Annotated in this window: 42 protein-coding genes (1 of these 42 running past the window's edge); 14 read left to right on the top strand and 28 right to left on the bottom strand. The window is 52.8% G+C overall.

Annotated features, from left to right (window positions below; genetic code table 11):
• From SPK40_RS20605 to SPK40_RS20545, 13 genes are all read right to left on the bottom strand, one after another.
• Positions 1 to 242: the start of a PTS mannitol transporter subunit IICBA gene (locus SPK40_RS20605; protein WP_330961740.1), read on the bottom strand. 1,714 nt of this gene lie to the left of the window's left edge; the window shows 242 of its 1,956 coding nt (coding positions 1–242); it begins with the start codon at positions 240 to 242; its stop codon lies beyond the left edge, outside the window.
• Between the two features lie 676 nt (positions 243 to 918).
• Complete coding sequence (locus SPK40_RS20600; protein ID WP_330961739.1) at positions 919 to 7,020, bottom strand: FG-GAP-like repeat-containing protein; 6,102 nt, start codon at positions 7,018 to 7,020, stop codon at positions 919 to 921.
• 320 nt (positions 7,021 to 7,340) lie between these two features.
• Positions 7,341 to 7,637 (bottom strand): DNA-binding transcriptional regulator Fis, encoded by a 297-nt coding sequence (fis, locus tag SPK40_RS20595; protein ID WP_027254108.1) that lies wholly within the window; start codon positions 7,635 to 7,637, stop codon positions 7,341 to 7,343.
• Between the two features lie 22 nt (positions 7,638 to 7,659).
• Complete coding sequence (dusB, locus tag SPK40_RS20590) at positions 7,660 to 8,625, bottom strand: tRNA dihydrouridine synthase DusB (RefSeq protein ID WP_248144342.1); 966 nt, start codon at positions 8,623 to 8,625, stop codon at positions 7,660 to 7,662.
• Between the two features lie 155 nt (positions 8,626 to 8,780).
• Positions 8,781 to 9,665: a 50S ribosomal protein L11 methyltransferase gene (prmA, locus tag SPK40_RS20585; protein WP_330961738.1), complete on the bottom strand. Its 885-nt coding sequence runs from the start codon at positions 9,663 to 9,665 to the stop codon at positions 8,781 to 8,783.
• Positions 9,666 to 9,823: 158 nt separating this feature from the next.
• On the bottom strand, positions 9,824 to 11,284 hold the full coding sequence (gene panF / locus SPK40_RS20580) for a sodium/pantothenate symporter (protein WP_330961737.1): 1,461 nt from the start codon (positions 11,282 to 11,284) through the stop codon (positions 9,824 to 9,826).
• On the bottom strand, positions 11,277 to 11,558 hold the full coding sequence (locus tag SPK40_RS20575; RefSeq protein WP_330961736.1) for a YhdT family protein: 282 nt from the start codon (positions 11,556 to 11,558) through the stop codon (positions 11,277 to 11,279). Before SPK40_RS20575 ends, panF begins: the two co-directional genes overlap by 8 nt.
• A 210-nt stretch (positions 11,559 to 11,768) precedes the next feature.
• Entirely contained in the window at positions 11,769 to 13,112 is a 1,344-nt protein-coding gene (accC, locus tag SPK40_RS20570; protein WP_248144338.1) for an acetyl-CoA carboxylase biotin carboxylase subunit, read from the bottom strand.
• Positions 13,113 to 13,123: 11 nt separating this feature from the next.
• Positions 13,124 to 13,588 (bottom strand): acetyl-CoA carboxylase biotin carboxyl carrier protein, encoded by a 465-nt coding sequence (gene accB / locus SPK40_RS20565; RefSeq protein WP_330961735.1) that lies wholly within the window; start codon positions 13,586 to 13,588, stop codon positions 13,124 to 13,126.
• A 23-nt stretch (positions 13,589 to 13,611) separates the two neighbouring features.
• Complete coding sequence (gene aroQ / locus SPK40_RS20560; RefSeq protein WP_330961734.1) at positions 13,612 to 14,064, bottom strand: type II 3-dehydroquinate dehydratase; 453 nt, start codon at positions 14,062 to 14,064, stop codon at positions 13,612 to 13,614.
• Between the two features lie 505 nt (positions 14,065 to 14,569).
• Positions 14,570 to 16,519 carry an acetate--CoA ligase gene (acs, locus tag SPK40_RS20555; RefSeq protein WP_330961733.1) on the bottom strand — a complete coding sequence of 650 codons (1,950 nt, stop codon included), beginning with the start codon at positions 16,517 to 16,519 and terminating at the stop codon, positions 14,570 to 14,572.
• A gap of 88 nt (positions 16,520 to 16,607) precedes the next feature.
• A complete protein-coding gene (locus SPK40_RS20550) occupies positions 16,608 to 17,321 on the bottom strand; it encodes a 3'-5' exonuclease (protein ID WP_330961732.1) in 714 nt (237 codons plus the stop codon).
• A 24-nt stretch (positions 17,322 to 17,345) separates the two neighbouring features.
• The gene (locus SPK40_RS20545; protein WP_330961731.1) at positions 17,346 to 19,166 is read right to left on the bottom strand and encodes a DUF294 nucleotidyltransferase-like domain-containing protein; all 1,821 of its coding nucleotides are present in this window, start codon (positions 19,164 to 19,166) and stop codon (positions 17,346 to 17,348) included.
• A 294-nt stretch (positions 19,167 to 19,460) separates the two neighbouring features.
• On the opposite strand from SPK40_RS20545, the gene SPK40_RS20540 reads away from it, so the two are divergent.
• Complete coding sequence (locus SPK40_RS20540) at positions 19,461 to 20,633, top strand: 3-phenylpropionate MFS transporter (protein WP_330961730.1); 1,173 nt, start codon at positions 19,461 to 19,463, stop codon at positions 20,631 to 20,633.
• 117 nt (positions 20,634 to 20,750) lie between these two features.
• Positions 20,751 to 24,212, top strand: a complete 3,462-nt coding sequence (locus SPK40_RS20535) for a PAS domain-containing hybrid sensor histidine kinase/response regulator (RefSeq protein ID WP_330961754.1) — start codon at positions 20,751 to 20,753, stop codon at positions 24,210 to 24,212.
• A gap of 183 nt (positions 24,213 to 24,395) precedes the next feature.
• On the opposite strand, the gene SPK40_RS20530 is transcribed toward SPK40_RS20535, so the two are convergent.
• On the bottom strand, positions 24,396 to 26,099 hold the full coding sequence (locus tag SPK40_RS20530) for a sodium:solute symporter family protein (protein WP_248144331.1): 1,704 nt from the start codon (positions 26,097 to 26,099) through the stop codon (positions 24,396 to 24,398).
• Between the two features lie 14 nt (positions 26,100 to 26,113).
• On the bottom strand, positions 26,114 to 26,380 hold the full coding sequence (locus SPK40_RS20525) for a DUF4212 domain-containing protein (protein ID WP_248144330.1): 267 nt from the start codon (positions 26,378 to 26,380) through the stop codon (positions 26,114 to 26,116).
• Between the two features lie 416 nt (positions 26,381 to 26,796).
• Between SPK40_RS20525 and SPK40_RS20520 the strand changes: the two genes are divergently transcribed.
• Positions 26,797 to 28,536 carry a potassium/proton antiporter gene (locus SPK40_RS20520; RefSeq protein ID WP_330961729.1) on the top strand — a complete coding sequence of 580 codons (1,740 nt, stop codon included), beginning with the start codon at positions 26,797 to 26,799 and terminating at the stop codon, positions 28,534 to 28,536.
• A 22-nt stretch (positions 28,537 to 28,558) separates the two neighbouring features.
• Here SPK40_RS20520 and SPK40_RS20515 read toward each other — a convergent pair whose 3' ends face one another.
• The 3 genes from SPK40_RS20515 to SPK40_RS20505 form a co-directional block, all read right to left on the bottom strand.
• The gene (locus SPK40_RS20515) at positions 28,559 to 29,197 is read right to left on the bottom strand and encodes a response regulator transcription factor (protein WP_248144328.1); all 639 of its coding nucleotides are present in this window, start codon (positions 29,195 to 29,197) and stop codon (positions 28,559 to 28,561) included.
• Between the two features lie 138 nt (positions 29,198 to 29,335).
• Positions 29,336 to 31,192: a protein-disulfide reductase DsbD gene (locus SPK40_RS20510; protein WP_330961728.1), complete on the bottom strand. Its 1,857-nt coding sequence runs from the start codon at positions 31,190 to 31,192 to the stop codon at positions 29,336 to 29,338.
• 130 nt (positions 31,193 to 31,322) lie between these two features.
• The gene (locus SPK40_RS20505) at positions 31,323 to 32,624 is read right to left on the bottom strand and encodes an anaerobic C4-dicarboxylate transporter (RefSeq protein WP_330961727.1); all 1,302 of its coding nucleotides are present in this window, start codon (positions 32,622 to 32,624) and stop codon (positions 31,323 to 31,325) included.
• Between the two features lie 279 nt (positions 32,625 to 32,903).
• Between SPK40_RS20505 and SPK40_RS20500 the strand changes: the two genes are divergently transcribed.
• A complete protein-coding gene (locus SPK40_RS20500) occupies positions 32,904 to 33,446 on the top strand; it encodes an FxsA family protein (protein ID WP_330961726.1) in 543 nt (180 codons plus the stop codon).
• A gap of 47 nt (positions 33,447 to 33,493) precedes the next feature.
• Here the strand turns inward: SPK40_RS20500 and SPK40_RS20495 are convergent, their stop codons facing one another.
• Positions 33,494 to 34,867, bottom strand: a complete 1,374-nt coding sequence (locus SPK40_RS20495; protein ID WP_330961725.1) for an MATE family efflux transporter — start codon at positions 34,865 to 34,867, stop codon at positions 33,494 to 33,496.
• A gap of 216 nt (positions 34,868 to 35,083) precedes the next feature.
• On the opposite strand from SPK40_RS20495, the gene SPK40_RS20490 reads away from it, so the two are divergent.
• The 7 genes from SPK40_RS20490 (at position 35,084) to SPK40_RS20460 (ending at position 42,047) form a co-directional block, all read left to right on the top strand.
• Positions 35,084 to 35,374, top strand: coding sequence for a co-chaperone GroES (locus SPK40_RS20490; RefSeq protein WP_248144323.1), 291 nt, complete (start codon positions 35,084 to 35,086; stop codon positions 35,372 to 35,374).
• A gap of 41 nt (positions 35,375 to 35,415) precedes the next feature.
• Positions 35,416 to 37,056, top strand: coding sequence for a chaperonin GroEL (groL, locus tag SPK40_RS20485; protein ID WP_248144322.1), 1,641 nt, complete (start codon positions 35,416 to 35,418; stop codon positions 37,054 to 37,056).
• Positions 37,057 to 37,359: 303 nt separating this feature from the next.
• Complete coding sequence (locus SPK40_RS20480) at positions 37,360 to 37,947, top strand: hypothetical protein (RefSeq protein WP_330961724.1); 588 nt, start codon at positions 37,360 to 37,362, stop codon at positions 37,945 to 37,947.
• 204 nt (positions 37,948 to 38,151) lie between these two features.
• On the top strand, positions 38,152 to 38,796 hold the full coding sequence (locus SPK40_RS20475) for a DsbA family oxidoreductase (RefSeq protein ID WP_330961723.1): 645 nt from the start codon (positions 38,152 to 38,154) through the stop codon (positions 38,794 to 38,796).
• Between the two features lie 41 nt (positions 38,797 to 38,837).
• Positions 38,838 to 39,440: an NAD(P)H:quinone oxidoreductase gene (gene wrbA, locus SPK40_RS20470; RefSeq protein WP_248144319.1), complete on the top strand. Its 603-nt coding sequence runs from the start codon at positions 38,838 to 38,840 to the stop codon at positions 39,438 to 39,440.
• A 97-nt stretch (positions 39,441 to 39,537) separates the two neighbouring features.
• Positions 39,538 to 40,431 (top strand): LysR family transcriptional regulator, encoded by an 894-nt coding sequence (locus tag SPK40_RS20465; RefSeq protein ID WP_330961722.1) that lies wholly within the window; start codon positions 39,538 to 39,540, stop codon positions 40,429 to 40,431.
• 158 nt (positions 40,432 to 40,589) lie between these two features.
• Entirely contained in the window at positions 40,590 to 42,047 is a 1,458-nt protein-coding gene (locus SPK40_RS20460) for an ATP-binding cassette domain-containing protein (RefSeq protein WP_330961721.1), read from the top strand.
• A gap of 866 nt (positions 42,048 to 42,913) precedes the next feature.
• Here SPK40_RS20460 and rimK read toward each other — a convergent pair.
• The 4 genes from rimK to epmB form a co-directional block, all read right to left on the bottom strand.
• Positions 42,914 to 43,813: a 30S ribosomal protein S6--L-glutamate ligase gene (gene rimK, locus SPK40_RS20455; RefSeq protein WP_248144316.1), complete on the bottom strand. Its 900-nt coding sequence runs from the start codon at positions 43,811 to 43,813 to the stop codon at positions 42,914 to 42,916.
• A 242-nt stretch (positions 43,814 to 44,055) separates the two neighbouring features.
• Positions 44,056 to 45,288 carry an alanine racemase gene (alr, locus tag SPK40_RS20450; RefSeq protein WP_248144315.1) on the bottom strand — a complete coding sequence of 411 codons (1,233 nt, stop codon included), beginning with the start codon at positions 45,286 to 45,288 and terminating at the stop codon, positions 44,056 to 44,058.
• A 26-nt stretch (positions 45,289 to 45,314) separates the two neighbouring features.
• Positions 45,315 to 46,943 carry a methyl-accepting chemotaxis protein gene (locus SPK40_RS20445; protein WP_330961720.1) on the bottom strand — a complete coding sequence of 543 codons (1,629 nt, stop codon included), beginning with the start codon at positions 46,941 to 46,943 and terminating at the stop codon, positions 45,315 to 45,317.
• Positions 46,944 to 47,391: 448 nt separating this feature from the next.
• Positions 47,392 to 48,414 carry an EF-P beta-lysylation protein EpmB gene (gene epmB / locus SPK40_RS20440; RefSeq protein WP_330961719.1) on the bottom strand — a complete coding sequence of 341 codons (1,023 nt, stop codon included), beginning with the start codon at positions 48,412 to 48,414 and terminating at the stop codon, positions 47,392 to 47,394.
• Between the two features lie 32 nt (positions 48,415 to 48,446).
• Here epmB and efp point away from each other — a divergent pair, with 32 nt between their 5' ends.
• On the top strand, positions 48,447 to 49,013 hold the full coding sequence (gene efp, locus SPK40_RS20435; protein ID WP_036750855.1) for an elongation factor P: 567 nt from the start codon (positions 48,447 to 48,449) through the stop codon (positions 49,011 to 49,013).
• Positions 49,014 to 49,116: 103 nt separating this feature from the next.
• Entirely contained in the window at positions 49,117 to 50,088 is a 972-nt protein-coding gene (gene epmA, locus SPK40_RS20430; protein ID WP_330961718.1) for an elongation factor P--(R)-beta-lysine ligase, read from the top strand.
• A gap of 20 nt (positions 50,089 to 50,108) precedes the next feature.
• Here the strand turns inward: epmA and SPK40_RS20425 are convergent, their stop codons facing one another.
• The 5 genes from SPK40_RS20425 to rsgA form a co-directional block, all read right to left on the bottom strand.
• Complete coding sequence (locus SPK40_RS20425) at positions 50,109 to 50,996, bottom strand: DMT family transporter (protein WP_330961717.1); 888 nt, start codon at positions 50,994 to 50,996, stop codon at positions 50,109 to 50,111.
• Between the two features lie 159 nt (positions 50,997 to 51,155).
• Complete coding sequence (locus SPK40_RS20420; RefSeq protein WP_330961716.1) at positions 51,156 to 53,039, bottom strand: methyl-accepting chemotaxis protein; 1,884 nt, start codon at positions 53,037 to 53,039, stop codon at positions 51,156 to 51,158.
• A 176-nt stretch (positions 53,040 to 53,215) separates the two neighbouring features.
• A complete protein-coding gene (locus tag SPK40_RS20415; protein ID WP_330961715.1) occupies positions 53,216 to 54,631 on the bottom strand; it encodes an SLC13 family permease in 1,416 nt (471 codons plus the stop codon).
• A gap of 134 nt (positions 54,632 to 54,765) precedes the next feature.
• The gene (gene asd / locus SPK40_RS20410; RefSeq protein ID WP_330961714.1) at positions 54,766 to 55,668 is read right to left on the bottom strand and encodes an archaetidylserine decarboxylase; all 903 of its coding nucleotides are present in this window, start codon (positions 55,666 to 55,668) and stop codon (positions 54,766 to 54,768) included.
• A 143-nt stretch (positions 55,669 to 55,811) separates the two neighbouring features.
• Positions 55,812 to 56,864 carry a small ribosomal subunit biogenesis GTPase RsgA gene (gene rsgA, locus SPK40_RS20405; RefSeq protein WP_248144302.1) on the bottom strand — a complete coding sequence of 351 codons (1,053 nt, stop codon included), beginning with the start codon at positions 56,862 to 56,864 and terminating at the stop codon, positions 55,812 to 55,814.
• 80 nt (positions 56,865 to 56,944) lie between these two features.
• Here rsgA and orn point away from each other — a divergent pair, with 80 nt between their 5' ends.
• The gene (gene orn / locus SPK40_RS20400) at positions 56,945 to 57,490 is read left to right on the top strand and encodes an oligoribonuclease (RefSeq protein ID WP_330961713.1); all 546 of its coding nucleotides are present in this window, start codon (positions 56,945 to 56,947) and stop codon (positions 57,488 to 57,490) included.
• Positions 57,491 to 57,671: the final 181 nt, after the last annotated feature.

Genomic DNA, 57,671 nt, shown 5'->3' with positions numbered 1-57,671 from the left:
ACGACAGCGCCCCGGTCGCCACCAACCAGTTTACCGCCGGTATAACCAATCAGCAGCGGCAGCAGGTAGGTGATCATCGGGCCAACCAGCTTGGCGATCGTCTCATTTGGCAGCCAGCCGGTCGGAATAAACAGTGCGGTGATAAACCCCCAAGCGATGAATGCACCAATATTGGGCATTACCATGTTGGAGAGGAAGCGACCAAAATTCTGTATCTTGATCTTGGTGTCTGGTGATATCATGACCTTTCCCCGTTTGATGTTCAGTTTTAAGTTCTGTTGTGTGGATAACGGTTCGCCAAAACCGTCGATTGCTTCGTACCCAATCAATCTACCACAGATCCTGAAAACCAAACTGATGACGGGGGTTTCGTGACTCCCGTCTCCTTTCTTAGCCCATCCCCACCAAATTATTGTGATCCCAGCATCATTCCGTCGCTGTAATTCCCTTACATTACTTGAGTTTTAAAATTGTCAAATTAATTTTAGGTGATCAGCACCTCAATTACCGACTGTTTGCTATTTAAACTTTTGGTGATAAGAATCACACAATTAGTATTTTCCGGATGGGTTGAGCGAATCTAGAGTGATGTGGATCACTGCTGGGTTTTTGTTTGAAGGGCAAAATAAATAATGGCAAAGTACTGGCTGATGAGATTGTAATAAAATTACGATATGTGCTGTCTGAAGCAAGTGGATGGCTTAACAAGTGAACCGGAATATGTAAAAACTCTAGACTGTCTTAGAGTTTGGCAATGGGGAAAATTTCAAGTCAGGTTGTCATCTTCTATGAAGATGGAGAAGCGAATGGTAGCACCAGTCAGGCAAATATATCAAAGTAAAAGCCAGCAGGGGTTAGCTGCTGGCTTCATCTAAGGCCCTAATTTTATGGGGCTAAACACATCTGTAGATCAGCGTACTACTTTTTCATTAGCTGCTCATATTGGTAGGCTTGTAATTGTACCATTTGGTGTAATGCAGCATAGTTAAAGGCAATTACTGGAATAATAGAAACTTGGTTTGTAACAATTCCAGAAACCAGACCAGGGTTACTCCAAATGCCCAGCGATCTTTGGACCGTGCCAACAAAGACATCATGAAGAACCGCACCTGAGTTGAAGCCAGGTACTTTTGTTGATAGAAAACTCATAAATGCACCTTTTTCTCCCATAAGGAAATGGCTGCTATTGGCTTCTCCGACCTGATTGAAAAGTGGCCCACATTTACTGAAATCCGAGCTGCAAATATCAAGTTTAGGATTATGTGCAGGGCCTGAATACCCGCTTGTTGAGCTGTTCGTTTTGTTTAAAGCGCCTTGTGTTGCACGCTTCGTTGTTGGTTCATAGCCTGTAAACCATTCAATTCCAGCCCGAAAAGCCTCACCAATACCAGCAAGTCTGGCTCCTTGAGAGCATCTACCGCCTACGGCAGCAGCACTAGCACATCCACCTACTGCAGAAGTCCCAATTCTTTTTGCAAAGGTGCCAAGTGAATCTACTTTCCAGCTTCCTGTTAATTTGCTGAATCCGCCAGTAATCATGCCAGCTAACGCTCCCTGGAATGCACCTTCCCATGTTCCACTGAGAATTGCACCAGATACAAATCCTGCAGCAGCTCCGCCAGTTGCACCGATTGCAACTTGTGAACTTAGGAATCCAGCCGCCCAACCCGAGGCATAGCCATAAGTGAAAACTGAAGCGGCAATTGCAACACCGACTTTCCAATATTTATCAATGAACTTTCCTGTTTTCTTGAAAAAGCCACTGATGGAATAACCTGAAGGATCAGTGTATTTTAATGGGTTATTTTGAACATAACTGTATCGGTTGAAACCTTGTCCGCCCCCAATATCATCTTGAACAATAGGATCAGGATTTAGGAATCGCCCAATGACAGGGTCGTACAGTCTCCCTGTCATATGCACTAAGTTAGATTCCGTTAGATTTTCATGACTGGAAAACCCAAGTCTTCCTGTTAATCCATCTGAGTATGAGTTTTGGCTGAGCTCATAATCTTCTTGTCCTGGAAGAATTCGTGATTTACCCCAAGCATCATAGCTAGTTTGATACTCTATTTCTCCCAATTGATCTGTTATAAGGAGAACTGAGTTAAGATGGTCTTTAAAAAGGTATTTGTTTTTAGCGGAACCTTCGCTATCTTTTTCAACTATTACTTGGTCAGCAATAAAGTATCGATGAGTAATTTTTCCATTTTCATTTACTTGCTCATAATCGCGATCAACATAATAGGTAGTTCGGTTTTTATTTACATCATTCCTGATTGTTCTTTCTAATGATGGACCATATTCAAAAGTAGTTGTTCCTTCTTTGTTTGAAATTGTTAGAGGTTTATTGAAAGCGCTATATGTGATAGTTCTTCCATCACCTTCAATTTGGTTACCCGCGTTATCATATAAGTATTCAGCGCTCCTTATGCCGCTAATTGAGCTTACAGCATGTGGACGAGAAGAGTTATATTGATAAGTGCCAACATCTGATTTATAGGTGATATTTCCTAAAGCATCATATTTTAAATCTTGATTGCTCACACCAGATGATGAAATTAATCTATTTAAACTGTCATATTCGAAATTTTCTATGAATGACTTGTTAAACTGTGACCATGATTTTTGTGTAACATTTCCAATCTCATCATATTCATAGTTAACGGATTGAATTGTTTTTCCAATCAAGTTATTACTTGAAATGTTGGTTAGATTTCCAGTGATCGAATCAAAATATTTTGTTGTCGTGATTCCACCACCCAGCTGAGTTGAAGTGATGTTTCCTCTTGTATCCATTGACAGTAACTCCCAATATGGAGTTCTCTCGGTAGAGTTTTTAATTGTTGTTAAATATCCAAATTGATCATATATATATTGGACGCTAAGATCGTTTGGTAGAACTTTTTCTTCGACACGACCATTATTATTGTAGGACCATTGGTAATTGAATTCATTGTTTCCAATGTTGATTTTCTTTGATGACATTCTTCCTTGTGCGTCATATGAATACCTTTCAATGTAATTGTCTTGTGTAATGGACTCTAATAGTCCAGTATCGCCATGACTCTCACTGTATTTCCAAATAGTCTCAATGTTTCCAGCTTTTCTTTTAACATCTTCAATGTTTCGGTATGTTTGACGACCAAGTAAATCATACTCAAAAATAATACTTTGGTTATTGCCATTCACACTTTTTGAAATTAATCCTAACCCATTTAATGTATAGGAATTAGATCCAGTATTTGGATCATGAATGGATGTTTTTCTATCAAAGCGATCGTAATCGACAATGATTTTATTGCCGTTAGGATCAATTGTTTCAATAATATTCCCACGTCCATCATATCGATAAGCTGTGGTGTTATTATTATCATCTGATTTTTCTATATTCCATCCCCATGCATTAGAACGAGTGATCGCTTTTTGGCCTTTGGCGTTCACCGATGTCATCGTTAATGGTTCATAGAAATAAGTGGTTTTTGAATTATCAGCACGTGTTATCTGTTTCACTCTATTAAGCAAATCATATTCAAATGAAGTTCCTTCATATGAAACATGATAATCTGGTGCAGATTCAAAAATTAACCGTCCAAGAGAATCATATTTTTTGACAGAAATTGATTTCTCTCCTCCAAATAAGGAAACATCTCGGCGAACTTCACGATGTAAAGCGTCAATATAATGTTCTACAGTCGGTGCATCACTTCTTTGGGCTAGGATACGATAAGCAACTTCTTGATCATGGCTTTGTTTATATGTTGTGGTTTTCCAGCTACCATCAGAAAGCCTTTCACCGATGAGCCTTCCCCAGTCATCATAGAAATTATTTACTTGCCTACCATTGGTATCTGTTGAATTGAGGAGCAAGCCTGAACGAGGATCATATTGGTAGTTGGTTTGGTATCCAACAGCATTTGTTCTTGATTTAATAAATCCAAAAGCATCATATGATAATTGAGTTGTCCTAGAGTTTGATGGAAGACCATCGTTAGGCAGCCTCTGCCAAGATTCAGTTACTGTCTGGGCTAAACCACGATCAAAATCACTATAGGATGTTGCAAACTGTTCAGGCTCACCCTCTTCACGAACTTCCTTCGTGAGGAGGCCCAATTCATTGTATTCATAACGCACTGTATTTTCTGTACTTTTAAGATGGCTGCCTGAGATGAAGGTAGATTGATGTTCAATAAGATTTATTAACCAGCGGTCCTGTATTTCTGATGTAACAGGAACATAACTATTAGAAGTGATTTCTTTGTGCCAACGTTGGTTAATGTGGTCTTGAGTTTCAATAGTTTTGCGTATTAATTGACCATAATCTGGTTCAAATTCAGATTCATATACTTGTGTTGATATCAATTCCCCATTCAAATCCCACTTCTTAGTGGTAGATTTAATCAGATGCTGAATATAGCGTTGTGCTGGTTTTAATACTGGAGCACTTGTAAAAGAAATAGAGCGTTTAAATCGTTCAATCGGCTCTGGAATACCAGTGGGTTTATAAACTTTCCATTGATTGACTGTTTGTTCCAGTAGAGTACTTGGATTTTCATCACAGTAATCAAAGCTAATTTTTCCTCTTCCATCAAATATACAGATTTCTCTTTTTACTAGGGCTCCTTGTAATAAGTCTCCTGTATTTTGACTGTAAGTTGTCGTAGTTATCAGATTGTTTGATTGATCCCAATTTTGTATTTTAGAAAAACCTAGGCTACCCGCTCCGAGTTTGTGAACACGAAATCCATGATAATAATAACTTGAGCTTTGGGTCTTACTATTTTGGGAGCTTCTGTGTAATGATTTTACAACATAGATTGGAGCTTGTACTTCTGATATAGGATACTGTTCACTATTTAATTTTTTGTATACATTATTATCTGTAAGTGGTGAATAATCGAATGTTACAACATTTCCAAGTGAAGAAGTCACAGACAATAATAATGGAGATGCGCTTGTTGAATTAGATATATATACGCCAGCATTTCCAAAGCCGATAATATCTGCAGTACCATCTCCATCAGTATCTGCTAACATCCTAAGATGATCTTTTGTACTCCATCCTCCACTATATTTACCAAAGCTATTAATTACTCGCTTTGGTGCTGTGAAAGTTTCACCGAGAGAAAAAGAAATATTTACACCATCATTTGCAAACCCAATGATATCGGCTCGGCCATCACCATTCACATCAGCGACTGTTCTGGGGTGATCACTAGTATTCCACCCGCCTACACCATTTCCGAAACTATTAATTAAGCGTTTAGGTGCAGTAAACCCATCACCCTTAGAGAAAGATACAATGACACCATTATGGGAAAATCCTATGATATCAGCCTTGCCATCTCCATTTGCATCAGCCAAAAATCGAGGGTGATCATAGTTCTTCCAACCATCATTTTTTCCAAAAGTGTTAAGTAATCTTTTGGGAGCAGAAAATGAGTTTCCTTGAGATAATGAAACTTCTACACCACTATTAGAAAATCCTACAATATCCGCTCTGCCATCTCCATTGATGTCAGCCATCGTTCTTATATGATCATTAGTACTCCATCCGCCAGTATCTTTTCCAAATGCTCGAAGCATATGTTTAGGCGTAGAAAAAGAGTTTCCTGTAGAAAATGAAACATAGACGCCATTATTACCGAATCCGACAATATCAGCTTTACCATCTCCATTGACATCCGCCATTATTCTGGGATGGTCTTTAACTGTCCAGCCTGTATCTTTACCGAATGCTTTTAGCAAATTGCGTGGTGAACTAAAGCTTCGTCCTTGAGAAAATGATACTTGCACACCACTATTAGAAAATCCAATGATATCTGTTAAGCCATCGCCATTAACATCTGCGACAGTTCTAATATGGTCTGAATTACTCCATTTTCCAGCATCTTTACCAAAATAATTGATTAATTGTCTTGGTGAACTATATGTATTACCTTCGGAAAAAGAGACTTGAACACCATTATTGGAAAAACCAATAATGTCAGTACGACCATCACCATCTATATCTGAAGTTAAACGAATGTGGTCTTTATTATTCCATCCTTCAGCATCTTTTCCAAAACTACGAATTAAGTGTTTTGCAGCAGAAAAATTCCCCATTGGTTGATATTTCCACTTAAGGTCAATGCTAACCTCACATGTTTCATCTTTACACCCACTGTTAGCAGTCGTAATTTTTTGTAAAATATCATTACCAGATTGGTATTTAAATTTATAATTCCTGATGGGCTCTTCTATTTGAGAGATTGTTATTTCATCAATTCTATGATTTAGGGATGTTTTGTTTCCATGAACATAAGAGCTAATTTTATGTGTCTTATTCTCGTAGTTAAATTTTATATGATTAGAGTTATATGAGATTTCGCTTATTATGCTCTCACCAGAAGAAGGATCAGTTTTATATTCGTAATGAATTTCGTTGCCAGCTTTATCGCTAGTAGACATCAGTGACCAACTAATGTTTTTGCTTTTATTTGCAGTTTTTACATTAGATGTGTATTCACTTTTAAAGCCATCAGGGTTCCATACCTGGAACATTGATGGATTATTTTTTGGACCTAAAGCAATAACTTTTCTATAGCTTTCTCGGGCCGTCCTGTATTCGGTTTGGTTTGCCGTGCTTTCATCTACGATAATGAGCCGTTCACCATCCAGACAAAACTTATCTTTTTCATCGAAATCTACAATATCAATGTAACCGTCAAGGTAGTTATTTGATGGGCATCTGCTAATTGATGATAGGCCAGAAAGAGACCACCCTGCACCAAAGATGCCATCTTTGCTCTGGCTGTTGTAGTGCAATGCTAAGTCTGGAGCATGCCCTTTAATGCCAGGAGGCAATTCTAATGCGAGCCTGTAGTTGGCTGCACCATTTTGGTCCACATCTGCTTGACCTGATAAATCAATACCATAGTTTGAACGTTGTACTCCAGGCCAGCTGGATGCTTGCGATAATGAGCTAACGCTTAAAAGCGTAATCCCGGTTATCAAGAATGTTAGTTGATTTATTTTCACTGTTATGCATCTCTCATTTGAAAATCAAGTTGCATATATTAATGAAAATATACTGTCCTTTCAAAGCAATAGATGTGTGTTTTTGCGTATGAGTTCGATTCAAACATATCGATCAATATCTGGACAAGCGTGCCGGAGGGGAATTCAAATTGAAATCAACAGAAACTACTTTTCGCAGCAATTTCAATTATTGAAATTGTTTGAAAAATACGTCTGACTTGTTAGAGAAGGGGGGAAGTGATGTTGTACAGTTTAAAAGAAGGATCCCCCATTTTTAATATTAAAAAACGGGGGAAATAAAAAAGTAAGGAATTAAAAAATTAGTTCATACCATACTTTTTCAGTTTCTTACGCAGGGTACCGCGGTTGATGCCCATCATGGTTGCAGCGCGGGTTTGGTTACCACGGGTGTACTGCATGATGGTGTCCAGCAGGGGTTGCTCAACTTCTGCCAGTACAAGCTCGTACAGATCATCGACGTCCTGACCATTCAGCTGGGCGAGATAGTTCTTTAGCGAGGCTTTGACGGAGTCACGCAGAGGCTTCTGAGTGATTTGGTCTTGAGAAGTGACTGTAGTCACTGTAAGTGCTTCGGAAGTCAGATTTTGTTCGAACATATTCTGTAAGCTCTTCTGGTATTTATGCAACGTTGTCGAAGTAGCCTTGCAGCGCATCGAGCTGCTGTTGGGCATCCTCGATAGCGTTGAAGGTCCGGCGGAAATCACCTGCAGAAGCCTGTTCTTTGAGGTACCAAGACACGTGTTTGCGTGCAATGCGTAGCCCCTGGTACTCCCCGTAAAAGGCGTGGAGTGCCTGTACATGCTCCATCAGAATGCTGCTGACTTCTTCAAAAGAAGGCGCAGGCAAGTGTTCCCCGGTTGTTAAGTAATGTTGGATTTCGCGAAAAATCCAGGGTCTGCCCTGTGCAGGGCGACCAATCATCAAGGCATCGGCCCCGGTATAATCCAGGACGAAGCGTGCTTTTTCCGGCGAGTCGATATCACCGTTCGCAATCACAGGAATCGACACTGCCTGTTTCACTGCCTTGATGTAATCGTATTCCGCTTCCCCTTTGTACATACAGGCTTTGGTTCTGCCGTGCAGCGCCAGGGCCTGAATGCCACAGTGTTCAGCGAGCTGTGCGATCGCGACACAGTTTCGGTTCTCTGTATCCCAGCCGGTCCGTGTTTTGAGCGTCACAGGGACGTCCACGGCGTTGACCACGGCCTTGAGGATATCCTCGACAAGGTCCGGGTACTGCAGCAGGGCAGAGCCTGCCAGGCGTTTGTTTACTTTCTTCGCCGGGCAACCCATGTTGATATCGATGATCTGAGCACCATGCGCCACGCTGAAGCGGGCGGCATCGGCCATTTGCTGGGGATCTGCCCCGGCAATCTGTACCGAACGGAGGCCAGACTCACCTTCATGCACCATGCGGTTGAGCGACTTGGCAGTTTTCCAAACGTCTGGGTTTGCAGACATCATTTCGCTGACGGCCATACCTGCGCCGTGGCGCAAGCACAGTTCCCGAAACGGACGATCGGTCACGCCCGCCATGGGGGCGACAATTAACGGGTTGTCTAATTGATAAGGACCGATCTTCAACGTCTGTTCCTGACTATGCCAGTAAGGGCGCGCATTTTACGCATTTTTTGTGGTGCTGAAAAGGCCAATATTTGAGCATTCCTGAATTGGGGGCTAAAAGACCATGGAATTCAGTGAATTGCTCAGAAATTGGCCAATGGACAATTTTGTCCAAATTAGCCTTTTTGGCCTGAAATCCGGCACCATTCTTCACGGGCGGCAATCGGATCCAGCGTCAGTTCATCGCTGTAGTGGCTGGCCACGTCTTCTGCCTGACTTTCCAGCACACCGGAAATTGCCAGCAGGCCGCCGTCCCGGACCAGGCTCTTGATCACCGGCGACAGTTCGCGCAGCGGACCAGCCAAAATATTGGCGACCACGACATCAGCCTGCAGATTTTCCGGCTGTTCAGCCGGGAGGTACAGTTCCAGACGCTCAGCGACACCATTGCGTTCCGCATTGTCACGGGAAGCCAGGATGGCCTGCGGATCGATGTCGATCCCAATCACTTTGGCCGCGCCCAGTTTCAGCGCAGCAATCGCCAGAATGCCGGAGCCACAGCCGAAATCGATCACGGTTTTTCCGGTCAGATCCTGGCTGTCCAGCCACTCCAGACACAGTGAGGTTGTCGGGTGGGTCCCGGTGCCGAACGCCAGGCCCGGATCCAGTAATACATTGACTGCATCCGGTTCAGGGGCTTCACGCCAGCTCGGACAGATCCACAGGCGGGTTCCGAATTTCATCGGGTGGAAGTTATCCATCCACTCGCGTTCCCAGTCTTTGTCTTCCAGCTGCTCGACTTTACAAGCGAAATCGTCGGCCAGCAGGGGGCTGTTTTTCAGCAGGCTGAGCACCATGTCCATATCGCTTTCTGCGTCATACAGGCCGACGACATCCGTATCGCCCCACAGGCGGGTTTCACCCGGCAGTGGCTCGAAGACGGGGGTGTCATGGGCATCCAGAAAAGTGACCGACAGGGCACCGGTTTCTTCCATCAGCAGATCACCAATGGCTTCGGCATTGGCGGCGGTGGCATTCAGTTTCAGTTGAATCCAAGGCATGGGTACATTCGCTTTCAAAGGGACTGTGGTTCAAGGCCGCGGAGTGTAGCACGAAAAGTAGTCAGTCCGCATCAGCTTCCTGATACGCACGGCAGGGGCTGCTGGTTCGAGATGAAAAAACAGCACCAAATGGCGCTGTTTGATGACTGTATAGTGGATCAGACCTGAGGCTGTAAGTCTGGCTGCCGCGCAGGCCAGGCATAACTGCCAGCCACAAAGCTGATCAGACCCACCAGCAGCGTCGGGACGATGGCATGGATCCCGCCGAGATCCGGTTTGAAAACGGTCAGGGCCGTGTAGCAGCCCAGCCCGGCCACCATGGAAGCAAAGGCACCTGCGGCTGAGGCTTTCTGCCAGTACAGCCCCAAAACCAGCGGCCACAGGAAGACGGCTTGCATGCCCCCGAACGCCAGCAGGTTGAGCCAGATGATCATGTCTGGCGGGTTGGTTGCTGCGACAAAAACCAGCACGGAAAAAATGCCGGTCACCCAGAGGGAAAGTTTCGGCAGTTTTTCGGTGATATCCGCCTGTTGTGCTGCTTTCGGGTTGATGTAGTTGAGATAAAGATCTTTGAGCAGTGTGGCGGATGCCTGGATCAGCTGGGAGTCGATGGTCGACATGATGGCCGCCATTGGACCGGCCAGGAAGATACCCGCCACCACTGGCGGCAGGACCGTCATCATCAGCGTCGGCATGATCTGATCCGGAGTGGCGATGTCAGGCACCAGCGCCCGGCCCAATGCACCAGCCAGATGCATACCCAGCATCAGAAAAGCCACCATCACGGTACTGATCACCATACCCTGATGCAGGGATTTGCTGTCTTTGTAAGACATACAGCGTACAGCGGCGTGAGGCAGGCCGATGACTCCGAAGCAGACCAGCACCCAGAAACTGAGCATAAAGGGCTGCGACAGAAAGTTGTCTGGTCCGTAGGGAGAAATCAGTGCCGGATCAATCTGATGCAGCGTTGTTACCAGTTCACCGACGCTGCCACCGGCATGAATAATGCCGGCCAGCAGCGCCAGTGTCCCGATGATCATCATGATGCCCTGAAGGGTGTCGGTCATCACCACGGCCCGGAATCCGCCAATGGTGGTGTACAGCCCGACGGTGGCGGCAAAGATCATCAGTCCCTGTGAATAAGACAGACCGGTGACGGTTTGCAACAGCCGGGCGCCGCCGACAAACTGAACCACCATGGTGCCGAAAAATGCCAGCAGCAATGCCAGAGAAGCAAAAATCACCACCCCACGATTCTGGTAGCGGGCGTAGAGCATGTCATTCAGGGTCAGTGCGTTGTGCTTGCGGGCTTCGATGGCAAATTTCTTCCCCAGTACGCCCAGTGTCAGCCAGGCGGCCGGGAGCTGAATCATCGCCAGCAGTACCCAGCCCAGTCCCATTTTGTAGGCCGCACCAGGGCCGCCGATGAAGGAGCTGGCACTGGCATAGGTTGCGGCAAGGGTCATGGCGAGCACAAAGCCGCCCATGCTGCGGTTCCCCAGCAGGTATTCACTCAGAAAGCCGCTGTCTTGCTGTCTCTGGCGCCGGGTGAAGTATGCCAGCGCAAACACGGCTACAAGATAGAGGATGAGCGGGATCAGCAGTTGGTTATTCATCGGCATTTTCCTCACCAACATCAAGCGGCATATCCTGATAGATGTATTTCACCATCAGGGCGCACAGTAGGGTAAAGAGTACCGGGCCAGCCAAGCAGGCCAGCAGGAACCAGAGCGGAAAGCCCCAGTACAGTTCAGGGAGGGTGTCCCGGGCTGAGTCCGGCGCAAAGAAATAGGCGGAGCAATACCACCACAGGAAGTAGGCAACAGCCAGCCCCAGTGCCCATCTGGCTTCTCTGTGTGCCTGTTGGTAACGGGTAGAAAGTGTCTTCATACTGAAGTTCCTGTCGGTCCGTGTTTCGATCTTAAATGTCGGGAAATGGCGTCGAAACCGGCTCAGAAGTCTGTAAAAAAGGGTTTAACGATCAAGAAAGGGCATTATTGTGTCAAATGATGTCAGGCGGTGCCAGAGGCGTTGTGCAGGAAGTTGAGGAAAAACAAAGGCTGCCCGGAGGCAGCCTGAATCGGTGGAAAACTGAGAGGCTTATTGCAGACCCAGTTTTTTCTCCAGATAGTGGATGTTGGCGCCACCATGCTGGAAGTTCTCGTCTGCCATGATGTCTTTCTGCAGCGGAACGTTGGTTTTGATGCCGTCGATGATCATTTCGTTCAGGGCATTACGCATACGCGAAATAGCCACGTCACGGTTCTCACCGTAAGCAATCAGTTTACCGATCATAGAATCGTAGTGCGGCGGGACCGTGTAGCCAGCGTAAATGTGGGATTCCCAGCGGATACCCATACCACCTGGCGGGTGGAAACGCTCGATCTTGCCCGGAGACGGCAGGAAACGCACCGGATCTTCAGCATTGATACGGCACTCAATCGCGTGACCACGCATGTGAATGTCGCTCTGGCTGAATGACAGCGGCTGACCGGCAGCAATACGCAGCTGCTCTTTGATCAGGTCAACGCCGGTGACCATTTCAGTCACTGGGTGCTCAACCTGAATCCGGGTGTTCATTTCAATGAAATAGAACTCGCCGTTTTCGTACAGGAATTCAAACGTACCTGCACCGCGGTAACCGATTTCAAGGCATGCACGGGTACAACGCTCACCGATGTACTTACGCATTTCTTCGGTGATGCCTGGTGCCGGAGCTTCTTCAACCACTTTCTGGTGACGACGCTGCATCGAACAGTCACGCTCACCCAGGTGGATTGCGCCGCCCTGGCCGTCAGCCAGAACCTGAACTTCGATATGACGTGGGTTTTCCAGGAATTTCTCCATGTACACCATATCGTTGTTGAATGCTGCTTTGGCTTCTGCACGGGTCATCGCGATGGACTGAACCAGATCCGCTTCTTTGCGGACAACGCGCATACCACGACCACCGCCGCCGCCGGAGGCTTTGATGATTACCGGAAAACCGATGCGCTTCGCGATTGATTTGTTTTTCGCTTCATCGTTGCCCAGCGGGCCGTCAGAACCCGGTACGCAAGGTACACCGGCCTTCTTCATCGCGTTGATCGCAGAAACTTTGTCACCCATCAGGCGGATAGTTTCAGCTTTCGGGCCGACGAAGATGAAGCCTGAGCGCTCAACCTGCTCAGCAAAGTCAGCATTCTCAGACAGGAAGCCGTAACCCGGGTGGATAGCAACCGCACCGGTGACTTCAGCCGCACTGATAATGCGTGGAATATTCAGGTAGCTGTCCGTACCACGCGCAGGGCCGATACAGATCGACTCGTCTGCCAGCAATACGTGTTTCAGATCGCGGTCAGCGGTGGAATGCACAGCCACCGTTTTGATCCCCAGCTCTTTACAGGCACGCAAGATACGCAGGGCGATCTCGCCGCGGTTTGCGATGACTACTTTATCTAACATAAGCGCCCCAGTTACTCGATGATAACCAGTGGTTGATCAAACTCAATCGGGTCACCGTTTTCAGCCAGAATTGCAACTACAGTACCGGCTTTATCAGCTTCGATTTGGTTCATCATCTTCATCGCTTCAACGATACACAGGGTATCGCCAACGTTTACGCTCTGACCCACTTCAATGAATGGCTTCGCTTCCGGGCTTGGTGCACGGTAGAAAGTACCGACCATTGGTGACAGAACTTTGTGACCAGCAGGCTCAGCAGCGGCAGGTGCTGCTGGTGCAGCCGCTTCAACTGGTGCCGCAGGTGCCGGCGCAGCAACAGGCGCTGGTGCTGCAGCGTAAACGTGCGCAGGAGCAACGTGCGCAGCAGCAGAGGTGCGGCTGATGCGTACGGACTCTTCACCTTCAGAGATTTCCAGCTCAGAGATGCCTGATTCTTCTACCAGTTCGATAAGTTTCTTGATCTTGCGAATATCCATGTATCTGTTCTCTTTATGTTTGTTCATTGAGCGTTCTGAAGGCGGCGCACGGCTGCCTCCAGGGCGAATTCATAACCATCCGGACCCAGGCCGCAGATCACGCCGACTGCCTTGTCTGACAGATAAGAGTGATGGCGGAAAGGCTCGCGGGCGTGCACATTAGACAAATGTATTTCAATAAACGGGATCGCCACCCCCAGCAGCGCATCGCGGATGGCGACGCTGGTATGGGTATAGGCGGCCGGATTGATGAGGATAAAGTCCACCTTGCCATGGGCCTGGTGGATGGCCTCAATCAGTTCGTGTTCTGCATTGGACTGCAGGTGATCCAGTGTCACGCCCAGATTCTTGGCTTGGGCACTCAGGTTTGCGACAATCTGATCCAGCGTCTGCTGACCGTAGTGGCCGGGCTCTCGCAGTCCCAGCAAATTCAGATTGGGTCCGTTCAGTAGTAAAATACGGTAATTAGTCGACATATTCAGTTATCTATACTCGTTCTTGACCTGTTCTTGCCGAATCAAGTGTCAAAGCACAAAAAAACTGTGACTTTGCTTCCTTTCATGCAAACCATCACGGCTTTTAACCTGTTTGTCGCTCAATTATAGAGAATTCAGCGCAATTCGCAGCAAAATACTGGTCTAATCACCGCTTTTTTGACCTTACACCTGTACGCAGACGGCTTGATTTGCGACGTGTTGCCTTCATTTTCACCGACGCTTCAGTAAGATAGCCGCCTGATGACGCCCACTTAGAACATAAGCGGCCAATCGCGTTGAATCTTAATCGGTTTTGCTGAAAATCACGGCAGAATGCTGCAGGTTCCAAAAAGTTACTCTGCAATCCTGTCTGACAGCGGGGGGCTGCGGAGAGTTCCCGGACTGAACGCGGGATGCGCGGAGAAACAGGCTTGAATTGCGGTGTTCGGGGATAAAAAAAGCCGCCTGACGGCGGCTTGAACGGAGTTCGGTGTTGAGATTGGGGTCAGATGACCTTTTCTTTCTCCGCAATCAGTTTATCAACCACGCTTGGATCGGCCAGAGTCGAGGTATCACCCAGTGAACCGGTGTCCCCGGTGGCGATTTTGCGCAGAATTCGGCGCATGATCTTACCGGAACGGGTTTTCGGCAGAGCATCGGTCCAGTGCAGGAAGTCTGGCGTTGCGATCGGGCCGATTTCCTTCCGTACCCAGTCTTTCACTTCTTTATGGAGCTCGGCGGTCGGCACCACACCATCGTTCAGCGTGATATAAGCGTAAATGGCCTGTCCTTTGATGTCGTGCGGAACCCCCACGATGGCTGCTTCTGCGATTTTATCAAAGGCCACCAGCGCTGATTCGATTTCCGCGGTTCCCATCCGGTGACCGGAAATGTTCAGCACATCATCCACACGACCGGTGATCCAGTAATAACCGTCCTCGTCACGGCGTGCGCCGTCTCCGGTAAAGTACATGCCTTTAAAGGTCGAGAAGTAAGTCTGTTCAAAGCGATCATGATCGCCCCACAGCGTGCGCATCTGTCCCGGCCAGCTGTCCAGGATCACCAGATTGCCTTCGGTGGCGCCTTCAAGAATATTGCCCATATTGTCGACCAGCGCAGGCTGCACACCAAAGAACGGACGGGTTGCTGAGCCCGGTTTCAGTGCCGTCGCCCCCGGCAGTGGTGTGATCAGAATGCCGCCGGTCTCAGTTTGCCACCAGGTATCCACAATAGGGCAGCGGCTGTCGCCGATGGTCCGGTGATACCATTCCCAGGCTTCCGGGTTTATCGGCTCACCCACAGAACCCATAATGCGGAGTGAGGAGCGGTTTGTGCCTTCAATGGCTTCATTGCCTTTGGCCATCAGCGCACGGATCGCCGTTGGTGCGGTATACAGGATATTGACCTGATGCTTGTCAACGACTTCGCTCATGCGTGCTGTGGACGGATAATTCGGTACCCCTTCGAACAGCAGGGTCGTGGCGCCGTTTGCCAGCGGACCATAAACCAGATAGCTGTGGCCGGTGATCCAGCCCACATCGGCGGTACACCAGTACACCTCGCCTTCCTGATAATCGAAGACGTATTTGAAGGTCATGGTGGCATACACCAGATAACCGCCGGTGGTATGCAGGACACCTTTCGGTTTGCCGGTTGACCCTGAGGTATAGAGGATAAACAGCGGGTCTTCCGCATTCATCGGCTCAGGTTCACATTGCGCAGGCATATTTGCAGTGGCTTCATGCCACCAGACATCACGGTTGCTTTCCCATGCGACTGGATTGCCGGTACGCTGGAAGACCACAACTTTCTCTACACTGTCGACTTCCGGATTTTTCAGGGCGTCATCAACGTTCTTTTTCAGCGGCACAATACGGCCGCCGCGGACACCTTCATCCGCAGTCACCACGACTTTGGCTTTTGAGTCAATGATCCGACCGGCCAGCGCTTCCGGAGAGAAACCCCCGAAGACAATGGTGTGGACTGCCCCGATCCGGGTACAGGCCAGCATTGCGACTGCGGCTTCTGCGACCATCGGCATGTACAGGCACACCACATCGCCTTTTTGTACGCCCTGTGCTTTCAGTGCGTTGGCGAACAGGCAGACCTGCTGATGCAGTTCGTTGTAGGTCAGGGTAGCATCGTCGCTTGGGTCATCACCTTCCCAGATGATGGCGGGCTGATCGCCACGGGTGGCCAAGTGACGGTCAAGGCAGTTGGCTGAGACGTTCAGAGTGCCGTCTTCAAACCAGTTGATGCTGACATGGCCGGTATCGAAAGAGGTTTGTTTTACTTTGGTGTAAGGGGTGATCCAGTCAACGATTTTGCCTTGCTCGCCCCAGAAGGCTTCCGGGTTGGTGACAGACTGCTGGTACATCTCGCGGTATTGCTCTTCCGTGATATGAGCCCGCTTAGCAATCTGCTGGTTGACAGGGTAAACGTGAACCTCACTCATTCTATTCTCCTTGTGTTTCCGTCATCGTCCTGAGCGGACCGGATCAATCGCTTTCTCTTAACTTGTGCCAGATTGCGTACTTCCTCAATTAGACTTTAGGATGAGTGTGCGCTGTCATGACTTTTTCTCCGGTTTTACACCGGGTTGCATCGTGCCGGGCGGACGGGTTCGAAAAAAACGGCGGCGATGTCAGGCTCGGCAGATCCCCGTGTTTCAGCCGGACATAAATCAGTGCGGCAGTGATACTGTCCTGAAGGGCATCATGCCGCTCACTCTGAGGCAGATCCAAATGACGGCGGATGGCTTCCAGACTTAAATCATAGCTGGTATTGGGTAACTGGCGCTCCAGCTGTTCATGGTACAGGTGACTGACCTCTACCAGCCGGTTGGGCAGGGCAAAACCAAATAACCGTCGGAAATAGCGGTCAAGGATCGTCTTGTCATAGCGGATATGGTAGCCAACCAGGGGACGGTTTCCGATAAAGTCCAGAAGCTGGGTCAGCGCTTCCTGAGCGTCCAGCCCGTGTTTCAGATCCTGATGACGCAATCGGTGGATCGTGACGGAGTCGGCATTCAGACTGTCGGGCGGGCTGAGCGTCAGGTGCAGCGACTCGCTGGTCAGGATCCGGTTCGCACGGATGCGGGTGGCCGCAATTGAGACCAGTTCAGCGCTGGCCGGGTCCAGGCTGGTGGTTTCACAGTCGAGCGACACCAGCTCTTCACCGCGGTAACGTTCAAACAGGGCTTTGATTGGATGTTGGCGGAATTTGTACTGATACCACCAACGACGCAGTATATTCATGTGTTTCTCACCGTAATCCGGCTATCAGTCCCTGAGCTGGTAATGATAGCTGAGCCATTCCTTGAATTTTTTCACCACGTGCAGACTGTGGCGTAAGACATCCCGTTCAGCCCGGCTCAGAGCGGCCAGATCCAACTGGTGCTGCTGACCGGCAGTCAGGGTTTCATCGTTGAGACTGAGCTGCTGCCTGAGTCTGAGCCGGATAAACAGCTTCAGGGCCTCACTCAGGTTTGAGGCCGTGGTCGGTTCCAGAACCTTGCGTTGCTCGAGGGCGGTCAGGCGGCTGAAGGTATTGGTTTCAGCCACGTCATATTCCAGTGCCAGAGTCCGGACACCATGCACAATCGGAAAGATGCCGCCGCGCTTGATATCCGGCCCGTGTTTGCTGCGTTTGATCTGGCCGAACAGGGTCAGGGGAACGCTGAATTTCATGGCTGGACGGGCAAAGGTCGACAACAGTAACTCCTGGCTGGCCAGCTGATGGTGCAGCGCCTGTTTCACCGGTTCCAGTAACTTCCGGTTGCCGGCGACGGCCTGGGCGTCAGCCAGAATCGCCAGAGTCATCATCGCGTTTTCATCGCCCTGGTCACAGCATTGCCGGATGGTTTGCTGCCAGCCGGAGACGCTGTGCACCCATTCCGGGTTACTGACCATGACCTTGCCCGGACAGGCCGGATAGCCCAGCTGGCACAGGGTGTCACTCAGGGTCGTCATCACGGTGTGGGCGTCGGGCCAGTCAACGCCGTCAGCGAGGATCAGGGCATTGTCCTGATCGGTTTTCAGAATCTGTTCCCCGCGACCTTCCGATCCCAGGACCAGCAGGCAGCATTGTTCCTGACGATCCGCCGGGACCACCAGCTGGAAAGCTTTCTCGATTATCTGTTCATTGATGCTGGCAATCAGCGCCATGACAAAGCGGGTGTGGATGCCGTTGTTAAACAGGGTTTGCACCAGAGAGGGCTGACTTTCCGAAGCCAGGGCCAGTTCTTCAATGCTGGCGGCCCGGGCAATGCGAAGCGCCAGCACATGGGAATGGGTGGAAAACAGACTCAGAACCTGGGTCATATCCAGCATCCCGGCGATGTCCTCCCCCTGGGTGATCAGCACTCGTTTCACCCGATGCCGGGTCATGGCAATCATGGCATTAAACAGGTAATCCCCCTGTTCAATGCTGATCACCGGTGTGGTCGCAATCTGGCTGACCGGCGTACTGCTAGCTTTGCCGTCCAGCATCACGGCATGCAAAAGATCGGTCCGGGTTACGATGCCGAACCTGTGCAGCGCGCTGTCCGGCAGGATCACAAAGGCGGCATCACTGTTTTGCTGGCGCATCCGGGCTGTCGCGGTATGCAGATCGGTGTCTGCGCTCAACATCAGGCAAGGCTGGATGTTATCGGGGCGGATGCGGGTCAGAATGAATTCGGCCAGATTCGGCTGGCGGTGGGCCTGCTCCAGCAACTGCTGACGGGTCGCCAGATTGGTATCGAAATAGGCCGCGAAATCCGGGTTCTGCCGATAAAACTCGGCAAAAATCGGTTGCGGGAGTAGGTAGCACAGGGTGTCTTCAACGGCCCGGTACTGGTGACGGCTGTGGCCGCTGAGCTGCGCCCGGACGTCAAACAGATCGTCTGTGGTGTAGTGGGCGAAATGTTCCTGCTGATCGGCAGAAGTTTCCTCAACGCTCCCTTTCATGATGATATGCAGTGACTGACAGTCAGCTCCGGCATGAATGATCACTTCCCCCGCACGAAAATAGGCGACATCCAGGGCATTGACCAGCCGGGATTGCTGGCTGAGATCCAGACGATCAAAGGGGATCAGCGTCGTGTTGAAAGGTTGCGGCATGGCATTCTCGCTCCGTTAGGCTGCCCTGGTTTCTCGGCAAGGGGGTTCGGACGGCACGGCACGGTCGGCATCGGTTGACTGGTAATTGCTTTGCCGATAACTGGTTGCCGGTAATGGACAGCCTCTGTGAAGCAGTGTCGCCCAGCCGCGGCAATTGCTCCAGCCGACTTTAGTCTAGCGCACCGTCTGGTGCCTGTTGGCGGGTTGTGACATTCCTCGGAAACAGGCTTTCCTGCGTTGTGCCCAGCAGGCATACTGTCTGCTGTTTTTTTGAATGCAGCAGGAATGTCGGGAATGTTGAGAAGTAGCCCATTTGGCTGGACGGCGCAGTATATGTTCGGCTTTTATTTTAACTATGGCGTGTATTTACCGTTCTGGGCGGTCTGGCTGGATGCCCTGGGTATCCCGGCCGGAGACATCGGCCTGCTGCTGGGACTGGGACTCGGGGTGCGCTGTTTTGCCAATATGGTGCTGACACCGCGGATTCACCGCGTGGAGCACTTGCTGCCCGCCTTGCGCTGGCTGGCTTTGCTCAGCCTGATCTGCTGTGCCGCATTTGTCATGGTCAGCGGTAACCTGCTCGCTCTGACCGTCGTGATTGTGTTGTTTAACCTGCTGGTCGGCCCGGTCATTCCGCTGTCCGACAGTCTGGCCAATTACTACGCCAAAGAGGGACATTTAGACTATGGTCGAACCCGGTTATGGGGCTCGATTGCCTTTATCGTCGGTTCGACCATTGCCGGGCTGGCTGCCGCAGAACTCGGGTCTCAGGTGATCCCCTGGGTGGCGATGCTTGGGTTGGGGGCTGCACTGCTGTTGTCACTGCGCCAGCCGACGGTACTGCCCGCTGAAGCGGAGGCCCAGCGGATGGCGAGGCCGCCGCTGACGGGCTTTCTGCGCGACCGCCGGGTGATCCGTTTTCTGCTGATTGTGGCGTTGCTGCAGGGCAGCCATGCGGCGTATTACAGCTTTAGTGCCATGTACTGGAAGTCGATTGGTTTCAGCGAGGCAATCAGCGGTTACCTGTGGAGTTTCAGCGTGGTGGCTGAAATTACCGTATTTGCGCTGAGCAAGCGGCTCTTTGCCGGCTGGAGCGTGGCGGCCATGTTCCGGCTGGCCGCCGCAGGTGTGCTGCTCCGCTGGGGACTGACGGCGACCATGACAGAGCTGCCGATGCTGGTGCTGACGCAGGCATTGCACGGGGTGACTTTTGCCGCCGCGCATCTGGCAGCGATTCGCTATATTCAGCATGCGGAAAGCCATCAGATGGTCGCGCTGCAGGCGCTGTACAATGCCTTGCCGCTTGGCGCCGTGATGGCCGCTTTGACCACCCTCAGTGGCTGGGGTTACGGCTGGTGGGGCGCCGATGTGTTCTGGCTGATGGCGCTGATGGGGCTGCCTGTGCTGCTGATGAAGATTGATGAAACACCAGCGGAGCACGCAGCACCGGTCAGAGAAGCCGTGTAAACTCTGAGGGTTGATCGCTGGCGTCATGTGGCACGCCAGCCAGCCGTATACCTCAGTGAGCGTTTAGTTCGGCCCCGGATTCGGGCCGGAATCAAGGAAGACAGACAGGGAGATCTGATGGAGCAGGGATGGATTGTGGTGCCGGTATCGCTGGCTTATCTGGGACTATTGTTTCTGATTGCCTGGTACGGCGATAAACACACAGGGTGGATGTCTCGCTGGCGGCCCTGGATCTACAGTCTGTCGATTGCGGTGTACTGCACTTCCTGGACGTTTTACGGCACGGTCGGGCAGGCCAGCCGTGATCTGTGGTCATTTTTGCCGATTTATCTGGCCCCGATTCTGGTATTTACCTTCGGCTGGCGGGTGTTTGCCCGGCTGATTCTGATCGCCAAGCGCGAGCACATCACTTCAATTGCCGACTTCATTGCTGCCCGCTACGGTAAGTCACAGGGACTGGCGGTGCTGGTGACCCTGATCGCGGTGGTCGGCATTCTGCCTTATATTGCCCTGCAACTGCGGGGAATCACCATGGGGCTGGCACAGGTTGCCCCGGAGCTGACCCGCAGCGGTGGCCTGAATGACGGCGATATCGCCTGGCTGGTCACACTGGCGCTGACGGCCTTTACTGTCCTGTTCGGGACCCGTCATCTGGATACCACGGAACATCATCGCGGCATGATGATGGCCGTGGCTTTTGAGTCACTGATCAAGCTGGCAGCTTTTCTGGTGGTGGGACTGTTTGTCATGCTGCTGTGGTGGGAAGTGCCGGCGCTGGAGCTGGGCCAGCTGGATGAAGCCGTGCTGCCATCTATGGATTTAAATGTGGGCAGCTTCATCATTCATACGCTGCTGACCATGACCGCCATTATCTGTCTGCCCCGGCAGTTTCACACCACTGTGGTTGAAAATACCCACGCGCCGGACCTTCATCTGGCCCGCCGCGTCTTTCCGGTGTATCTGCTGCTGATGGGCCTTTTTGTCATCCCGCTGGCGCTGGCCGGGAAGGTGCTGCTGCCGGGTGTATCGGCGGACACCTATGTGATTAACCTGCCGTTGCTGCAGGGGGCCGACACCATTGCTCTGCTGGCGTTTCTGGGGGGGACTTCGGCGGCCAGCGGCATGGTGATCGTTTCAACCATCGCGCTGGCGATCATGGCTTCGAATGATCTGGTGCTGCCGCTGCTGCTGCGACGGCTGCGAGTGTCCGGCCGTAACCATGCGGCTTTCTCCGGTTTACTGCTCAACATCCGCCGGGCGCTGATCCTTTTGTTGCTGCTGGCTGCCTGGGGCTTCCATGAAGTGCTGGATGAAATCGAATCGCTGTCGGCAATTGGTCTGCTGTCTTTTGCGGCGATCGCCCAGTTTGCCCCGGCTCTGCTGGGCGGGATTTACTGGCGCGAAGGGAACCGCAACGGGGTGTATGCCGGGATGCTGGGCGGCAGTGCGATTTGGGTGATCACCCTGATGAGCCAGACCGGGATGCTGGCCGGTACCGCGGAAACCAACCTCCTGCTCTGGCTGCTCACCCCGCCGTCCTGGCCGGTATTGCGTGAGCTGACTGTGGTGGACTGGGGGATGCTGCTCAGTCTGCTGTTCAACCTGGTTCTCTATGTGGTGGTGTCCATGGTGACCCGCTCATCGCTGACCGAGCGGCTGCAGGCCGCGACTTTTGTCGGAGCGCCGATGCCGGAGGCGGACGATGCTCGGCTGTATCAGGCCCGGGTGACGGTTTCTGAGCTGGAAATGCTGGCGGGCCGATTTGTCGGTCGCAAGCGGGTACGCCATGCCTTTACCCAGTTTGCCCGTCAGCATCAGAATGAATTCCTGCCGCAGCAACAGGCACCGGCTACGCTGATCCGTCATACCGAGCGGGTACTGGCCGGGGTCTTCGGGGCCTCTTCTGCCCGGCTGGTGCTGACCTCGGCGCTGCAGGGGCGAAACATGCAGCTGGAAGAAGTGGCGACCATTGTGGATGAAGCCTCTGAGCTGTTCGATTTCAGCCGTGGCCTGTTACAGGGCGCGATTGAGCACATCAGTCAGGGAATTGCGGTGGTCGACAAGCAGCTCCGGCTGGTGGCCTGGAATCAGCGCTATCTCGAGCTGTTTTCCTTTCCGCCGGGACTGATTCAGGTCGGACGGCCGATTGCGGATGTGATTCGCCATAATGCCCGTCAGGGACTGTGCGGGCCGGGGGATCCGGAACTGCATGTAGAAAAACGGGTCCAGCACCTCAAGCGCGGTACAGCGCATACGTCATCCCGGATCCGGCCGGATGGCCGGGTGATCGAAGTGCAGGGCAATCCGATGCCCGGCGGTGGTTTTGTCATGAGTTTTACCGACATTACCGCCTTCCGTCAGGCCGAGGAAGCGCTCAAGGAAGCCAATGAGAATCTGGAAGCCCGGGTCCGGCAGCGCACGCAGGAGCTCGAACAGCTCAACCGTCGTCTGGTGTCCGCAACCCAGCAGGCAGAACAGCAGGCGCAATCGAAAAGTAAATTCCTGGCAGCGGTCAGTCATGATCTGATGCAGCCGCTCAATGCCGCACGCCTGTTCTCGTCGTCACTGAGTGAAGTGGCGAAAGATGAAGAAAGTACCCGGCTGGCCCATCACATTGAAAGTGCGCTGGGCGCTGCGGAAGATCTGATAGGCGATTTGCTGGATGTCTCGCGGCTGGAGGCAGGCAAGCTGCAGGTGAATGTGCATGTCTTCCCGCTCAGCGATGTGCTGGATAACCTGAAAGCGGAGTTCAGTGCACTGGCGAAACAGCAGGGAATTGATTTCGCCGTGGTCGACAGCAAGGCGCTGGTGCATTCGGATCCCAAGCTGTTGCGACGGGCGTTACAGAACTTCCTGACCAATGCCTTCCGGTACAATCCTGGCGGCAAGGTGTTGCTGGGCGTTCGTCGCCACGGCAGCCAGCTTCGCATTGAGGTGTGGGACAACGGTCCGGGGATTCCGGCGGAGAAGCAGGCCAACATTTTTGATGAGTTCACCCGGATTGACCGGGGGCGGGGAGAGCACGGGCTCGGCCTCGGACTGGCGATTGCCCGCGGGATCAGCCGGGTACTGGATCATCCGTTGTCGCTGCGTTCCTGGCTGGGAGAGGGAACGGTATTCTCGTTGTCTGTCCGCCGCGGGCTGGCGGTTCAGCTCCCGAAAACAGCAGAGGCGTTGGCTCCGATCCAGTCGCTGCCGCTGTCCGGCACCCGGGTACTCTGTGTGGATAATGAAAAGGATATTCTGACCGGGATGGAGAACTTGCTCAGCCGCTGGGGCTGTGAGGTTCGTCTGGCTGAGTCGGTATCCGCCGCGCTGGCGCAGTGTGAGCAAGATTGGGTGCCGGATGTGATTCTCAGTGATTATCACCTGGCGCAGCAGGAAACCGGGTTGACAGTGCTGGAACAATGCGAAGCGAAACTGGGCCGGGTTTTCAATGGCGTGGTGATCAGCGCAGACCGGATGCCGGAAACACAGCAGACCATCCGCAGTAAGGGGTTCGCCTTTATCAGCAAGCCGGTGAAACCGCTCAAGTTGCGTTCGTTGCTGAATCAGTACGCGCAGGCCAGGATCAGCTAAAGTTTGCTGCGCTGGCGGGAACCCGTGTTTCCGTTTGCGCTGTTTTGCGACTCCGGACGGGTCAAGCCATAAAAAAACGGAGCCGTTGAGGCTCCGTCCGTACTCAGTCTATGCTCCGTTAATACAGGCGGGGTTTCCACCATTTCTGCGACTGAGTGTTGTGTAGACCCTGATCGTTCTGAATCAGTGGCTGTGCGCTTCACCGGCACCTTTCGGATAACGGATGGACTCCACCAGTTCCTGTACATCATCCGGTACTTCTGCGGTGAATTTGTTCACCACAATCGACACGGCAAAGTTCACACACATCCCCAGTGTACCGATGCCTTCCGGGCTGATGCCGAACCACCAGTTGTCCGGTGTACTTGCCGCAGGGTTGATGAACTTGAAGTAGATGATATAAGCCGCGGTAAACAGAATGCCGCTCAGCATCCCGGCAATTGCGCCTTCTTTATTCATCTTCTTATAGAAGATGCCCATGATGATGGCTGGGAAGAAGGATGATGCTGCCAGACCGAAGGCAAAGGCCACGACCTGAGCCACGAATCCCGGCGGATTAATCCCCAGATAACCGGCACCTACGACAGCCAGTGCGGCACCAATCCTGGCGGCCATGAGCTCTTGTTTGTCGGTCATATCCGGTTTGAAGCCCTTCTTCAGCAGATCGTGCGACACTGACGTTGAAATCACCAGCAGCAGACCTGCCGCCGTTGAAAGCGCCGCTGCCAGACCACCGGCTGCCAGCAGGGCAACAACCCAGTTCGGCAGCTTGGCCAGCTCAGGACTTGCCAGGACGATGATGTCACGGTTGATGCTCATTTCGTTTCGCGCATCGCCGGAGTAGAACATTTTACCGTCGCCGTTTTTATCTTCCCAGGTCACCAGGCCGGTTTTCTCCCAGTTGGTCACCCAGCCTGGGGCCTGCTCAGCCGCTACACCCTGCATGTCCGGACCATTGATGGTTTCAAACATGTTGATCCGGGCAAATGCAGCCACTGCAGGCGCTGTGGTGTACAGGAAAGCGATGAACAGCAGTGCCCAGCCAGCCGAAATACGGGCGTCTTTCACGCGAGGCACAGTGAAGAAACGGATAATCACGTGCGGCAGACCGGCCGTACCGACCATCAGCGCGGCAGTGATAAAGAACACGTCCACCATGCTCTTCGAGCCGTCAATGTAGGAGGTAAAGCCCAGTTCGGTGCTCAGGCCTTCCAGTTTGTCCATCAGATACACATCCGTGCCGCTGATGGTGGAGCCGAAACCAATCTGAGGGATGGCAGAACCCGTCACCATGATTGAGGTGAAGATTGCCGGAACCATGAAGGCGAAGATCAGCACGCAATACTGAGCTACCTGGGTATAGGTGATACCCTTCATGCCGCCCATGACTGCGTAGAAGAAGACAATCGCCATCCCGATCACGATGCCGATGTTAATATCAACTTCCAGGAAACGGGCAAACACCACGCCCACGCCGCGCATCTGTCCTGCAACATAAGTGAAGGAAACAAAGATAGCACAGAACACAGCAACCATACGGGCGGTGCGGGAGTAGTAACGATCGCCGATGAAATCCGGCACGGTAAACTTACCGAATTTGCGCAGGTAAGGTGCGAGGCAGAGTGCCAGCAGAACGTAACCGCCGGTCCAGCCCATCAGGTATACACCACCGTCATAACCGGCAAACGAGATGATCCCGGCCATGGAAATGAAGGAGGCTGCAGACATCCAGTCTGCCGCAGTCGCCATGCCGTTCGCGACCGGGTGCACGCCGCCGCCGGCCACGTAGAATTCACTGGTTGATCCGGCACGGGACCAGATCGCAATGCCGATATAGAGTGCGAATGACAGCCCCACCAGTATGAAGGTCCAGGTTTGAATATCCATGAGTGATGACTCCCTTAATCCTCGTGAACGTTGAACTTGCGGTCCAGCGCATTCATCTTGTAGACGTAAATAAAAATCAGCGCCACAAAGACATAAATGGAGCCCTGCTGTGAGAACCAGAAACCGAGCTTAAAGCCACCCAGCTGGAACTGATTGAGAGCATCCACAAATAACACACCTGCCCCGTATGACACGAGGAACCAGATGGCAAGCAGGGAACCCATAATGGTCAGGTTCTCCTTCCAGTAGGCTTGCGCTTGTTCCTTGGATTCAAACGCCATGGTTTTCTCCTTCCTATGGTCAGTCATTTTCGGTTAAAAAAATGTTACCTGATGACAATAGCAAGCTTCTGAACAGGGGACATTGCAACTTTAGTCGGGCAAAAAAACACCGAAAGTCATCTAGATTTAAAGTGTTAGTGATAGATATCAATAAAACCCGGATGTTAATTCAGTGTTAAGTTAGCCAAAAGTATTAGGCCGGACAGCTCGTTGTTTTCAGGCGAGAGGCCATTGGTTTTCCGACGATTCGGTGGTGAAAAAATATTTTTTCAGCGGATTGAGCGGGGCGAGGCGCGAATTTGTTTACAGATAGTTTTCCAAAGGTCGCTGTATTTTAGGGCAAAATATACAGGCGCCCGTTTGGTACACTGGGTGACGAAAAAAAATTCATAACAACAATAACTGATGGAGGATGAGTGGACGCGATTTCAATTAACAGCTTTTTTCTGGTTGGTGCGCTCCTGATTGCTTTGAGTGTTCTCCTGAGTCCGGTCTCTTCCCGATTAGGGATTCCGATTCTGCTGGTGTTTCTTGCTGTCGGCATGCTGGCTGGTGAAGATGGCCCGGGTGGTATCTTATTTGATGATTATTCGCTGGCGTACCTGGTCAGCAACCTGGCACTGGCGATTATTCTGCTGGATGGCGGGATGCGGACCCGGGTGGCCAGTTTCCGGGTTGCTTTCTGGCCCTCGGTCACGCTGGCAACCGTTGGGGTTGCCATTACGACTTTGCTGACGGGCCTGATGGCCATGTGGTTGTTCGATCTGGCGCCGTTACAGGGCATTCTGGTGGGCGCAATTGTCGGGTCAACAGACGCTGCGGCAGTGTTCTCGTTGCTGAAAGGCCGCAGCCTGAACGAGCGGGTCGGTTCAACCCTGGAAATTGAATCCGGGACTAACGACCCGATGGCGGTGTTTCTGACTGTCACGCTGATTGCGGTACTCAGCAGCCAGGGAACCGAATTCAGTGCCGGCTTTCTGGCCCTGAGCTTTGTGAAGCAGTTTGGCATTGGCACCTTGCTCGGACTGGCAGGAGGCTGGGTGTTGTGGCGGGTGATTAATCGCAGCCAGTTGCCGGAGGGCTTGTATTCGATTCTGGCCGTCAGTGGTGGTCTGATCATTTTCGCGGTTTCGAACGCGCTCGGCGGCAGCGGGATCTTGTCGATTTATCTGGCCGGTCTGCTGCTGGGGAATCGCCCGACCCGGGGCCGCCATTCGATTCTGAACGTGCTGGATGGTATGACCTGGCTCAGTCAGATCGGGATGTTCCTGGTGCTGGGCCTGCTGGTCACGCCGTCGAATCTGCTGGCGATTGCCCTGCCGGGGCTGGCACTGGCCTTCGGAATGATTCTGTTTGCCCGCCCGATTTCGGTCTGGATCGGTCTGCTGCCGTTTCGCAGTTTTACCGCCCGTGAGAAATGGTTCATTTCCTGGGTCGGGCTGCGTGGCGCGGTGCCGATTATTCTGGCGGTGTTCCCGATGATGGCGGGGCTGCCCAATGCCCAGTTGTATTTTAATCTGGCGTTTTTCGTGGTCATGGTCTCCCTGATCCTTCAGGGGGGCACGCTGACCAAAGCTATGGCACTGGCGAAAGTGGAATTGCCGCCAAGACCGGAGCCGGTCTCCCGGACCGGGGTGGAAATTTTTCCGGCCTCAGAATGGGAGCTGTTCGTCTATAAGATGAAGGCTGATAAATGGTGTATCGGTGAGCCGCTGCGCAACCTTTTCCTGCCGGAAGGCACCCGGATTGCAGCCGTCTTTCGCGAGGAAGGACTGATGCACCCCTCGGGCAGTACCCGGCTGGAAGAGGGCGATATCCTCTGCGTGCTGGCTCAGGAAAAAGATCTGGAAGCGCTCAGTCAGCTGTTCAGTGAAGCACCGGAAAAAACAGAGCTGGTTCGCTTCTTTGGTGACTTTTTCCTGGATGCTGAGGCCCGGCTGGTTGATGTTGCCGTGGCTTACGGCCTGGAACTCGACGGCGTTGATCCGGCACTGACCCTCAAAGCGCTGGTGATTCAGCATTTGGGGACGAATCAGGTGCTGGGGGATAACTTCGAGTGGAACGGTCTGTACTGGGTGGTCGCCGATGTGGAAGACTGGCAGGTCACTAAAGTGGGCTTACGCCTGCCAGAGGAAGAAGAGGACGTTGCCTCCTAAAACACGACGAGTGAGTCATCACTCACTCGTCGCTGAGTTCGTTTAACAGAATCACGGCCTGAGTGCGGTTTTTGACCCCGAGTTTGCGGAAAATGGCGGTCATGTGGGCTTTGATGGTGGCTTCCGACACATTGAGTTCGTAGGCGATTTGCTTGTTGAGCAGGCCATCAGACAGCATACACAGTACCTTGTACTGTTGCGGCGTCAGGGTTGCAATTCTGGCTGCCAGCGCATCCATTTCGGGGTTGTCTTCATCCTCGCCGATCCCCGGCGGGAAGCAGGGCTCACCCTCCAGCACCTGATTCAGTGCGCTGATCAGGGCGCGCATATCACTGGATTTTGGAATGAAGCCGAATGCCCCGTGATGACGGACCTGCCGGATCACTGAGGCTTCCTCGTTGGCAGACACCACCACCACCGGCAGTTCCGGGTACTGGGCCCGCAACTGAATCAGGCCGGACATGCCGTTGGCGCCGGGCATTTTCAGATCCAGCAGCACCAGATCAACATCAGGTTCTTTTTCAAGCAGCGTTAACAGGGTATCGAGGGAGTCTGCTTCCAGCAGATTCGCCTTACTGACCGCCATGTGCACGGATTGAAACAGTGCATTGCGGAACAGGGGGTGGTCATCGGCGATGACGATTGTGTACTGAGCGTCCATGGCATTGAGTGTTTAGTTTTTGTTAACGCTATCACTGCCGGTCAGACAGATCAATTTGTTCACCCCCAAGTTACGAACTGGATCCGTTCCCGTTCGCGACTTGGGGGCGTTTTATGTCATTGGGGAATAGTTTTCTGCTTATTGACCAATGAGTTGATTTGCTTTCAGGTGATTAAGGAATGGCTCGGCTTCCATGAAACCGGTCAGGCGGGCCTTGGCGGCCTGTTCGCCGTCCGCGTGCCAGAAGTCCAGCGTCGGCAGGCCCAAGACATTCATTTTTTGCAGCAGCTTGATATCGTCCGGCTTACTGTCGGTCACATCGGCCTGCAGCAGGATAAAGCGCTGGAGTTCAGGCGCGACGCTGGCATCGTGGAAGGTGTATTTGTCGAATTCTTTACAGGCCACGCACCAGTCAGCATAGAAGTCCAGCATGACCGGTTTTCCTTCGGCTTTGGCCTGGGCCAGGGCTGTATTCAGCTCGTCCATGCTGGACACGCGCTTGAAGGTGATCTCAGGCAACTGAGCGGCTTGTTGCTGTTGTGACCCCGTCAGCCCCTGATAAACCGGTAAAAGAGACCCCAGTAATCCCACAATAGCGATGATACCGAGCAGGCTGCTGCGCCAGGAGTGGGTCATGCCCTGTTTGACATGATACAGCCAGCCAAACACAGCCACACCAAAGATGGCCCACAGATAAGGCATCAGGTTCGCCGGAAGGATGCGTTCCAGCAGGAACAGTGGTACGGCCAGCAGTACAAATCCGAAGAAGATTTTTACGCTGTTCATCCACGCACCGGCTTTCGGCAGCAGACGGTTGCCGAACATGGCAGCCAGGATCAGCGGAATCCCCATCCCGATCGCCAGCGCATACAGAGCCACGGCACCGGTCAGTAAGTCTCCGCTCTGGGCGACGTAAATCAGAGCACCGGACAGCGGCGCTGTGGTGCAGGGAGAGCACACCAGACCGGAAATGGCGCCCATCGCAAATACACCGCCGAGCTGGCCGCCGGATTGCTGGTTGCTGAGCTGGCTCAGCCAGGTCTGGACACTGGAGGGCAGTTGCAGGGTGTAAGCCCCGAACATCGACAGCGCCAGCAGCACGAAGAGTGCGCTGAGGCCGATCAGGACGTAAGGATGCTGTAACGCTGCCTGAAACTGAAGCCCGGCCGAAGCAACCACTAACCCCAGCAGGGTGTAAGTCAGCGCCATACCCTGGACATAAGTGAAGGCCAGGGTAAAAGTACGTCCGTTACTGAGCTGACCGCGGCCCAGTACGATGCCGGTCAGGATCGGATACATCGGCAGCACGCAGGGCGTGAATGCCAGCCCGATACCCAGAGCCAGAAACAGCAGCGGCGTCCACCACTGCTCGGCCAGATCGCTGGCCAGCTTGTCCTGCTGGCTGACCGGGGCGCTGGTCACGGCTGTGTCGTTCTGGCGCTCACCTGAATGGTTTTGAATGTCGGTGTCAGTACTTACTATCAGATTGGCTTTGACCGGCGCTGCGCTGGCTGTTGCGGTGCCGGCAGCAGCGGCGACCGCAAAGAGCGGTACCTCACGGGTTTCCGGCGGGTAACAGAAACCGGCCTTGGCACAGCCCTGATAACGCACGGTCAGCGTGGCATTGTCACCCGCCTGAACAATCGGTACTTGGAGGGTCAGCGGCTCGGGATAAATGGTGACATCACCGAAGAATTCATCTTTGTAGGGCGTGCCTGCGGGCAGACGGATATCGCCGACGGTTGCTCCGCTGGCGGTGACGGAAAGCTGATGCTGGTAAAGGTAATAACCCGGTCTGACCTGCCAGTCGAGCACCAGCTGGGCGTCGTTCTGGGAAAAGTTAAACGCAAAAGCCTGATCAACAGGGACGAAGCTGTTCTGGCTGGAAGGCTCTGTCAGTCCCGGCAGCGAAAACTCAGCTCGTAACGGCAGGCTGAGGAACAGCAGGAAAAAGACAAACAAACGTGTGATACGCAGGTGTCGCAGTATAGTCATCGGATTCTGGCTCATGATCAGTCTGAATATTGCCGCCTGAGAGCGGGTTGCTCATCAGGCGACTATACCTTATCGGTTTATGTCTGTCAGACCGGATAAATACCGCAGAGTTTCATATCACAGACACTTCTCAGGCAAGTATAGGCCCCAGCAGGAAGCCCAGCGCCACGGAAGCGGCGATTGTTGTCACACCCGGCAGGAAGAAAGGATGGTTAAAGACCAGCTTCCCGATACGGGTTGAGCCGGTATCGTCCATTTCCACTGCGGCCAGCAGCGTCGGGTAGGTGGGCAGGACGAACAGCGCACTGACCGCGGCAAAAGAGGCGACCGTAGTCAGCGGTGAAACGCCGATGGCCAGGGCTGCGGGCATCAGGGCCGTCGTGGTGGCGCCCTGCGAATACAGCAGCATGGAAGCAAAGAACAAGGTCACCGCCAGCATCCAGGGATACTGTGCCAGCAATTCACCGGCCACGGTTTTGATGCCCTCAATATGGCTCGACACAAAAGTATCGCCCAGCCAGGCAACCCCCAGCACGCAGACGCAGGCGCTCATACCGGATTTGAAGGTTGCGGCACTGGCAATTTGCCCGGCATCAATTTTGGTGAACAGGACAATGGCCATGGCGGCAGTCAGCATGAAAACCATGATGGCCTGGTTACGTCCCATTGCCGGATCAGGAATGAGTCCGACTGCATCGGAGATCAGGGTGGCGTAAATGACCACGGCTGCAATGGCTGCCAGAAAGATGTAAGTGGCAGGCTTGGCAGTGACCGGGATGTTTCTGACCTGACTGCCTTTGACCCGGACCAGCCCTTTGGCGAGCCGTTCCTGATACACCGCGTCATCTTTCAGCTCGCAGCCCTGAAAGCTGGCGACCAGGGCACCAAGCATACAGGCTCCGAAGGTACTCGGAATACAAATGGCCAGCAAAGTCAGGTAGCTGATGCCCAGCGGTTCCAGCAGCCCGGAGAAAAACACCAGCGCGGCGGATATTGGCGAAGCGGTAATGGCTATCTGAGAGGAAATCACCGCAATCGACAGGGGGCGTGAGGGGCGAATGCCCTGCTCCTTGGCGACCTCTGCAATCACCGGCAGGGTCGAAAAAGCCGTGTGTCCGGTACCGGCCAGCAACGTCATGACGTAGGTAACCATCGGCGCGTAAAAGTTGATGCGTTTGGGGTGCTTGCGCAGAAAACATTCGGCTAGGTCGACCAGCCAGTCCATCCCACCGGCAACCTGCATGGCAGCAATGGCGGTGATAACCGACATAATAATCAGGATCACATCGACCGGAATATGACCCGCTGGCAGGCCCAGTCCGAGAGAGAGCACCAGCACGCCGGCACCGCCCGCAAAACCAATGCCGATCCCGCCGATCTGGGCCCCAAGAAAAATAAAAGCAAGAACAATGAAAAGCTCAATTCCAATCATAACCGCTCCGAGAGTGACGTGATTGAAACCGGTAGGGTCAACGGTTCCTTGTTTCGGGACCGGTTTCTGCGCAATCTTTGCTAACAAATGTGTTTGCCAACCATATCACCTTCGCCAGACCCTGAAATTGATTCAGAATGGTGATCCGGTTAAAAGCATCCGGTGCTAGGGTTGAAAATCAGGGGAATCCCGCCATCATAGACAACATCAAGGGTATCGGCGCATGGAGCTGCCGGTGTCCGCATTTGTTTTGTTTGCCAGCCTGATCAAGGGGTGTTTGTGTTTCCTGTTCTTTTACTGCTGTTTATTCTTGTCCCCGTCATTGAAATTGCACTTTTTATTCAGGTTGGCGGGGTACTCGGGCTGTGGACTACGCTGTTTCTGGTTCTGCTGACGGCGATTGTGGGGGCATCGCTGGTGCGCAGTCAGGGGATTGCTACCTTGCTGTCGGTCCAGGATCGGCTTAATAAAGGAGAACTTCCGGCGCAGCAGATCCTGGAAGGTGTGATGCTGGCCGTGGCCGGGGTGCTGTTGCTGACGCCGGGTTTCATGACGGATGCCATGGGCCTGATTGTTCTGTTGCCGGGACCGCGTGCCGCGATTGCCCGTTATCTGATGACCAAGGTGAAGATTCAGAGCATGCATCAGAATGGTTTCGGTGGCGGGTTTGGGTCGCAAGGGCCGTTTTCTCACCGTGATCCCTTTGGTCATGATCAGAGTGGCAACCAGCAAGGGGACGTTTTTGACGGCGAATATGAGCGTAAAGACGACAAAGGAAAGCGTCAAAACTCAGACGATGACGATCAGCATCGTCTGCATTAAAAAAGCAGTTCGGATTTAAAAACAGGCAGCCACGGCTGCCTGTTTTGTTATTTCCCGACCATCACTGCCGGTGATGGCACATGCCAGCGCCGCAGCCTGCGGGCATACACCAAAGCCGCCAGTCCGCACAGCACATTGGCGACTGCAATGCCAGTAAAAAGGCCCTCCGTGCCGTTGACCCAGCTGCCCAGCCAGGCGGCAGGCAGCAGCAGACCAAAGAGCCGGATCAGGTTCCACAGCAGGGCCTGAAACGACAGATGCAGCGCATTGAGGGCATTAATCAGCTGCATGCAGATGGCCAGTAAGCCATAACTGGCCGGGACTAGGATCAGGTAATGCCAGAGTTGGGTCCGGACCGCTTCATCCTGACTGAACAGGGCGGATAATGGCCAGCTGAGCGGCACCATCATGATGAACACCAGTAACTGGAAGCCTAATGCAAATTTCATCGCCTTGAACAGAGCCTCAAAGGCCCGGCGGGGTTGTTCAGCACCTAAGTTTTGCGCCATGAATGGCATCAGAGCAGAGCTGAGCGCGATCATGACCAGCATCAGCAGCGATTCAATCCGCATCGCAGCGCCATAGGCAGCCACTGAGGCCGTCCCCTGAGCCGCAAGCAGCACCATGATTAAAGCATTCGACAGGGGCGTGAGTGCATTCGACAGCCCGGCTGGTGTCCCGATATGGAGGATCTGCCGCCAGTCGGCAAAGATGAGCCGGAGATCCGGCATTGCCAGCAGTTTTTCCCGTACGATTAAGATCCGCAGTGACCACACCAGCGCCACCGCCCAGCTGACACCGCTTGAAATGGCGGCGCCCCGGACACCCAGTTCAGGGAAAGGGCCGTAGCCAAAAATCAGCAGCGGATCGAGCACACCGTTAATCACACCGGCCAGCATCATGATTTTAGCCGGGGTTCGGGCATCGCCGGTGGCCCGGATGGCACTGTTCCCGGCCATGGGGATCACCAGCAGCGGAATCGCCAGATACCAGACCGCCATGTATTGATGGATGATCGGCAGCAGGTTTTCTTCCGCGCCCAGCAGGCGGAACAGCGGATTGATGGTCAGCAGCCCCAGTCCGGCGGCCGCGACGACCAGAAGTACCGCCAGTAACAGCCCGTGGCTGGAAACCCGTGCGGCGGCATGGTCATCTCCGCTGCCCAGCAGCCGGCCGATGCAGGCGGACAGGCCGACCCCGACGCCCATGGTGATGGAATTCAGGGCAAAGGTGACAGGAAACGTGAAGCTGACAGCGGCCAGCGCCCGGGTGCCCAGCAAAGAAATAAAGAAGGTATCGACCAGATTGAACATCAGAATCGCGATCATCCCAAACACCATGGGAATGGTCAGGCGTCGTAAAACTTCCGGGATCGGGGCCGACAGCAGCCCATGTTTATCTGGTCGTTCTGATCGGGTCATAAGGTTCTCAAGTTCGCTTTTGCCAGCCCACCCTAAAGCAAAGAGTGTGATCCGGCAAAAAATCTGGCAGAAAAAACAAAAAAATTTAACGACAGGACTTGGGTTCCAGAAAAACGACCCAACATGTCTAAGGAACAGATTTCGTGAGCCGGACAAACTGACCGGCTCGCTTTCAAACAAACCTATGGATATTACCAAAATCAGGAGAGACGACCGATGAATATTCGTCCTTTACATGACCGAGTGATCGTTGAGCGCCAGGAAGTTGAATCAAAATCTGCTGGTGGCATCGTTCTGACTGGTTCTGCTGCAGAAAAATCTACCCGCGGTACTGTACTGGCTGTGGGCAAGGGCCGCATTCTTGAGAATGGTTCTGTGCAGCCGTTGGACGTCAAAGTTGGTGATACTGTCATCTTCTCTGAAGGTTACGCGACCAAGACCGAGAAGATTGAAGGCAAAGAAGTTCTGATCATGTCTGAAACTGACATCTTGGCAATTGTTGAATAATCCATTCACCTCGAATCAAGAATTAAGAAAGGAAGTTAAACATGGCTGCTAAAGACGTAAAATTTGGTAATGACGCTCGTGTAAAAATGCTGGAAGGTGTGAACATTCTGGCTGACGCTGTCAAAGTTACCCTGGGCCCGAAAGGCCGTAACGTGGTTCTGGACAAGTCGTTCGGTGCTCCAACCATCACTAAAGATGGTGTTTCTGTTGCGCGTGAAATTGAGCTGGAAGACAAGTTCCAGAACATGGGCGCACAGATGGTGAAAGAAGTTGCTTCTCAGGCAAACGACGCTGCCGGTGACGGTACAACCACCGCGACCGTTCTGGCTCAGTCGATTGTGAACGAAGGTCTGAAAGCTGTGGCTGCGGGCATGAACCCGATGGATCTGAAGCGTGGTATCGACAAAGCTGTGGTTGCTGCGGTTGAAGAACTGAAAGCACTGTCTCAGCCTTGTGCAGACAGCAAAGCGATCGCACAGGTGGGTACGATTTCTGCGAACTCTGATGCGACGGTCGGTAACATCATTGCTGAAGCCATGGAAAAAGTTGGCCGTGATGGCGTGATCACCGTTGAAGAAGGTCAGGCGCTGCACGATGAGCTGGACGTTGTTGAAGGCATGCAGTTCGACCGCGGTTACCTGTCTCCGTACTTCATCAACAATCAGGAAGCAGGCAGTGTTGATTTGGAAAGCCCGTTCATCCTGCTGGTTGATAAGAAAATCTCGAACATCCGTGAACTGCTGCCAACGCTGGAAGCGGTTGCAAAAGCTTCTCGTCCGCTGCTGATCATTGCAGAAGATGTTGAAGGTGAAGCGCTGGCGACACTGGTTGTGAACAACATGCGTGGTATCGTGAAAGTGGCTGCTGTGAAGGCACCTGGTTTTGGTGACCGTCGTAAAGCGATGCTGCAAGACATCGCTGTCCTGACTGCCGGTACTGTGATTTCTGAAGAAATCGGCATGGAGTTGGACAAAGTGACTCTGGAAGATCTGGGTCAGGCCAAGCGTGTCAGCATCACCAAAGAAAACACCACCATCATCGATGGTCATGGTGAAGAAACTGCGATTCAGGGCCGTGTGGTTCAAATTCGTCAGCAAATCGAAGAAGCGACTTCAGACTACGACAAAGAGAAACTGCAAGAGCGTGTTGCTAAACTGGCAGGCGGTGTTGCTGTGATCAAAGTTGGCGCTGCCACTGAAGTTGAAATGAAAGAGAAGAAAGACCGCGTTGAAGATGCCCTGCACGCAACCCGTGCTGCGGTTGAAGAAGGCGTGGTTGCCGGTGGTGGTGTTGCCCTGATCCGTGCGGCTTCTAAACTGACTGAGCTGACTGGCGACAACGAAGAGCAAAACGTAGGTATCCGTGTTGCGCTGCGTGCAATGGAAGCGCCAATCCGTCAAATCACCCGTAACGCTGGTGACGAAGAGTCTGTCGTTGCGAACGAAGTGAAGAATGGCGAAGGTAACTTCGGTTATAACGCTGCAACCGGCGAATACGGCGACATGCTGGACATGGGTATCCTGGATCCAACCAAAGTAACCCGTTCTGCACTGCAATTTGCAGCGTCTGTTGCTGGCCTGATGATCACCACCGAAGCGATGGTGACTGAACTGCCAAAAGGCGACGCGCCAGATATGAGCGCCGCGATGGGCGGTATGGGTGGCATGGGCGGCATGATGTAATCAGCCCCGTCATCTGTGATGAATCAGAAAACCCGCTGAAAGGCGGGTTTTTTTATGGATGATTTTTTTCTTTCACGTCTATGTTAAGTGACTGATTTTATATTGTGGTGTTTCTACCGATTTTCTGAAATCACGCTGTCCCTCAGTGATTTTTCTTCTTATCGATCTTCAATTTTTCAGATCAGCCCGTATCGTTCGCTGTTTTATTTCACAGAAACTCTGATTTTGATATCCGTCCACCTTCAGGAGTTTTCCATGTTCAGCAAAGCGATATTGAGAGCAACCCGGTTAAGTAAAATCAGGATGAGAAAAATCATCCTGCTGATTGCAGCAAGTGGTCTCTGGATGACCGGAACCGCGCATGCCAGTGAATCGGAGCAAGCATTTATTGACCAATACCATCTGGATGCTCAGATACATCAGATCCCGGGCAATGAAATGCTCTCTGACGAGCGTCTGAGTGAGATGTTTCAGGTTCAGGCCAGAAGCATGACGATTTGCCGCGGAGATTTCATTCCGGACGGATATGTGATCACCCGAACGACGGTGGATTTTAACTGTGGCAGCTGGCAGCACAGTGATAATGCTTACATTCTTTCACTGGCCCCGAAAGATGGTTCGACGTTCAGAACCTGCGCGGGGTATCACAGCCGTGTCTATGACGGTTTCGTGATTATCGCGAATATTTACAATACGGCTTGTAATTTTGGCTCCGGCAATTCTATCAACGGCAGTACTCAGGTGTATGCGGATAAGTACAGATCCAGCTTTACGGTGTGTGCCAATTCGCCAATCCCAAGTAACTATACCCGCGGCCGACATCATTTTTCTGTCAGTTGTAAGGTGGGGACCGGCATGGGCAACAATGCTTATGTGATCACCCGAAATTAAAATCTATTTCATCCTTTCCTGATGTTGCCTGCGGAAAATCGCAGGCTTTTAACCCTTGCAAAAAATCGATAATACCCCCCAATTCTTTGCAATTTTTTTCCTGCCGCTTTCCCCCTAAGATGATTCCTGAGCTGAACGAACAGCGTGTACTGCCTGGCCAGGCTTTGAATTTGATGTCCTGAATCTGAATTGAGGAAACGATTAATGTCGGATACAAAGCCAAAAATTACCCTGGAATTTTTTCATGATGCCGTCTGTGGCTGGTGTTATGTCCTGAGCCCACGGCTGCGCAAGCTGGCTGAGCGGGCAGATGTGGCAGTCAAGCAGCGCTGTTTTGTGTTGCAGCGCAATGATGCGGAAATGATCCAGCGTTTTGGTTCGCTGGAAGCGGCAAAACAGGAAATTCTGAATCACTGGGTCGCTTGTCAGCAGCATGCGGATGAGCCGGGCCGGTTTGAGATTGAAGGCATGCGAGCCAAGCCATTCTCTTACCCGAGCGGATATCTGGCGGCGCTGGGGGCGAAAGCCGCTGAGCTGATGGGGAATTCGGATACCCATTGGGATTACTTTGATGAAATTCAGCACCTTCACCTCAAAGTGAATGACAACATCGGCGATCGTGACGTGATCATTGCTGCAGCCGGAAATATCGGGTTGGATACCGTGCGATTCGAAGCGCTGCTGGACAGTGACGACGTGCGTGATGCGGTCGAAGTGGATCTGAAACGTGCCCGGGAGTTTAAGCTGCGCAGTATTCCCAGTCTCATCATCAATGGTGCGCAGGTGGTTTCGCAGACCCTGACGGAGCAGGCACTGTTGCAGTTGATCAGCAATGAACAGGCAGCTTAACCGAAAGACACTATTTTCATCAGATTGAGGCGGGAAATACAATGAATACAAAAGTTTTAGTGCTTTATTACTCCAGTTACGGACACATTGAAACCATGGCCCATGCGGTGGCAGAAGGGGCACGAAGTGCCGGCGATGTGGACGTTGATATCAAGCGGGTGCCTGAGCTGGTGCCGGAGGACATTGCGAAGAAATCCGGTATCCGGTTCGATCAGCAGGCACCGCTTGCCAAGCCGCAGGATCTGGCAGAATACGATGCCATTCTCTTTGGAACCCCAACACGTTTCGGCAATATGGCCGCACAGATGCGGAACTTCCTGGATCAGACCGGCGGGTTGTGGTTTGAGCAGAAACTGGTTGGCAAAATTGGCAGTGTGTTTACGTCGACGGGAACCGGCGGCGGCAATGAAACGACAGTGCAATCGTTCCATACCACGCTGTTTCACCATGGGATGGTGGTGGTTGGTTTGCCTTATACCTCGCCTGAACTGGCCGATGTATCGGAGGTGAAAGGGGGCTCGCCGTTGGGCGCGGCCTGTATCGCCGGCGGAGACGGTTCCCGCCAGCCGTCGGTCAAAGAACTGGCGATGGCACAGTTTCAGGGGAAACATGTGGCGACCCTGGCGAAAAAACTCAGTCAGTGAAGCCAAAGGTTCAGGAACGGCCTTCCATCAAGAAGGTTGTTGCCTGAACCCGTATTTTTCGGTCATAGTGCTGACTTCATATGAAAGGGATGAATTTATGCCGATTGCGCGTGTCACGCTGGAAATGTGGCGGGCTTTTATCGCCATTGCTGAGCAAGGCAGTGCGGCCAAAGCGGCTTTGCAGCTGAACAAAAGCCAGTCTGCAGTCTGTCACAGTATCAAGAAGATGGAGTCTTTACTGGGGCAGCCGCTTTTTGTGGTTGAAGGCCGGATCTCCACGCTGACCGAGCTGGGGCGTGAACTGCTGCCGCGTGCACAAAGCCTGCACCATAATGCAATTCAGATTGAAACTCTGGCTTCGAAATATCAGGGACAACTGATGACAGAGGTGAGCCTTGCGGTGGATGTGCTGCTGCCGCCTGCTTTCACGCAGGAGATTTTTGAACGCTTTTACGAAATTTACCCGGCGGTATCGCTCCGGGTGTATGAAACAGCGCTTTCCGGCGCGGGTCAGTTACTGGAATCCGGAGCGGTGTCTGTGGCGATTGCCAGCCAGCTGCCGAAAGAAACCATTCTCGAGCCTCTGGCAGAGGTGGCGCTCTGTTGTGTCTGCGCCCCATTGTTTCCGCTAGCCGCTGCGAGACAAGTTTTTCAGCCTGCCCTCAAAGATTTCCGCCAGGTGGTGATCCGCGATTCGGGCACCCGGGACACCGACAGCGGCTGGCTGGGATCACACCAGCGCCTGACGATGAGCAGCCTTGCCGCCGCGGTAACCTCAGTCAAACGGGGGCTGGGTTTTGGCTGGTTGCCGGAGGATGCCGTGGCTGAACTGCTTGAGCAGGGTGATTTAGTGCGTGTTGATCTGACCCATGGCGGCAGCCGGACGGTGAAACTGCAGTTGGGGATGAACCCGGAGCAGGCTCATGTCGGTGAAGTCAGTACCCTGTTTGAATTATTCCACAGCCTGAAGGTGCTGGCGGCATCCTCTTGAGCTGGATCAGTCGGCCCACACAATGTTCTGCAGCGCATCGCCGAAGTCGCAGCTTCGGCTTTTTATTGTCTTTAAAGTCAACTATGCATGGAAATTGAGCAGTAAGTTCTGCACTATGAAAGGCTCTCAGGAAGTCTGCATCACAAGGAACGTCTGACATGCGCATTGCGTCTTTAAAACACCATACGGAATCAGCGTCGCTGTCCATTGAAAACTGGCAGATTGAACCGGCACAGCACTGGGGCATTTTTTCGACACACAGTCATGCCGCTTCGTTGCTGGTACGCATTCTCAGCGGTGAACTGGAACCGGCGCACGGAAAGATTCACGAGTTACCTCAGCGGGTTGCCTGTATTTCGCTGCATGAGCAGCAGCGATTGCTGGATCTTGAACTGGAAAAAGATGACAGTGATTACCTCGATAGGATTGATTACGGTTCGACCGTTGAAGCGCTGGTGCTGGAGGCGGGATGCCCTGAAGCGGAACTTGATGCCTTGCTGGATAAGGCCGATTTAGGTCAGCTTCGCCACCGCGGCTTTCGTCAGTTGTCGACGGGAGAAACCCGCCGAGTCATGCTGGCCCGGGCGCTGGCAGCTGCGCCAGAATTACTGATCCTGGATGAACCTTACGCCGGGTTAGATCTCGCGCACCGCAAGGCCTTATCCTTGTTGCTCGAAGAATTATCTGAGCAGATGCAGTTACTCATTGTGACGTCCCGGGAAGACGAGCTGCCGCCTTTTATTACCCATGTTGCCTTGTTCGATGAGCAGCAGTTGTCGCAGACGCTGACTCATGAAGCATGGCTGACCCATCCGGTGATGGCGCAAATGAAGGCGTTATCTGAACAGAAGAGCGATGCCATGCTGGCGCTGGTGCAGGCGCATCAGACCGCGCATGATTATCCGAATCCTTTGGTGGAGATGCATGACGTTAAAGTCGAATACGTCGGTGCAACCATATTTACCGGGGTGAACTGGCAGATAGAGCAGGGCCAGCACTGGCAGGTCCGCGGGCCGAACGGCTGCGGCAAGAGTACCTTGCTGGGGTTGATTCTCGGTGATCATCCGCAATGCTACAGCAATGATATCCGGGTCCTGGGGATGAAGCGCGGCAGCGGTGAAACCATCTGGGATGTGAAAAAGCATATTGGTGTGGTTTCGTCAGCCCTGCATCTGCAATACCGGGTGAGCTGTCCGGCCCTGGATGTACTGTTGTCGGGCTTTTATGATTCCATCGGGCTTTATCAGCAGCCGAGTCAACGGGAAATCCAGCTGGCCCGGGAATGGCTGAGCTTGCTGGAAATGACGGCGCTGGAAAAAGTGAGCTTCCGGGAACTGGATTATGGTCAGCAACGGCTGCTGTTGATCGGCCGGGCTTTGATCAAGCAGCCAGCACTGCTGATTCTGGATGAACCGTATCAGGGGCTGGATTTCCTCAGCCGTAAACTGGTGTTTCGGGCACTGAACCGTATCGCTTCGACCGGACTGAGTCAGTTGTTGTATGTGACGCATCATGAAGAGGATACGCTGGATGCCATTCAGAACTTCGTCGATTTCGAAGCTGAACCGTCAGGCGGTTACCGGGTGCACCTGCAAACATCATCTACCGTGATTTAGCCGGTCATTGCCCCGAAAAGCTGCCAGGCCCGCAATCGCGGGTCTTTTTTGGGGCGTCTTTCTGTGGCCAGCCCGCTCATTCTATTTTTCGGGGTGAGCTAGATGATGTTTGTGCCGCTCAGCGTCTGACTGACAGGCAATTCAATCCGGACACAGTCTTTTGCCAACGCAGTCTGTTGCCAGCAAAACCGCGGCCACGGCAAAAGCTGCATCTCTTGAGCAACTTTGATGCAAAGCTGCGCTGAATATCAGGCTTCAATGCTTGCCCGGAAAAAAGCGCGAAAAGCTGTACACTTTATAAAGGCTATTAAAATCAATGGATTGTAATTTAGTTTTTGCTGAAATTTGTTTGGGTGGAGTCGTGAGCAGCAATTCGCTGAATTGAAACAAAAAAGCTGTCCGTTGTATTTTTCGACAAATTTGTTCGAAATTGTTCAGCAACGTTATTATGCCATGATGCGCCTGACGCAGGATAAGTCAGTTGATCCGGAAAAAAGCGGTAAAAGCTGTACAAGATATAAAACTATTATCAATCAGTGTGTTAGGTGTTAATTTCGTTGTTGCTAATTTAGCTTTCATTTTTGTTCATCAATAAGCTGAAATCTAACAAGAAAGCTGTACGGAATGGCGTTTTATCTGAGAGCTGGGAGAAGCAGCCTGTTTTGACAAGAAAAGTTGAATGTCTGAGTTCGTCGGGAAAATTGCCTGAAAAGCTGTACAATATTTAAATTTATTTAAAAACAATGACTTAGTGTCTGATGTTTTAAGGTGGAGTCTTGGTGTGATTGAGCGCGCAGGAATTTGGTGATTTTTAAATGGTAAGCTGTACAGGCTGCGCAAAGGGTGTCGCAGCCTGTGCTTTGAAATTACTGATCCTGGTGGCGACGTTTTTTCTTGGCGTGCTTTTCAATGTATTCCACGATCATCCCGGCAATGTCTTTGCCGGTGGCATGCTCGATACCTTCGAGGCCCGGAGAAGAGTTCACTTCCATGATCAGCGGCCCGCGGTTGGAGCGAAGCAAATCCACGCCTGCCACATTCAGCCCCATGGCTTTTGCCGCCGCGACTGCTGTGCGGCGTTCTTCCGGCGTGATTCGTACCAGAGACGCGCTGCCGCCGCGGTGCAGGTTTGAACGGAATTCGCCGTCTGCGGCCTGACGTTTCATCGACGCGATGACTTTATCACCCAGCACAAAGCAGCGAATGTCGGCGCCGCCGGCTTCGGCAATGTATTCCTGGATCATGATGTTGGCTTTCAGGCCCATGAAGGCTTCGATCACACTCTCTGCCGCTTTCTGGGTTTCTGCCAGCACGACACCAATGCCTTGTGTGCCTTCCAGCAGCTTGATCACCACCGGCGTCCCGCCAACCATTTTGATCAGGTCTTTGACGTCGTCCGGTTTGCTGGCAAAGCCGGTGATCGGCATGCCGATACCTTTGCGGCTCAGCAGCTGCAGCGAGCGCAGCTTGTCACGGGAGCGTGAAATCGCAATCGACTGGTTGATGGAAAACACGTTCATCATTTCAAACTGACGCAGGACAGAACAGCCGTAAAAAGTAATGTCGGCGCCGATACGCGGGATAATGGCATCAATGCCCACCAGATCATGCCCTTCAAAGTGAATGGATGGCTGGACGGAATTGATGTTCATGTAGCAGCGCAGGGCGTTAATCACCACCGCCTCATGGCCGCGTTGCTCGCAGGCTTCACGCAGGCGTCGGGTGGAATACAGGTTTGCGTTCTGGGACAAAATGCCAATTTTCATCGTGTTCTCATCAACAAGCTGGAGGAATCTGAGCTGTTTGGTTGGCGATCCTGATATTTCAGCTCAGTAAAACGGACGCAGAATATGCCTTGAAAGCGACCAGGAATCGAGAGGTAGGACCATGATCTCTTTTGATGGTGACGAGAAGAAAATTTGCTCAATCCGGGGGAAGCCAGTACAGATGCTGTCTGGAAAGGTCCCCTGAGACCAAAGGGGGAGGATGGCCTCAGGGGAGGGCTGAATTATTTCAGCACTTTCGGGTTTGAAACGCCCCACAGGGTGTAGAGTTCAGACAGAATTCGGCCTGAACGATCTTCGGTTTCCCCGATGGTGATTTCGTCTCTGCCCTGGCGGCCGAACAGCACGACTTCATCGCCTGGCTTCACGCCTCTGATATCGGTGATATCAACCATGGTGGTGTTCATGGATGCGCTGCCCAGAACTTTGGCACGCTGACCATTGATCAGCACTTCACCGACCCGGCTCAGTGAACGCGGGAAAGCATCTGAGTAACCAATTGGCAGGTTGGCCAGTACTGAGTTACGTTTCAGGGTTTCAGTCTTGCTGTAACCGATCGTTGAACCGGCTGGCAGACGGTGGATGGAAGCCACCTGAGTTTTGAACGACACAATGCGTTTGTACTCAGGGAACTCAGGCGTTGTGTCACCGTACAGTGCACCACCGGTACGAACCATGTCCAGCTGGGCTTCCGGCACCATCAGCGTGGTGAAAGAGTTAGCCACGTGCAGCAGAACGTCATCACGCTCCAGTGCAGTGTGGTTGAAAATCCACTGGCTGTCCTGCTTGAACTGGCGCAGACCATCGCGAATTTCATCCAGATTTTCGGTCGGGAAGTGAGTCATGATACCCACGATCTGCAGGTGCTTGGTCGCGACAATCTTTCTGGCTTCTTTTTTACCGTTCTTAGTCCGCATTTCCAGACCATTACGGCCCATATTGGCGGAGTTCAGTGCCAGGTGTACCGGAATGACAGTGCCGTGACGTTTCGCGATGCGGGCAATGATTTTCGCCTGCTGCTTGGTCCCGATCAGCTCTTCCAGATTCAGATCAACGGCCGCCTCAATTTCAGACGGTGTTGCTGCACGCAGACGCATCAGACGACCATGAAAGCCCATGTCGCGAACCAGTTGTGCTTCGGCGTTGCTGGTGATTCCCACGCAAGGAATTCCGCTTTGGATGACCGAAGGCAACAGGTTGGCAATACCGTTCCCGTAAGCATCGGCTTTCATGACGGCACAGATGTCCGTATTCCGGCCAACGTAGTTTTGCAGGTGCGCAATGTTGGACTCAAAGGCAGCTTTGTCTACCTCGACCCAGGCATTTGACGACTGTACTTCATCCATGCTGTGTGCTTGTTCAATCGCTGGCAGGGTTGGTGCCGCGGTTGCCTGCATAGAAGCAGAAGTCGTCCCCATCATTGCGAGGGCAATCAGTGAGTATTTAAAGTTTTTCATTGTGCGTCTCTTTTTCTTGTTTCGGATTACAGGGTGAACTGATTGACGACCTGGCGCAGTGCATCAGCACGGCGTTTCAGTTCGTCGACACCCTGTTGAGCTTCCATCGTCGACAGGCGGTTTTCCTCCGCGCTGTCACTCAGAGAAGCAACGTTGCGAGACAGATGATCTGAGGCGTGAGCCTGCTCCTTGACCGAACCGGCGATTTCTTCCATGCCGGAACTGACCGCTGAGATTTCCTGATTAAAGGAACTGAGGGATGCGTTGGCCTGATCAGCATGCTGAACGCTGTTGTCGACACGTTCGACAGCGGTCTGCATGGTCTGCGTGGTATCACTGGTATCAGTCTGGATGGAACTGATCATCGTACTGATTTCCACGGTGGCTTTGGCTGTCCGTTCAGACAGCTGGCGCACTTCATCGGCAACGACGGCGAAGCCACGGCCCTGGGTACCGGCACGGGCAGCTTCGATGGCCGCATTCAGAGCCAGAAGGTTGGTCTGATCGGCAATGTCTTTGATCACTTCGACAATGGAGTTGATTTCACCGGCACGGCTGTCGAGTTGTTGCAGTTTGCCTGCAACGGTATTGGTTTCCCGCTGCACTGACTGCATGCCGCGGACCGCGTGTTCAATGGCTTCGACCGTGCTTTGGGTCAGCATTTCAAACTGGCCCATTTGCTGATTGGCATTATCGACAATTTCGGTGATGCTCTGGGCACTGGCTGCCAGCTCTTCGATGGCGGTGGCACTGCTGCCGACATGTTCAGACTGGGTCATGGAGCGATCGGCAACGGCGCGGATCAGCATATCCAGCTGGGCACTGGTTGCTGCAACGCTGTCGGATGATTGCTGAACTTCCAGCATGCGGTCACGCAGGGCAGCCATGAAGATATTGAAGGAGTCGGACATTTCACCGATTTCGTCCTGGCTGCGTACTTTGACCCGCTGATTCAGATCCCAGTTGCCATTGGCCAGAGAGCGCAACACTTCGTTCAGGCCGTTAATCGGCGTGACGATCAGGTTGGCAATCATGCGGCCGACAACCACTGCCAGCACCAGGAAAATGGCTGCCACAATGAAGGTTTTCTTCAGGGTTTCCGCCTTCACTTCATCAATGTCTGTCAGCTTCACATCAATACCGATGACATGCACTTCGCCGTTGTTGCCACGGAACGGCACAAAGACCGAACGGTAACGGCCAAACTCACCCTGATAGCTTTGGTATTGTTTCTTTTCGGTGCGGAATGCTTCGAAGAGCATCTCAGGAACTTCATCGTATCGCTCCAGATACCAGTTCTTATACTGACCGCGCTTCCATTCGTCTGTACTGCGATTGATGTAGGTGTAGTAAATCTGGCCATTACGACGCACGGTGGCATAAGCCCACTCCAGTTTTGCTCCCTGAGTGAAGTGCGTCAGATGGGATGAAATCTCGTCATAAAGCGCATCGTCCCGGCCATTCTCATCGTTCGGTAAGTCGCCGATGAGCTGTTCCACGGCATGCGCAGCCGTGTTCAGTTCAGTATCAATGCTGTTCATCGCTGAATTGACCAGCGTGTTATAGGAAATCGCAGACAGGGCCGCGATGATGATAAGCGCGATGGCTGTGAACAGCATCGAAAGCTTGGTTTTCAGATTCCAATTAGCAGTCATGACTATTTCCGAATGGTAAAGGTGATATGAATCACAAAAAAGAGCGATACCTGAGTATTCGGCGGCCAGTCTAATGACAATATTAATAGTTTCAATCCGAATAAATGTTTAAATTTTATTTGTTTTTGTTTTGTTAAATTATATTTTTATAGTTGTTTATTTTGATGTTTAACTAAATGACAGGATGTTGTTTTTGTTGCGAAAAATGGAGTGATCGTCACGAATTTGGGAAGGCTAAAAGCTTAATTTTGCTGCCTTTGCACCGGAGAAATTCAATAACCTGTGTCAATAGTTCAGGACCCGGCAGGACGTCATGGCAGTCAAAGGCGGCGAATCCGGGAAAAAAGATAAAAGCAGTTTTTTTCAGGCAAAAGTTAGTGTGAAAAAATAAAAAGGCCAAAGGCAAACCTTTGGCCTGAAATATCTCCGGTCTGTTGCGGGGGATGAATTATTCCAGATGAAGATCCAGCGGTGTTTTACTGGTGCGGCCGCCGATCTCCCGGGCCAGTTTGGGAACAAGATAGCCGGAGACTTTTGCCATCAGCCCGGCCATGATCTGGCGGGCTTCGTCGTCGTCGACCAGAAAATGAGCCGCGCCCTGCACTTTGTCGAGCACGTGCAGGTAATAAGGTAACATCCCGGCATCAAACAGCGATTCACTCAGTGCCACTTGTGCCGCAACCGTATCATTGATGCCACGCAGTAACACCGCCTGATTGAGCAGGGTGACACCCGCTTCCCGCAGCGATGCCATCGCCTGACTCAGTTCCTCACTGATTTCGTTGGCATGGTTGATATGCGTGACCAGCACGGTCTGCAACCGGAGCTGATTCAGCATCGTACAGAATTCAGGCGTGATCCGGGCCGGGATGACGACAGGCAGGCGGGAGTGGATCCGCAGCCGTTTGATGTGCGGAATCGCTGCAATGGCTTCAATCAGCCAGCGCAGTTCGCTGTCTTTGGCCATCAGCGGATCACCGCCGGAAAGGATCACTTCATTCAGCTCCGGGTGCGCGGCAATATAGTCCAGCGAAGCCTGCCACTGGCGTTTGCCGCCCGGGTTATCCTGATATGGGAAATGGCGGCGGAAACAGTAACGGCAGTTGACGGCACAGCCGCCTTTGACGATCAGCAGGACCCGGTTCCGGTATTTGTGCAGCAGTCCCGGCTGGTCATTGTCTTGTTCTTCGAGCGGATCGTGTGAATAGCCTTCATGCACCTCAAATTCTTCGGCCAGCGGCAACACCTGCCGCAGCAAGGGATCATGCGGGTTGCCAATTTCCATTCTATCGACAAAGCTTTTGGGGACACGCTGCGCAAACAATTTTCTGGCTGCCAGACCTTCCTGCCAGGGGGCGGGATCAATCTTCAGCAAATGAAGCAGTTCAAGCGGATCCGAGATCGCATTGGCTAACTGTTCGAGCCAGTTTTGCTCAACAGGGGCGACGTTTCGGGTTATGATGTGCGGCATGAAAATAACTCGAAGATGTTAAGAGGAAAAAAATGGCGTCTTTCAGCACGAATGAATTCCGCGGCGGAATGAAAATTATGCTCGATAATGAACCATGTGTCATTATCGAAAACGAATTTGTGAAGCCAGGCAAAGGCCAGGCATTCAACCGAGTCAAAATCCGTAAGCTGCTGTCTGGCAAGGTTCTGGAAAAAACCTTCAAGTCGGGTGACACAGTTGAAGCAGCAGACGTCGTGGATACAGATCTGGATTATCTGTACAACGACGGTGAATTCTACCACTTCATGAACAATGAAACCTTCGAACAAATCGCAGCTGATCTGAAAGCAGTGGGCGACAACGCGAAGTGGCTGGTTGAAAACAACACCTGTACGCTGACCTTGTGGAATGGTAACCCAATCGCTGTGACGCCACCAAACTTTGTTGAGCTGGAAGTGGTTGAAACCGATCCGGGCCTGAAAGGTGATACGCAGGGTACAGGTGGTAAGCCTGCAACGCTGTCAACCGGTGCAGTGGTTCGTGTGCCGCTGTTCATCCAAATCGGTGAAGTGATTAAAGTTGACACCCGCTCTGCGGAATACGTCAGCCGCGTGAAGTAATTCATTGCGTGATCAGACAAGGGCCGCCTCATGCGGCCTTTGTTGTTTTCATGTCCCCGTTTTGTCTTCGCAACTTTCGACTCAGATGAAAAAAGATTCTTCTATGACTATGCACTGGCAACCGACGGCTGATCTGGTGAACCTGCGCCAGCGGGCTGCGATCCTGGCTTCGATCCGACATTTTTTTGCCGAACGCGGCGTACTGGAAGTGGATACCCCGGCGATGAGTCAGGCGACCGTCACCGACATTCACTTGCATACCTTCCAGACTGAGTTTGTCGGACCGGGGTTTGCCGACGGCCAGACTCTGTATCTGATGACCAGTCCGGAGTTTCACATGAAACGTCTGCTGTCGGCGGGCAGCGGGCCGATTTATCAGATCTGTAAGTCATTCCGCAATGAAGAATCCGGTCGTTACCATAATCCGGAATTTACCATGCTGGAGTGGTACCGCCCCGGCTTTGACCATCATGCGCTGATGGATGAAATGGATGCTTTGCTGCAACAGGTGCTGTCATGTGGCGCGGCAGAACGGATGAGTTATCAGCAGGCGTTTTTGCAGGTGCTGAAGGTGTGTCCGTTGACTGCACCGATGGACGAGCTGAAACAAGCGGCGCTGCCGCTGAATCTGGGCGATGTGGCCGCTGATGAAACCGATCGGGATACTCTGCTGCAACTGATGTTCAGCATGGGCGTCGAACCGGTGATCGGCCAGCAGGTGCCGGCTTTTGTCTATGATTTTCCGGCCTCGCAGGCCGCATTGGCACGGATCAGCCCGGCTGATCATCGTGTGGCTGAGCGCTTTGAGGTTTATTTTCAGGGCATTGAACTGGCGAACGGCTTCCACGAGCTGTCCGATGGTGATGAGCAGCTGGCCCGTTTTGAAGCGGATAATGCCAAGCGCCTGAGCATGGGGCTGACTGCCCAGCCGATCGACCATCACTTAGTTGCCGCCCTGAAGGCCGGTTTTCCGGACTGTGCCGGTGTGGCGCTGGGCATTGATCGTCTGATCATGCTGGCACTGGGCCAGACGCATATTGCGCAGGTGACCGCCTTCCCGGTCACCATCGCTTAATTCCGTTGGGCTTGGTGGATTCAGTGACCGAGGATCAGCCCGGTGCCGACTACGGCCAGCAGTGCGCCCAGCCAGGCTGCGCCCGGTGGCCGATGGCGGGTGTACAGCCATAACAGCGGCAGGATCAGAATCGGTGTGGTGGCGGAGAGCAGTGCCACCATGCCGACATCGCCGTGCTGCAGGGCAAACAAAATCAGCGTCATCCCGACAGTCATCGCCAGAAAGCCGTTCAGGGCGACCATGCCAAGAATGGGCAAGGTGATGGGCTGCAAGGGCCGGGCAATTTTCGCACCACTCAGCCGAAGTACACTGTGTGCGCCAAATGCGGTTGCCATCCGAATGGCTGAAGCGGCGACCGGATCCAAAGATGTCTGCATTGCGGGTTTGGCAATGATGGCCCCCAACGACTGACACAGCGCGGCAGTTAATCCGAGGATGATGGCAACGCCCAGACTACCGGTCATCGCTTCAATCTGATGCTTCTGGCTTTTCTGACCAAACAGAATCGCGGTCAGTACTCCGGCAAATACCAGCACAGCCCCGACCAGTTTCCATCCCAATAAGGTTTCATCGAACAGCCAGATGCCCAGCAGGGCGGAAAACACGGCGTGGCAGGAGAACAGCAGGCCAGCCCGGCGTGGCCCCATGCGGTTAAAACAGGCGAACAGGGCAGTATCGCCAATGAATATCCCGATCAGGCCGGACAAGGCCATCACCAGTGAAACATCCCAGGAAACCGTCGACCAGCCGCCGTTGAGCAGCGCCATGACCGACAGCATCAGGGTGACGCAAGCCATGCGCCAGCGGCTGTAGGCAAAGGCGCCCAGATGACGGGAAGGTGTCACGGAGATTAAACTGCTGACTGCCCAGAGTGAGGCAGCCGCCAGCGCCAGCCATTCGTAGCCCATGAAAATCCTTATCGAAAAATTAGCGTGATGACAGAGTGTCGTTCGGACTGGGCGCATATCATGCAGGAAAGCGCCGGGAAATGGTATGGGACGAAGGCGGGGGCAAGCATAAAAAAACGGCCAGCGTCAGGCTGGCCGGGAAAGTTGTGGTGAGGGAGCTTAAATTTTGAAGCGCGAGACGTCTGCCCGCATCGCTTCGGCCGCCTGACTCATGCCCTGGGCACTGTGGCTGACATCCTGCGTCTGGGTTGCCAGATGGTCCGACACATCACGGATGGTCTGGGTGTTGCGGCTGATGTCTTCACTCACCGCGCGCTGCTCCTCCGCGGCGCTGGCGATTTGGGTCGCCATATCAGAAATTTCCCCGATCGCCCGGGTGATCTGCGTCAGACTGTCGCTGGCTGCCTGAGCATAGTCCACGCTCTGTCCTGCCAGACCGGTGCTGGCGCCCATGCTGTCGACGGCCTGACGGGTATTGTTCTGCAGGGTCTCAATCATGGCGCGGATTTCTTCGGTGGAATCGTGGGTGCGCTGGCTCAGCACCCGAACTTCATCGGCGACCACGGCGAAACCGCGACCCTGTTCCCCGGCACGGGCAGCTTCGATGGCTGCATTGAGTGCCAGCAGGTTGGTTTGCTCGGCAATCCCCTGAATGGTAGCCAGAATATGGTTAATATCCTGCGCATTTGCTTCCAGTGCCTGAATCACACTGGCCGCTTCCTGAACCTGATTGGCCAGTGAGACAATGGCTTCGCGGTTCTGACTGATAACGGCCTGTCCCTGATCGCAGGCGCTGGTGGAAGATTGCGCGGCGGCGGCGGTCAGTTCGGCATGGCTGGCGACTTCTGCCGCGGTGGCTGACATTTCATGAATGGCAGTCGCGATCTGATTGATCTCCCCCTGCTGGCCGTTGACCCGCTCTGAAGCCTGGCGCGCCTGATGGTAAGACTGTCCGGCCTGCTCACTGAGGTTGTGGGAACGCTCGACAATCCCTTTGATCATTTGCTGCAGCTGACTGAGGAACAGGTTCATGTTCTCAGCCAGTTCACCGACCTCATCCATGCGCTGAATCTCAATGCGCTGGGTCAGATCGCCGTTCCCCTGAGTCAGGGCATGCACCGAGCGGTTCAGTTCGTTCAGCGGGCGGAGCAGGCTGTTGATGATCAGACTGGCCAGGATGGCAATCACAGCGTACATCAGCAGTGAAGCCAGGAGGGTGAAAGACAGGGTTTTTCCGATGGCGGCATAGGCCAGCCCTTTATCCTGAACTATCCCCACGGACCAGTCGGTCCCGGCAATCGGGGCGATCAGGATCAGTTTATCCTGATCGTCTTGATTAAAGTGGAACTCGGCGACCTGCTGACTGCCGGTCAGGCCACGGATGAAACCGGATGTCAGCTCATCATCCAGCTGAGTCAGCGGTTTGCGGCTGAGCGAGGCGTCCTGATAGGCGACCAGCGTATTGTTGCCGTCGATCAGGAAGGCGAAGCCGGCATTGTCCAGTTTGAGGCCGAGGATTTTATCGATGATGTGGGTGACGGTCAGATCGGCTGCCAGAACCCCCCGACGCTCGCCGCTGAAGGAGCGGGCGAAGCTGACGACCAGGCTGCCATCAAAATCCTGATAGGGTTCGGTCAGGATCAGTTTGCTGGATTTGATGGCGTCCTGATACCAGGGGCGGGTGCGCGGGTCATAATCGGCAGGCCAGTCCTCCGCTTTATCACCGTAAGCAATACTGCCATCGGCAAAGCCTGCATAGACCGACAGAAAGTTCCCGGCATGCTTGGTCAGCAGCAGCTCCCGGTCAACGTTGCTGTCTGTCGCAATCAGCGGCAGATTGGCCAGCAGCATATCGCGGCGGGCATTCAGCCAGTCGGCAATATAGTCCCCGGTCGCGGCACCGATGGCGCTCATCTGAGCATTGACTTCGCTGGTGGTTTCCTGACGGAGCTGAGAAATTGAAATGCCAGCCTGGATCGCACTGACCGTGGCAATGATGGCAGCGATCGCTACCTGTATTTTTAGCTTTATCGTGAATTTCATACTGCAATTCCGGGTCTGTCCCTGCCCTTCTCATCCCGACGGAGGGCCGAGCGAATATTAGTGAGTCACCCGTAATTATCAGCGAAACTGATTTCAGCTTGACGCGAAATTCGCAGGCCTATTGTTAGGATGTGATCCTGATTCAGGAAGTGTGTCGCCTGTCTCTTCGCTATCATTCATAAAATCAGTAACGCTGCCAGATAGAGAAGCGTCAGTCCGCTGAGACCGGCCAGCAGGCCAATTTTCATCATGTCCCGGCTGTCAAACAATCCGGTGGAATAAGCCAGGGAATTGGGCGGTGTCGAGACAGGCAGCACCATGCCCAGCGAGGCCGAAAAGGCCAGGATCACCAGCATGGCGGGCAGACCGCCGGCACTCGCCAGCGCCGGTACTGAGGTGGCGATGGCGGCTCCAATCGGCATCAGCAGGTTCGCTGTTGCTGTGTTCGACATGAAATTTGCCATCAGCCAGCACAAGAATGACAGGAAAATCAGAATCAGCAGCGATGGCAAAGCTTCGTAATCAATGGCGTGCGCCAGCTGCCGGGCCAGCCCGGTTTTCTCAAGCGCCATCCCGATTGCAATCCCCCCGGCGACCAGCCAGAGCACATCCCAGTTAAACAGTTTCAGCTCTTCTTTGCCGATAATGCCGGTCAGAGCGAAGATGGTGAGCGGGATCAGGGCGACTACATAAGCATTCATGCCATGCAGCGCTGTGGTCAGCCAGAGCAGGATGGTTGTGCCGAACGTCAGATACACCACCCAGGCCCGCCAGCTGCGCTGAAACTGACCTTCCAGCCGCAGTTCCAGGGTTGCCAGCCGGGCCGGAAACAGGCGTTGCAGCAGCCACCAGGCCAGAGCGAGCTGAATCAGGACAAAGGGCAGGCCAATCGCCATCCAGTCGAGGAAACTGATACTGTGCTCTCCGGTCAGGTATTGCAGGGCAATGGCATTGGGCGGCGTCCCAATCGGGGTTGCGATGCCGCCGGTGTTGGCCGAGACCGGAACAGCCAGTACCAGTGCTTTGACACCGGTATCCTCCTTGGGCACGGCAGCCAGAATCGGCGCCAGCAGGGCCAGCATCATGACCGTCGTGGCGGTATTGGACATAAACATCGAAAAGATTGCGGTGATCAGCATCAGCCCCAGCATGATATAGCGGGGTTCATTACCAAAGGGGCGGAGCAGCACCCGGGCCAGATTGGTATCCAAACGGTATTTTGCGGCTGCAATGGCCAGCGCAAAACCGCCCAGAAACAGCATGATAATTGGCGAGGCAAAGGCGTGAAAGATGTCCGTATAGGGAAGCAGTTCGCCAAGCGGTGTATCACCGGCTGAATGACGGAAAGTGAGCAGGCTCTGATCGGAGAGCAGCACCAGTTCCAGCACAATAATGAGCAGCGAGGTGGCATAGACCGGCACGGGCTCCAAAACCCAGAGCAGTGCCGCCATGACGAAAATCGCCAGCAAACGGTGTTGGATCAGGGTCAGCCCGTCCAGCGGCAGCGATGCGGTGGGAAATTGCAACAGGGCAAATGGCAGGCCAAAGGCAAACAGTAGCTTCAGCAGTTGTGATAAAGATAATTCCGGCATTCCCTGTGCTCTCTGAATGGGCAGACAGAAACAGCATAACAGTTTCATGCAGATGCATAGGGGAGGAGATCAAAAACCGCGATCAAAAAAGGGACGAGTATGCCCGTCCCTTTCTGTTTTGCGTGCCGGATCGATCAGGCGTTGCTGGCAGTCTCTTCGGACTGTGCGGCCGGAACCGATTTCAGACGGGCATAGGCTTCACCCATGCGGGTCGGAACATTCGGTGCCAAAGATGGCTCGAAGCTGACCATGTCTTTCGGGAACAGGTTAATCACGGTCGATCCCAGCTTGAAGCGGCCCATTTCCTCACCTTTTTTCAGGGTGATGGCCTGCTCGCCTTCAGCAGGATAATCCCAGCGGCGCACGATCTGGCCACGTGGCGGTGCAATCGTACCGGCCCAGACGGTTTCGATGCTGCCCACGATGGTGGCACCAACCAGCACCTGAGCGATCGGACCGAATTCGGTGTCAAAAATACAGACCACACGTTCGTTGCGGGCAAACAGGTTTGGGACGTTCTCTGCGGTCAGCGGATTGACCGAGAACAGATCGCCCGGTACATAAATCATCTGGCGCAGGGTACCGTCACAGGGCATGTGAACACGGTGATAATCCCGTGGTGACAGATACAGCGTTGCGAATTCACCGTCGGCAAACTCATCGGCCAGAGTCTGATCGCCGCCCAGCAGTTCCACGGCCTCGTAGGTGTGTCCTTTCGCCTGAATTAACTGGCCTTTTTCAATCGGACCAAGCTGGCTGACGCAGGCATCTGCCGGGTGGCAGAAGACGTCGTTTTCTTCATTTAACGGGCGTGCGTCTTCTTTCAGCTCACGAACAAAAAAGTCGTTGAAGCTAGCATAATATGCCGGGTCTTCGTGACGCGCTTCGGACATATCGACTTTGTAGCGGTTGATAAACCAACGGATGACCGCTGTTGTGACAAAGCCGCCTTTCAGATCAGCCAGCTTGCCTGCCAGACGGGTCAGGGCGTGTTTCGGCGCGCAGTATTGCAGGCCAATTTTCAGGTTATCGCTCACAATAAGATCCCAAATCTATTACAAATCAATCACTTGGTCTGTCACTTGATGCGACGCTGACCCGGGCAGCGAATTCTATCCGAATTCACGGACCAAGTCAGGCAATGCTCCCGGAAGAGGAAGCCCGTTCGCAAAATGACGGCTTAATTTTGCTTGTTGCGGGAAAACTGACGGTTCGCAATGTTTTCCGACATACTGTCAATGATTTTATGGTAGCTGTCGAATCGTTCCTGGCTGATTTTGCCATCTTCCAGCGCTTCGCGCAGCAGGCAGCCCGGATCGTCTTTGTGCTTACAGTCACGGAACTTACAGCCCCCCAGATAATCACTGAATTCGACAAAAGCTTTAGTGACTTGTTCCGGCTCCAGATGCCAGAGGCCAAATTCACGAACCCCGGGCGAGTCAATCAAGTCACCGCCGTCGGCAAAGTGATATAACCGGGCTGCCGTGGTGGTGTGCTGACCCAGACCAGAGTTTTCTGAAACTTCACCGGTTTCCGCTTCGACTTCTGGCATCAGAGCATTGACCAGACTCGATTTTCCGACGCCAGACTGTCCGGCAAAGATGCTGATGTGATCTTTCAGATCGGCTTTCAGCGTTTCCAGACCTTCACCCGTCATGGTACTGACATAGCGCACTTCGTAGCCAATATCACGATACAGCGACAGTGTCTTCTCGACCTGCTGGCGCTTGTCGTCATCCAGCAAATCGACCTTGTTCAGCACAATCAGCGGCTCAATTCCGACAGTTTCTGAAGCAACCAGATACCGGTCGATGATGTTCAGCGACAGTTCCGGCAGGACAGAAGAGACGATGATAATGCGATCAACGTTCGCCGCCACTGGTTTCACGCCGTCATAGTAGTCGGGACGTGTCAGTACGGAAGTCCGCTCATGGACGGCTTCCACCACGCCGGCGATGCCCTGCAGGGCTTCGACCCCCGGACGCCAGACGACCCGGTCGCCGGAGACCAGACTCTGAATGCTGCGACGCAGGTTGCAGCGGTGGATATCACCGGTCTCCGGATCCTCAACATCGGCATGCTGGCCGAAACGGGTGATCACCAGGCCTTCACGGGCGCTTTCCAGCAGGGCTTCATCCCACTGGACATCTTCTGCACCGTGTTTCAGGCGCTTGTTTTGGTTAGAGCGGACACGTCGGCTCTGACCTTTAGTCAGCTTTTTCTTTTTTGCCACAAGAATATCGTTCAGTTTGGTTGGCTTTCACTTCAGGCTAAGTATGATACATGCTTTAGTCATCAAATAGGCAACTTCCAATGACAATCAGCGATCAGAATCTGATTTGGATCGATCTGGAAATGACAGGTCTGGACCCGGATACTCACAAAATCATTGAAATTGCGACCATTGTGACCGATGCACAGCTCAATATCCTGGCAGAGGGACCGGTGCTGGCCATTCATCAACCGGAAGCTGAACTGGCCAAAATGGATGAGTGGTGCACCAATACGCATACCAGCAGCGGGCTGGTGGCGCGTGTGCAGCAAAGTCAGATTGATGAGCAGGAAGCGGTTCGTCAGACCATTGCATTTCTTGAACAGTGGGTTCCGCAGGGCAAGTCTCCGATTTGCGGGAACAGCATTGGACAGGATCGCCGATTCCTGTATCGCCATATGCCGGAACTGGAAGCATACTTCCATTACCGTTATCTGGATGTCAGCACGCTGAAAGAACTGACGCGTCGCTGGAAACCTGAAGTTTTGGACGGCTTTCACAAACAAGGCAGCCATCTGGCGCTGGATGATATTCGCGAATCCATTGCGGAACTACGTTATTATCGTGAGCAAATTTTTAAAATCTGATGCTTTAATGAGCGCTTGAGCGGGAAGGCGGAGTTTTTTTTGCAGAAGTATTGCATCCGCCTTTTTTCCTCGTATAATGCGCAGCCTCGAAAGGCAATAATGTTTTAGTTTGCTTTTCAGTGTTTTCGGACGCGGGGTGGAGCAGCTTGGTAGCTCGTCGGGCTCATAACCCGAAGGTCGT

The sequence above is a fragment of the Photobacterium sp. 53610 genome (assembly GCF_036409375.1).
Classification (GTDB): Bacteria; Pseudomonadota; Gammaproteobacteria; order Enterobacterales; family Vibrionaceae; genus Photobacterium.
This window is presented reverse-complemented; position numbering and strand designations above follow the sequence as displayed.

Bases quoted from the DNA above. Each gene is read 5' to 3' on its own strand.
- epmB (WP_330961719.1), bottom strand. From the start codon at position 48,414: ATGCCGCACATCATAACCCGAAACGTCGCCCCTGTTGAGCAAAACTGG.
- SPK40_RS20530 (WP_248144331.1), bottom strand. From the start codon at position 26,099: ATGGATATTCAAACCTGGACCTTCATACTGGTGGGGCTGTCATTCGCA.
- SPK40_RS20505 (WP_330961727.1), bottom strand. From the start codon at position 32,624: ATGATTGGAATTGAGCTTTTCATTGTTCTTGCTTTTATTTTTCTTGGG.
- panF (WP_330961737.1), bottom strand. From the start codon at position 11,284: ATGAATAACCAACTGCTGATCCCGCTCATCCTCTATCTTGTAGCCGTG.
- SPK40_RS20415 (WP_330961715.1), bottom strand. From the start codon at position 54,631: ATGCCGGAATTATCTTTATCACAACTGCTGAAGCTACTGTTTGCCTTT.
- SPK40_RS20475 (WP_330961723.1), top strand. From the start codon at position 38,152: ATGTCGGATACAAAGCCAAAAATTACCCTGGAATTTTTTCATGATGCC.
- fis (WP_027254108.1), bottom strand. From the start codon at position 7,637: ATGTTCGAACAAAATCTGACTTCCGAAGCACTTACAGTGACTACAGTC.
- efp (WP_036750855.1), top strand. From the start codon at position 48,447: ATGGCGTCTTTCAGCACGAATGAATTCCGCGGCGGAATGAAAATTATG.
- SPK40_RS20525 (WP_248144330.1), bottom strand. From the start codon at position 26,380: ATGGCGTTTGAATCCAAGGAACAAGCGCAAGCCTACTGGAAGGAGAAC.
- SPK40_RS20515 (WP_248144328.1), bottom strand. From the start codon at position 29,197: ATGGACGCTCAGTACACAATCGTCATCGCCGATGACCACCCCCTGTTC.
- epmA (WP_330961718.1), top strand. From the start codon at position 49,117: ATGACTATGCACTGGCAACCGACGGCTGATCTGGTGAACCTGCGCCAG.
- prmA (WP_330961738.1), bottom strand. From the start codon at position 9,665: ATGCCTTGGATTCAACTGAAACTGAATGCCACCGCCGCCAATGCCGAA.
- alr (WP_248144315.1), bottom strand. From the start codon at position 45,288: ATGAAAAACTTTAAATACTCACTGATTGCCCTCGCAATGATGGGGACG.
- SPK40_RS20465 (WP_330961722.1), top strand. From the start codon at position 39,538: ATGCCGATTGCGCGTGTCACGCTGGAAATGTGGCGGGCTTTTATCGCC.
- aroQ (WP_330961734.1), bottom strand. From the start codon at position 14,064: ATGTCGACTAATTACCGTATTTTACTACTGAACGGACCCAATCTGAAT.
- SPK40_RS20445 (WP_330961720.1), bottom strand. From the start codon at position 46,943: ATGACTGCTAATTGGAATCTGAAAACCAAGCTTTCGATGCTGTTCACA.
- SPK40_RS20495 (WP_330961725.1), bottom strand. From the start codon at position 34,867: ATGACCCGATCAGAACGACCAGATAAACATGGGCTGCTGTCGGCCCCG.
- acs (WP_330961733.1), bottom strand. From the start codon at position 16,519: ATGAGTGAGGTTCACGTTTACCCTGTCAACCAGCAGATTGCTAAGCGG.
- SPK40_RS20540 (WP_330961730.1), top strand. From the start codon at position 19,461: ATGTTGAGAAGTAGCCCATTTGGCTGGACGGCGCAGTATATGTTCGGC.
- groL (WP_248144322.1), top strand. From the start codon at position 35,416: ATGGCTGCTAAAGACGTAAAATTTGGTAATGACGCTCGTGTAAAAATG.
- accC (WP_248144338.1), bottom strand. From the start codon at position 13,112: ATGTTAGATAAAGTAGTCATCGCAAACCGCGGCGAGATCGCCCTGCGT.
- orn (WP_330961713.1), top strand. From the start codon at position 56,945: ATGACAATCAGCGATCAGAATCTGATTTGGATCGATCTGGAAATGACA.
- SPK40_RS20535 (WP_330961754.1), top strand. From the start codon at position 20,751: ATGGAGCAGGGATGGATTGTGGTGCCGGTATCGCTGGCTTATCTGGGA.
- rimK (WP_248144316.1), bottom strand. From the start codon at position 43,813: ATGAAAATTGGCATTTTGTCCCAGAACGCAAACCTGTATTCCACCCGA.
- SPK40_RS20425 (WP_330961717.1), bottom strand. From the start codon at position 50,996: ATGGGCTACGAATGGCTGGCGCTGGCGGCTGCCTCACTCTGGGCAGTC.
- SPK40_RS20490 (WP_248144323.1), top strand. From the start codon at position 35,084: ATGAATATTCGTCCTTTACATGACCGAGTGATCGTTGAGCGCCAGGAA.
- SPK40_RS20460 (WP_330961721.1), top strand. From the start codon at position 40,590: ATGCGCATTGCGTCTTTAAAACACCATACGGAATCAGCGTCGCTGTCC.
- accB (WP_330961735.1), bottom strand. From the start codon at position 13,588: ATGGATATTCGCAAGATCAAGAAACTTATCGAACTGGTAGAAGAATCA.
- SPK40_RS20480 (WP_330961724.1), top strand. From the start codon at position 37,360: ATGAGAAAAATCATCCTGCTGATTGCAGCAAGTGGTCTCTGGATGACC.
- SPK40_RS20420 (WP_330961716.1), bottom strand. From the start codon at position 53,039: ATGAAATTCACGATAAAGCTAAAAATACAGGTAGCGATCGCTGCCATC.
- SPK40_RS20575 (WP_330961736.1), bottom strand. From the start codon at position 11,558: ATGAAGACACTTTCTACCCGTTACCAACAGGCACACAGAGAAGCCAGA.
- SPK40_RS20510 (WP_330961728.1), bottom strand. From the start codon at position 31,192: ATGACTATACTGCGACACCTGCGTATCACACGTTTGTTTGTCTTTTTC.
- SPK40_RS20550 (WP_330961732.1), bottom strand. From the start codon at position 17,321: ATGAATATACTGCGTCGTTGGTGGTATCAGTACAAATTCCGCCAACAT.
- SPK40_RS20545 (WP_330961731.1), bottom strand. From the start codon at position 19,166: ATGCCGCAACCTTTCAACACGACGCTGATCCCCTTTGATCGTCTGGAT.
- wrbA (WP_248144319.1), top strand. From the start codon at position 38,838: ATGAATACAAAAGTTTTAGTGCTTTATTACTCCAGTTACGGACACATT.